Origin of the sequence: Thermocatellispora tengchongensis (assembly GCF_014202315.1) — a bacterium.
Classification (GTDB): domain Bacteria; phylum Actinomycetota; class Actinomycetes; order Streptosporangiales; family Streptosporangiaceae; genus Thermocatellispora; species Thermocatellispora tengchongensis.
This window is the reverse complement of the sequence record NZ_JACHGN010000007.1, coordinates 1-57,319: the sequence shown is the minus strand read 5'-3', so window position 1 is coordinate 57,319 and position 57,319 is coordinate 1. Positions and strand designations below refer to the sequence as shown.

Sequence of the window (57,319 nt, the reverse complement as noted above, 5' to 3'; positions counted from 1 at the left end):
TACGTCGTGGTCGTTTCGCATGGGTTGTTCCTGGCCGGTGCGTCGTGGTCGTTTCGCCTGGGCCGTTTTGCCCGATCGGTCCGTCATGGTCGTTCCGTCTGGGCCGCCCGCCTGGCCGCGCGGCGCGCGGCCCAGCCGCGCCACGTCTGGCCCGTGCCCTCGGACTCCGCGCCGGCCCCGGTGCCCGCGGCCAGCGCGGCCCGAGCGCGCCGCCGCCGCGCGACCACGGGCGCGCCGCCGCAGCCATCGGGTCCATTCGTCGGCGTGGCTGGCCAGGGACAGCACGGCGGCCGGTGCGTCCGGTGCGTTCGGGTCGTTTCGCCTGGATTGTTCCGCCCGGCCGGCGCGACGACGGCATCGTCGTCCTGCTCCAGGCCGAGCCCGACGAGGCCCAGCACGCGGCAGTCCGCGAGGCCGCCTCCGTCTGGCCCGCCGCCATCGACCCGCGAGCACGCGTGACCCCAAGGCACACGCTGTCCCCCGCCAGTAGCACCAGGACCGCCCCGCCACACGAAAGGACGGCCCGGCGATCATGCCCTCGGCCGTCCCGCCTGGTCGGTGAGTCGGGCCGTTCCGCCGGTCCGGGCCGTTCCGTCCGGCCGGCACGCCCTGCTCGTTCCGCCCTGCTCGTTCCGCCCTGCTCGTTCCGCCCGGCCGTTCTGACCGGCTGTTCCAACCCCCGTACCGACCCGCACTTGCCGGCCCGCGCATCTCCCCTGCGCGCGCACGTTCGATAACGCGCGCCGCAGAGGGTCAGATGGCGGGGACCGGTTCGTGTTGCGGGTCCTGGCCCGGGGTGTCGGCGAAGCCGGGGATCCAGCGGATGACCTCGTCGCGGAAGCGGGCGGTGGTGCCGAGTTGGCACAGGACGCCGACGCCGGCGGCGTGGACGCGGTGGATCAGGACGTAGGACGGTGGGAGGTTGAGCTGGCGGACGACGTTGGTGGGGCGGAGGTCGGCGACCGTGGCGGCCTGGTGTTGAAGCCACTGCCTGCTGAAAGTGAACTCCTCCACCTGGGTGGGTTCTACGTATGGGGCCAGGAAGCCGCGCAGGGCGTCGATGTCGACCTCGATGCCGGGGCGGATGAAGCCCTCCTCGCGCAGGCCCCGGACCACGGTCTCCATGTCGCCCTGGTTGTAGATACGGGTCAGGGTGCCGAACGAGGGGGGATAGCCGGTGGGCAGGCGGCTGACGGCGCCGAAGTCGAGGACGCCCAGGCGGCCGTCGGGAGTGATGCGGTAGTTGCCCGGGTGGGGGTCGGCGTGGAGCATGCCGACGCGGGCGGGGGAGCAGAACAGGAAGCGCACCAGCAGCAGGCCGGCGCGGTCGCGTTCCTCCTTGGTGCCGTCGGTGATGATGCGCGACAGCGGGGTGCCGTCGAGCCACTCGGCGACGAGCACCTGCTCGTTGGCCGCGATCACGTCGGGCACGGCGAAGTCGGGGTCGCCGGCGAACTCCTGCGCGAAGGCGTGCTGTGCCTCGGCCTCCTTGAAGTAGTCGAGCTCCTCCTCGACCCGCTCGCGCAGCTCGGCCAGCACGGCCTTGATGTCCAGGCCGGGCAGCAGCGCCCCGAACAGCTTGCCGAGACGGGCGAGCTGCTTGAAGTCGGACAGCAGGGCCTTGCCGGCGCCCGGATACTGGATCTTCACCGCGACCGCGCGGCCGTCGTGCCACACCGCGCGGTGCACCTGGCCGATGGACGCGGCGGCGGTCGGCTTGTCGTCGAAGGAGCGGAAGTTCTCGCGCCAGTCGTCGCCGAGCTGCTCGGCGAGCACCCGGTGCACGGTCGAGGCCGGCATCGGGGGAGCGGCGTCCTGGAGCTTGGTCAGCGTCGCCCGGTACGGGCCCGCGATCTCCGGCGGCAGCGCCGCCTCGAAGATCGACAGCGCCTGCCCCAGCTTCATCGCGCCGCCCTTGAGCTCGCCCAGCACCTTGAAGATCTGCTCTCCGGTGCGCTGCTGGATCTCCTGCGCCACCAGCTCGGCCGGTTTGCCGCCGATGCGCTTGCCGAGCCCGAGGGCGGTGCGCCCGGCGAAGCCGAGCGGGAGGGTCGCCAGCTTGGCCGAACGGGTCACGGCCCGGCGTGGAAGGTCACTCACCTGGGCGCGCGGTGCGGCGGCGCACGGTTAGGCGCGCGGTGCGGCGACGCACGGTCTCGGGCGCGGACACCGCTCCCTCCCTTCTCGCTCCGTCGTACGTACGTCGCCGGGCACGGCCGGTCGACCCAGGCCGGCCTTCGGCCGACATTGCCGGACATATGTGACTATTGTTAGCTACTCAAAGTCGTTTTGCACGCAACAATCACAGCGGGGATGCTGACTCCAGGATCGGCGCCGCCATCCCCAGTCGGGCAACAGGTCGAGTGTGCCGTTGGTCACAACCTCGCCCGTGCCGTCGATGCGCGCCAGCGCGTGACTCGCCGCCGTGGCCGCCACCTGGGTGGCGAGGACGGTGTCGAGCGCCCTGTCGCCGGCCGGGATGCCCCCGAGCCGGGCGGTGAACAGCGGCCAGGTGGGGTCGCGGTCGCGCCGGATCAGCTCGATGCAGTACAGGCAGGCCGTACGGCCGGGCAGCACCAGCGGGCCCACCGAGCCGAACCCCTCGAAGCCGGTCACCAGCAGGTGCGGCACCCCGGCGTCCATCAGCTCGGCCACGAGCAGGTGGTCCAGCGGCTCGGTCGGGCACAGCACGGCCAGGTCGGGGGGCCGCGCCCGGTCGTCGAGCGAGGCCGCGTGCTCGCCCGTCCACACGTTGACGCCCGGCGCGATCCGGCGCGCCACCGCCGCCGCGCCGTCCTGCCGGGTGCCGCCGACCTCCGACCAGCCCAGCCCGCCCGGCACCACGTCGGCGGCCAGCGCGGTGACCGGGTCGCTCACGCACAGATGGCCGATCCCCGCCGCGGCCAGGAGTGCCACGACCTGCGCGCCGATCCGCCCCGCCCCGTACACGCGGACGTACGCCGCCCGCCGCCGCGCGAACGCGCCGAAGCCGCAGTCGGTGGAGGCCGGATCGAGCGAGAGCGCGTCGAGGTCGGGCTGGAGCCGGTCGCGCTCGGCCAGCCCGAGCGGGCGCAGCGGCACCGGCTGGGCCGCCGCGTCGTCGATCACGCCGCGCCGGATCAGCATGTGCAGCAGCGAGATCGTCTCGGTCGCGGTGAGCCCGTCGGCCTGCGCCAGGGCGAGGATCTGGCGCACGTCGCGGGTGCCGTCGAGCGCCCTGACCAGCCGCATGAAGCGTGGCTCGGTGTTGTGCAGCATGGCCGCCCGCCGGGGGTGCAGGCCGATCTGCAGGGTGCGCTCGCTGCGCAGGACCTGCCGGAGCGCCGGTTTGATCCGTGGCCGTTTGACGCCCATGCAGGTGGTGGGCCAGGAGTCCGGGCCTTCCATCGGGGCGTTCCCCGCCCCCGCGGGGTCGTCTGGTGACACGGGCAGGCCTTGCCCGGCCTGTTGGGGTTGTGAGTCGTCGGCTCGGGCACTGGGGGGAGGGGCGCTTAGGACGCTGGCGGGAGGGGCGCTTAGGGCGTTGGGGGGAGGGGCGCCTCGGGGGTCTGTCCGGGCGGCGGTGTGAGGGGCGCTTCGGGGGGCGGTCTGAGGGGCGGTTCGGCGGGTGCTTGGGGGGTTGGTCTGAGGGTCGGTTCGGTGGGCGCTTCGGGCCTCGGGTTGAGGGTCGGTTCGGGGGGTGGGTTGAGGGGCGACTCGGGGGTCGGTGATGGTCTGCTCGGGCACCGTGCTCGTCTCCTCTCGCGTCGGGTGGGACTGGGCGGGCGGGGCGATCGCAAGATTGGCACGGCGAAGGTTGGGCCGGGGCGGGAGTTCGGCGAGCTGTGGATAACTTCGCCGGAGGGGCCGCGGGGAGGGGCGGCCTGTGGACAACCGGAACCATGCCGACGGGCATGAAAGTTTCACAACCCCGGCGTACACGGCGATCTGGAATGGATCAGTGGTGAACGGGTGGTGTCCGGATTCAGTGCGGGGTGCGGCCGGATGTTAACCCTGGTGATTTCGCTAATGATCCATCCATAACCGTTCGGTTCTGGTGAACATTACTCGAACGGTGACTGACCAGGGAAAACAGGGCTCACCCCCTGTTGGAATTTCCCATCTCTCGGCTACCGTGCATATGTGCCCCCCGAGACAGTCGAGGTCCGTCGAAGTTCTCGTCGCCGGCGGACCGTTTCCGCGTACCGAGACGGCGACAAGACGATCGTGCTGCTGCCCGCAGGGCTCAGCCGGACCGACGAGGAGCAATGGGTTCGCCGCATGCTCGACCGCCTTGCGGCCAAGGAACAGCGCAGACGGCCCTCCGACTCCGAGCTCCTGGAACGGGCCCGCGATCTGTCCGCGCGCTACCTCGACGGCAAGGCCGACCCGGTGAGCGTACGGTGGGTCGAGAACCAGCAGCACCGGTGGGGGTCGTGCACGCCCGACCACGGCACGATCCGGATCTCCACCCGGCTTCGGGGCATGCCGGCGTGGGTGGTCGACTACGTCATCATGCACGAGCTGGTCCACCTGCTGGTGCCGAGCCACGGCCCGCGCTTCTGGGCCCTGGTCGAGCAGTACCCTCGGGCCGAGCGGGCGCGCGGCTTCCTCGAAGGGTTCTCCATGGCCTCGCAGGGCACGCCGGAGGAGTGCTGACCCACACGGTTCCGGCCGTGCCGCGCGCGCGTTTGGTGCCGTAGGTTCCGTGGGTGCGATGCCTCGCTGGTCGTGCGTGCACCGGTCCGTGCGGCACCGGCTCCCAGGCGCGCGCCGCGTCCAACGTACGCGGCGGTACGCTGCCGAAGCGTGGAGCGAATCGCGGCCGTGTTGGTCACCACCGAGGCAGGACGGGCGTCGCCGCCCGGCGTGGACGCCGCCGACTTCCTGAGAGCGGTCGCCGAGGACACCTACGAGATCGTCGCCGGATTGGACCTCGTGACCCCGGTTCTGGTCACCACCGTCCCGGGCATGGACGAGATCGTCTGGCCGGGCACGCCCGTGGTCCCCGTTTCGGAGGCGCCGGGGCCGGATCTCGTACGCGCCGCGTTCGCGGGCGCCTCTGCGGCCGTGCCCGGGGCCGAGCAGGCCGTGCTGATCAGCGCCGACGCGCCCGATCTGCCCCCGCTGCTGATCGGCAAGCTGTTCCGCGAGCTGGGGAGGGCCGCGATCACCGTCTGCCCGGCGGCCGGAGGGGGCGCCGTGGCGCTCGCCGCCCGGCTGCCGTACCCGGAGTGGGCCGCGAGCGGCATGGACGCGCCCGAGATCGTCGCCGACCTGCGCGCCGCCGCGCCCGGCCGCCGCATGGTCGCGACGGGACCGGGGTGGCACCGCCTCCGCACCCCCGCCGACCTCGCCTTCCTCGATCCCGGTCTGGAGGGGTGGGACAACACCAGAGGGCTGCTGTCCGGCTCCGGGACCGGCCACTACTAGCCGGCCGGCCGACCGGTCGCCAGGCCCGCCATCGGCCAAACCGCGACCGGTGGTCCGGCGCTGGCCGTTCCAATCGCTCATGGTCTCGGCGCTGGCCGTTCTACCGCTCATGGTCTCGGCGCTGGCGCTCCACCGCGGATGGTCTCGGTGTCGGTCATACCGCGGCTGGTGGTCTCGGCCTGGCGAATGGCGGCGAATGGCGGGTGCCTTCCCGGTCTGTGTGGCGAGGGGCCGGCGCCTCTCCCGTCTGCGCAGGCGGCATCCGGGAGCGGGGCGCGGCGGCGTCAGTCGGGGAGGGTCAGGCTGGCGAACACCGCGCGGTGGTCGGTGCCCGGCACCGTGTGCACGCTGACCTCCTTGACCCCCACCCGCTTGTCCACCAGCACGTGGTCAATGGTGATCATCGGCGGGATCCGGCCGCGGTTGGCGGGCCAGGTCGGGATCAGGCCCTGGCCGGCGCGGTCGGCGGCGTCGTCGTAGCCGCGGTCGAGCACCCGGCGCATCGCGGCGTGGTCGAGGCTGGCGTTGAAGTCGCCCGCCAGGATGCGTACGGGCCCCGACGGGCCGGTCGCCGGGAAGGAGTCCAGGGCGGCCGCCCACTCGTGGACCTGTGAGCCCAGCGGCGGGTACGGGTGCACGTCGGCGATCTCGACGGGGGCGCCGCCGGGGAGGTCCAGGCGGGCGGCGGGCATCTGGTGGCCGATCGGGCGGAACAGGCGCAACGGGGTGAGGGGGTACTTCGCGTACAGGCCGCTGCCGCCCGCGCTCCACTCGTCCAGGAGGTAGGTGTACGGCAGCAGCTCCTTCAGCCCCGCCGCCTCCAGCTCCTCGACCGCGCCGGGGGTGAGCTCCTGGGTGCTGAGCACGTCCGGCTGCAGCCTGCGTACCAGGTCGAGGACCGCGCCGGTGTCGGCGCGGCCGAACAGCAGGTTGATCGTGAGCACCTTGAGCGGGCGCCCGGTGGCGGTGTCGGACGAGGCGAGGGCGCGGGGGACCACGGCGAAGCCCAGCGCGGTCGTCGCCGCCAGGGCCACCGCGGTGGCCGCGCGGTTGCGCGCCAGCGCCGCGATCAGCACCGGCACCAGCGAGGCGGCGGCGGCGTACGGTGTGGCGGTCATGAGCTGGGTGGTCAGGGCGCCGCGTTCCAAACCGGCCAGGCGCGCCACGGCCCAGGCCGCGAACGGCGTGACCGCCACCCACACCAGGGTGCGAGGAAGCCGCCAGCGCCTGCGTGCGGGCCTCAGAATGCTGCCGCCCACCGGGTTTTCGGTCTTTTCGGCGGTGATGTCCACAGTTGCGTACTGCCTCGCTTCGTCCGGCGCGCGGCCCCGTTCCATCCCCCGGGCACGACGCAAGGCGCCTCACTCATCATGAAACGCCTCTGGTTACGACATTAGCGGGACCGACGTGAAAACCGGATAAATACCTGGAACGGTGCAACCACCGTCCGGCCGTCACCCCCCGGCGCGCAGCAGGGTCCGGGCGCGGGCGGCCAGGCGGCGCGTGGCCTCGTCGCTCAGCTCCGGGATCGAGTCCACCGGAAACCAGCGCAGGTCCAGGGACTCATCGCTCATCACCGGCTCGACGCCGGCCGGGGCCACGGCCCCGTACTCGACGTCGAGGTGCCAGCTCCGCGGCGGGTGGCACCAGACCTCGTGCTTGTCGAGCGCCAGTGGTCCCGGCAGCAGCCGCAGGCCCGGAATGCCGGACTCCTCCGTGGCCTCGCGCAGCGCCGCCTCCGCCAGCGTGGAGTCGTCCTCCTCGCAGTGGCCGCCCATCGGCAGCCACATGCCCGCCTTCGGGTGCAGCGTGAGCAGCACGTACTCGCCGTCGTGCGACAGCACCGCCGTCGTGGCGGTCAGATGTCCGGGCGCGCACGCCCGCGACATCGCGTCGTCGTACGTCTTCAGGTGCTCGACGAACTCCCGCCGGAGCAGCTCCTCCTCCGCGCCGGGGGCCGTCCAGCCGGTCAGCACCGCCAGCGCGTCGTCGTGCAGCACCGTCACCGGGTGTCGTCCCCGGGACCGCCGTCCTTCTCGCCGTCGCCCTCGCCCGGGAACTCCAGGTCGGACAGGTCGAACGCGGGTCCGCCGCTGACGAACGACTCGGGGGAGTCGAGGTCGTCGGCGGTGGGCATGAGGTCGGGGTGACCCCAGACCGCGTCACGCGCGTCCACGCCGCGCGCGTCGCCGAGCGCCTTCCACAGCGCCGCCGCCTCGCGCAGCCGCCGCGGCCGCAGCTCCAGGCCGACGAGCGTGCCGAACGTACGCTCCGCGGGCCCGCCGCTCGCCCGGCGCCGCCGCACCGTCTCGGCCAGCGCCGCCGCGGCCGGCAGCTTGCCCTCGGCCGCCGCGTCGACCACCGTCGCCACCCAGCCCTCGACCAGCGCGAGCATGGTCTCCAGCCGCGCCAGCGCGGCCTTCTGCCGCTCGGTCTCCTCCGGCTTGAGCAGCGCGCCGCCGCTGAGCGCCTGCTGCAACTGCTCCAGGTTGTTCATGTCGAGGCCGCGGAGCTGCTCCTCCAGCGCCGAGACGTCCACCGTGATGCCCCGGGCGTACTCCTCGACCGCGCCGAGCAGGTGGGCGCGCAGCCACGGCACGTGCTGGAACAGCCGGTGGTGCGCCGCCTCGCGCAGCGCCAGGTAGAGCCGGATCTCGTCGGAGGGGATCTCCAGGCCCTGGCTGAAGGCCGCGATGCCGCCGGGCAGCAGCGCCGCGGTGTCGGACAGCGGCAGGCCGATGTCGGACGAGCCGACCACCTCGCGGGCGAGCGTGCCGAGGGCCTGGCCCATCTGGCTGCCCACCATCATGCCGCCCATCTGCTTCAGCATGCCCATCAGCGGCCCGGCCATCGCCTGGGCCTCTGCGGGCAGCCCCGCGGAGCCGAGGGTGCCGCCCATGGTGTCGACCATGCGGGCCGCGATCGGATCGCAAAGCTTCTGCCAAACCTGGATGGTCTTCTCGATCCATTCGGAGCGGCTCCACGCCTCGGCCGTGGTGACGCCGCTGGGCAGCGCGGTGGCCTGGTTGAGCCACAGGTCGGCGAGGTTGAGCGCCTCCACCACCTGGCGCCGCTCGCCCTCCATCACGCTGGGATCGCCCTCGGCGACCACGGCGTGGCGGGCGATGTTCTTGGCCATGTCCCAGTTGACCGGCCCCGAGGCGGCCGGAGCGGACAGCATGTCGGCGAACTGGCGCATCGCCGCGGCGATCTGCTCAGGGTTGCCGAACATGGCGAACGGGTTTTCGTTTGGGTCGTTTTCACGACCTGGCAGGTCAGTCACCGGTCTACCTCGTGCAGGATGGAGGAGTCCACATCCGCCACGTTATCCGTCATGGGGCGGATCAGTGCAAAGTGAGGACCTGGTGCCTACCTCGAATCGCCACCGGACACCGGTCGTCGCCGTGACAGGCGCGGCCTCCGGTCTGGGCCGGGCGTTCCTCGCCCATGTGGCCTCGTCTGCGGATTTCCGCCGCGTCGTGGCCATCGACGAGCAGCGCGGTGACGTCCCGGACGTCACGTGGCGGGTGATCGACGTGCGAGATCCGCTCTTGGCGAACCGGCTGTCCGACATCGACGTGCTCGTCCATCTCGCCGCCGACTACGCCCTCGACGCCGACCCGACCGAGCGCCGCGCGTACAACCTGAGGGCGGCGCAGACCGTGCTCACGGCGAGCGCGGCGGCGCGCGTACGGCGCGTCGTGCTCGTGACCAGCGCGATGGTGTACGGCGCGTCGCCCGACAACCCGGTGCCGCTCCCGGAGGACTCCGACGTCGCCGCCGAGCCCGACACCGGCGTGGTGGGCGACTACCTGGAGATCGAGGCCCTCGTACGCCGCTCGCTGCGCTCCCACCCGGGCCTGGAGGTCACCGTGCTCCGCCCGGCCGCGGTCGTGGGCGAGGGCATCGACACCGTGGTCACCCGGCACTTCGAGGCGCCCAGGCTGCTGACCGTCAAGGGCTGCGCGCCGCGCTGGCAGTTCTGCCACGTGGACGACCTGGTCACCGCGCTGGAGCTGGCCGCGCTCGGCACCGTCTCCGGCGCGGTCGCGGTCGGCTGCGAGGGGTGGCTGGAGCAGGAGCAGGTGGAGGAGATCTCCGGGCTGCGGCGCTTCGAGCTGCCCGCGGCGCTGACCTTCGGCACCGCGCAGCGCCTGCACCGCCTGGGGATCACCCCCGCGCCCGCCACCGACCTGCACTACGTGGTCTACCCGTGGGTCGCCGAGTGCTCCTCGCTGGCCGCGGTCGGCTGGAAGCCCTCCTGGACCAACGAGGCCGCGCTCCAGCACCTGCTCGACCTGAGCGCGGGCAAGCACGCCGTCGTCGGCCGCCGCCTGTCGGGCAAGGACGCCACGATCACCGCCGCCGGCGCCACCGTCGCCGTCATCGGCGCCGCCGCCGTGGTCCGCCGGGCCCGCCGCAAGCGCCGCATCTGACCCGCTCCCGTACGCATCCCGCGCGCCGCCTCACCCTCCGGGCGGCGGAGGCGGTTGTAGGCTCAGGACCGTGGACACCATACGGCTGCTGGCGATTCGCGACACGCCGCTCTCCGTGGAGGAGGTGCTGGGCGCGGTCGGCGACACCGCCGCGGGCGGCACCACGATCTTCGTCGGCACGGTGCGCGACCAGGATCACGGCAAGACCGTGACGAAGCTCTCCTACTCCGCCCACCCCTCGGCCGAGGCCGAGCTGCGGCGGGTCGCCGAGAAGGTCGCCGCCGACTTCCCCGTCACCGCGCTCGCCGCCGTGCACCGGGTCGGCGACCTGGAGCTCGGCGACATCGCGGTCATCGTCGCGGTGGCCTGCCCGCACCGCGGCGAGGCGTTCCAGGCGTCCCGGCGCCTGATCGACGACCTCAAGAGCGAGGTGCCGATCTGGAAGCACCAGGTGTTCGCCGACGGCACCACCGAGTGGGTCGGCGCCTGCGAATGACGCGGAGTGAGGCGCGGCTACCGCGTGGCGAGAGCGCATAGGCTTCGTCCATGTCCCGACGAGCACTGACCTTGATGGTGGCGAGCCTGCTCACCCTCGTGCTGGGGGTCGCGGGCGCGCTGATGCCGGTGCCGTACGTCGTCCTGAGCCCGGGGCCGACCGAGAACACCATCGGCGACGTCAAGGGGCAGCCGGTCATCACGATCAAGGGTCGCCAGACCTACCCGACCACGGGCGCGCTGCGCCTGGTCACGGTCGCCTACCAGGGCGGGCCCGACGCCAGCATCGACCTGCTGACCGCGCTGCGCGGCTGGGTCGACTCCACGATCGCGGTCGTGCCGGAAGAGACGATCTTCCCGCGCACCAGCACCGCCGAAGAGGTCGAGCAGCAGAACACCCAGGAGATGACCACCTCCCAGGACGACGCCACCGCCGCCGCGCTGAACCAGCTCAAGATCCCGTTCTCCTCGGTGGTGAGGGTCATGGCCACCGAGAAGGGCAAGCCCGCCGACGGCGCGCTGAAGCCGGGCGACGAGATCAACGAGGTCGACGGCACCGCCGCCACCGACGTGGAGAAGGTCGCCGAGATCGTGCGCGCGCACAAACCGGGCGAGCAGGTCACCTTCGGCGTCACCCGCGCGGGCAAGCGGACCACCGTGCCGATCAAGACGGTCGCGACCTCCGACGGCAAGTCCATGGTCGGCGTGACCATGGAAGCCAGCTTCAAGTTCCCGTTCGAGGTGGACATCAGCGTCGGCGACGTCGGCGGCCCGAGCGCGGGCCTGATGTTCTCCCTCGGCATCGTGGACAAGCTCACTCCCGGCTCGATGACCGGCGGCAAGTCGATCGCGGGCACCGGCACGATCACCCCCGAGGGCAAGGTCGGCCCGATCGGCGGCATCCAGCAGAAGATGGTGGGCGCCCGCCAGGCCGGCGCGACCATCTTCCTGACCCCCGCGGCCAACTGCGGCGAGGCGGTCAAGGCCGTGCCCGACGGCCTGCGCCTGGTCAAGGTCGACACGCTGAGCGCGGCCGTACAGGCGATCGACTCGCTGCGGGAGAACCGCACGACTGGCGTCGAGTCCTGCGGCGCGTCGTGACACATCCCCCGGATACCGACATCACGGACACCGGCATCACCCTTACGGGCATCGCCCGGTAAAGATCTCCCAAAGCCGGGGCACTACCGCGCGCCTCCGTCCGTTGGCCTCTTTAGGCCCTGTACAGGTGGCAGAGGGGATGTGGCCGGACCGTGCCCGAGCGCCGCGCCGCGACCGCGCCGTCACCGGTGTAGGTTGCCAATCACGGACCGTTGCTCTTAAGACAAGGGGTTGGCCTTGAGCTTCCGGACCCCCGGAGCCGGCAGGGCGATGCGCTTGCCCCGTCGGCCACGCCTTCTGCTGCCCGTCGTGATCGCGATCGTGGCGCTCGTGGCGTTGTTCTTCCTGTTCGCCGGCATATACACCGACTACCTCTGGTACGACGCGGTGAACTACTCGTCGGTGTTCTCCGGCGTGTTGATGACGCAAGTGCTGCTCTTCTTCGCCGGCGCCGTGCTCATGGTGGGCATCGTGGGCGGCAACATGGTGCTGGCCTACCGCACCAGGCCGATGTTCGGGCCCGCCATGTTCGGGGGATCCAGCGGGGCCGACCGCTACCGGATGGCGCTCGACCCGCACCGCAAGCTGATCTTCCTGATCGGCATGGCGGTGCTGGCGCTGTTCTCCGGCTCCTCACTCGCGGGGCAGTGGCCCACCTGGCTGCAGTTCGTCAACGCCGAGCCGTTCGGGTCGAACGATCCCGAGTTCGGCATGGACAAGTCGTTCTTCATGTTCACCTATCCGTTCCTGCGGATGGTGCTGACGTTCCTGTTCACCGCCGTGGTGATCTCGGCCGTGCTGGCCGCGATCGTGCACTACCTCTACGGCGGGTTCCGGCTGCAGTCGCCCGGCGTGCACGCCTCGCGCGCCGCGCGGGTCCACCTGTCGGTCCTGGTCGGTGTGTTCGTGCTGCTCAAGGCCATCGCCTACTGGATCGACCGGTTCGGCCTGGTCTTCTCCGACCGCGGGTTCGTGGACGGCGCGTCCTACACCGACGTGAACGCGGTGCTGCCGGCCAAGACCATACTGGCGATCATCGCGCTGATCTGCGCCGTGCTGTTCTTCGCCGGCGTCGTACGCCCCGGCGGCATGATCCCCGGCGTGGCGTTCGGCCTGCTCGTGCTCTCGGCCATCCTGATCGGCGGGGTCTACCCGGCCCTCGTCGAGCAGTTCCAGGTCAAGCCGAACCAGCAGGCCCGTGAGCGGGAGTACATCGGGCGCAACATCGTGGCGACCCGAGAGGCGTACGGCGTCGACAAGTCCGAGGTGATCAACTACGACGCCCAGGGCGACCCGGCCAAGGCCGACGTCAACTCCGACTCCTCCATCTCCGGCGTGCGCCTGCTCGACCCGAGCCTGGTCTCCAAGACCTACCAGCAAAAGCAGCGCATCCGCGGCTACTACGACTTCCCCGACCAACTCGACGTCGATCGCTACCGCGACACCCAGGGCCAGATGCGCGACACCGTGGTGGCGGTTCGCGAGCTGACCGGCCCGCCGCCGGAGCAGGACAACTGGATCAACCGCCACCTCGTCTACACCCACGGCTACGGCATCGTGGCCGCGCCCGGCAACGAGGTCGACTCCGAGGGCCTGCCCAACTTCGACGCCAAGGACATGCCGGTCACCGGCGACCTCGTCCAGCGCAGCGGCCTGAAGGAGTCGCGGATCTACTTCGGCGAGTCGTCCTCCACCGAGTACGTCATCGCCGGCGGCGGCTCCGGCCAGGGCCAGGAGCTCGACTACCCGCTCAGCAGCGGCACCGGCCAGCAGAACACCAGCTACACCGGCAAGGGCGGCGTGCCCGTCGGGTCGTTCTTCAACCGGCTGCTCTACGCCGCGAAGTACAGCGAGACGAACATCCTGCTGTCGGGTGACATCAACGAGAAGTCGCAGATCCTGTACGTCCGCAACCCGCGCGAGCGGATCGCCAAGGTGGCGCCGTTCCTCCAGATGGACGCCAACCCCTACCCGGCGATCGTGGACGGCCGCGTCACCTGGATCGTCGACGGCTACACGATGTCCAACGACTACCCGTACTCCGAGCGGCGCAGCTTCGGCGACATGGTGCGCGACACCGCCACCGACACCCGTACGATCCCGCAGCAGCCCCGCGACGAGATCAACTACATGCGCAACTCGGTGAAGGCCACCGTCGACGCCTACGACGGCACCGTCACCCTGTACGCCTGGGGCGACCGCGACCCGATCCTGGAGACCTGGCGCAACGCGTTCCCCGGCATCGTCAAGTCGGCCGACGAGATGAGCGCCGACCTGCGGTCGCACCTGCGCTACCCGGAGGACCTGTTCAAGGTGCAGCGCGACATCCTCTCGCGCTACCACATCGAAGACCCCAACGCCTTCTACAGCGGCCAGGACTTCTGGAACGTCCCCAACGACCCGTCCCTGCGCGAGGGCGACATCAAGCAGCCGCCGTACTACCTGTCGGTCAAGATGCCCGACGCCCAGGCGCCGTCCTTCTCGCTCACCACGACGTTCGTCCCCCGCCAGGGCCCGAACCTCGCGGCCTTCATGGCAGTGGACGCGACACCGGGCCCCGACTACGGCAAGCTCCGCATCCTGCGCATGCCGTCCAACACCACCATCCCCGGCCCCGGCCAGGTCCAGAACAACTTCACCAACAAGTTCTCCGGTGAGCTGAACCTGCTCGGCCTGGGCCAGGCCCAGATCCGCTACGGCAACCTGCTCACCCTCCCGTTCGCCGGCGGCCTGGTCTACGTCGAACCGGTCTACGTCCAGACGGCGGCGGCCTCCGGCCAGGAGCCGTACCCGATCCTGCGCCGCGTCCTGGTCTCCTACGGCAACAAGGTCGGCTCCGCCGACACCCTGGACGGCGCCCTCAAGCAGGTCTTCGAGGGCACCGGCGCGCAGGCGCCCACCGAGGAGCAGACCGACCAGCAGAACGACAACCAGGCCACGGTCCCGAACGAGACCTCCGCCGCGCAGCTCAACAAGGCGATCGACGACGCCCGCAAGGCCCAGGACGACGCCCGCAAGGCCCTGTCCGCCAACCCGCCCGACTGGGCCGCCTACGGCGAGGCCCAGGCCCGCCTCCAGGACGCCCTGAACCGCCTCAACGCCGGCAAACTCCCCACGGGCACCACCACCCCCACCCCGACCCCGACACCAACCACCACCACAACCCCGTCGGCCACTCCGACCCCGGCCCCCACAACCAGCGGCTAGCGACCTGATTTGCCTCACCCCCGCGATCCCGATAGTCTTTAGACACAACGCAACGCGGGGTGGAGCAGTTCGGTAGCTCGCTGGGCTCATAACCCAGAGGTCGCAGGTTCAAATCCTGCCCCCGCTACCAAGAAGGCCCTGGTCACCGAGCAATCGGAGACCAGGGCCTTAATCATTCCCAAGATCATGACCGCGCCACGACCGCAAGACGAACCGTCACTCCCTGGTAGGTGGAGGCGGTAGGGGCCTTCTCTCTCAGCGGCGGTCGGTGTGAACATTGGAAGCTCGCTCTAACCGGTGGGCATTCGCGATGCGGATTTCGGCCTCAATCGCACCGCACATAGTCCAGTACGGGGTGCCTCCATCGAGGTGGTTTCGACCAGGTGTGCCCGTCGCCCGAGCCGCTCGCCGGCCCGGTAGCTCATGCGGCCCCCGCCTCACGCCGGCAGGCGGCGTGTGCCGGGGTGCGGGCGCGTCCGGGCGTCGCCTGCTCCCGGACGTCTATGCCGTACGTACGGACCCGTCTACGCGGGCCAGGTGGTGATGCAGGGCTTCCTCCGCCGCCGGATTCCGCTGTACGTGCGGAGAAGCCTCGCCGTGGTGCCGGCCCTGGCCGTGCTCGCGTTCGGCGTCGAACCCACCCGGGCGCTGGTGTTCAGCCAGGTCGTGTTGTCGTTCGGGATCCCGTTCGCCCTGGTCCCGCTCGTGAGGAACCGGCGCGAACGTTCACGCGATGATCGAAGTGGGAGGCCACGTCCTGCGGGCGCACCCGGGCGCGCAGGAAGTCGCCGGGCTCGCGGGCGTACGGATGACGGTCAACTGACATGTCCCAGGTGTGCGGGCAGGGCTCGTGCCGATGGTAGGTCTGGCGATCCCAGGGAGCCGTCCACGCGACGCAGGTGGGCCAGTAGCGCCTGGTTCACCCTGTCCGGAGCCTGCTGATGCACCCAATGCCCCGCGCCGTGGACGACAAGAGTGCTGAGGTTCTCGAACGCCCTCGCACCGGTGTGAACGCGCATGAAGGTCGTGACGGGATCGGCGCCGCCGGTGACGAAGAGCGAGGTCTCACGCAGGTCGTAGCGGTCGTTGAGGATCGCGGCGAGCGAGCGGCCGACGTCGCGCATCAGCATCTCCTCCGGGGACCGGGCTCTTGGAACCTGAGCTGGTAGAACCGCTCGCCCCGGGGCTCGGATGATCTGCGTCGGCGGCACCGGTGCGGGCACGGCGTACTGGCGCACGGGCGCGATCTCGGTCAGCGCCAGGTACGCGGTGAGACCCGGCATGCCGAGGACGCCGAGGTACTCCGAGCTGTTCACGCCCGCGGTGTCCAGGCGATGAGTCTCCTCCGCCTTGACGAGGGTGTAGTCGCGCCAGCCGAGGTGGTGCCACACCGTGTCACCCGGTCGAAGCGCCTCGGTCCGCGACGCGACGACCGTGCCGACGGCTGCCCCTTCCATCGGAGCGTTGAGCGTGAACGGCGGAAGATACGACGGGACGTCGCGCATCCGGCCTCGCATCGACTGGTCGACGGACATCCAGTCGTTACGTACGAGCACCTCTCCGGGGCCCGGATCGGGGACGTCGACCTCCACGATCGAGAAGTTCTCCGGGGAGGGCATCCCGGTCGGGCGTGCCACCAGATGGACCTCGCGGCCGGCCGTGCTCATCGGTCATCTCCTGCGGTAGCTGCGATTGAAAGGCGATGTTACATAATGAACAATGTAACGCAAGGCGTGAGCCGAGGGAGAGGCATGACGAGCCTGGCAACCCTGATCGACGAGGCCGCGTCCCGGTATGGCGAGCGGACGGCCATCGTCGCCGGACCGAGGCGGCTGAGTTTCCGCGAGGTGGCTCATCGCGCCGACCTCCTCGCGGCGGAGCTCTCGCGGGAGGGCGTGGGGCGCGGACGATCGGTGCCACCGAGATCGACGGCACGACCACATGGCAGGGCGAGCCGCTGGCCGGTCGGAGCCGGTGCCGCACCATGGCGCTTGACGACGAGGACTCCGCCGTCATCATCTACACCTCGGGAACCACGGGGCAGCCCAAGGGGGCGGAGCTCCATAACCTGCTCACCAACGTGGCGGCCGTCGGCGTCCTGTACGACCTTGATCCAACCCGTCCCGACACCTACCTGCTGGCGGCGCCGCTGTTCCATTCACTGGCTCTGACGTGCGTCCGGAACGCGGCGACGGCCTAAGGGTGCACGGCCGTGATGCTCCGGTAGTTCGCAGGCCGAGGCCGCACTGCGCGCGATGATCGATAAACGGGTGACCGTGTTCCCCGGCGTCCCGACGATGTTCTGGGCGCTGCTCCGCGCGCTTGACAAGGTCGAGGGCGGCGACCTCCTGAAGGGCCGGTTGCGCGTGGTCGCCTCGGGCGGCGCCGCGCTGCCGGTGGAGCATTAGGGCTACTACGGCCGCCCGGACGCCACCAGGGAGGCGATCAAAGACGGCTCGTTCCGCACCGGGGACCTGGCCCGCAAGGACGAGGACGGCTTCTACTGCATCGTCGGCAGATCGAAGGATCTGATCATCCGCGGCGGCTTCAACGTGTATCCGCGCGAGCTGGAGGAGGTGCTCATGGAGCATCCGGCCGTCTCCCTCGTTGCCGTGATCGGGGTCCCGCACCCGTCGCACGGGCAGGAGATCAAGGCCGTCATCGTCAAGGCGGCCGGCCATGAGGACGACATCCTCGCGTGGGGCAAGGACCAGTTCGCGTCCTACAAGTACCCGCGGATCGTGGAGTTCCGCACGAGCCTGCCCATGACGTCGACGGGCAAGATCCTCAAGCGCCGGTTGTCCTGACTCCAGGCCGCCGTCCCATCGAAGTCCGCGAGGCGGAGAGCCGGACCCCTTGCGCACGCTCCTGCGGCGCGGTTAACCTGCGGGCAACGTTACAGATTCCAAAAAGTAACACTCGCAAGGGGTGGTCCAATGCCCATCACCACCAACGGGATCACTACGAGGAACGCGGCGACGGGCAGCGGGCCATCGTCCTCCTTCCCGGCTTCGGTTGCTCGATCGACTGCTGGGCCGGGATCGAGCCGCTGCTCGACGGCTACCGCGCGGTCCTCATGGACCTCCCCGGACACGCGGGGTCGGCCGGGGCGCACGCCGACGGCGATCTCTCTCGCCTCGCGGAAACCGTCTTCGACGCCTGCCGCGAAATCGGGCTCACCGGCTTCGTCGCGGCCGGACTGTCACTGGGAGGCGCCATCAGCATGCGGATCGCCTTGGACCACCCCGACGAGGTGCAGGCGGTCGTGGGGATCATGCCGTGGAACGCGGGCGGCACCTCCGCGGGCGACCCGGTCATCGAGGGCTTCTACGCCGCGTACGGCGACATCGAGACGATAACGGCGGGCATCGCGGGCATCTCACACGATCCCGCGAAGACGACCGACCTGCTGCGCACCATGCCCACGGTCACGGAGAAGATGTGGCGAGGGTGGCTCGGCGGCGGCGTGTACACCAGCATGGCCGACGAGCTCCCCCGGCTGAGAGTGCCGGTCTTCTACCTGCTCGGCGGCCAGGACTTCGTGGTCAACCAGGAGAAACAGATCGCGGACGTGCGGCAGATCCCCGGCGGCCGGTCGGTGCTGCTCGCCGACGCGGGCCACCTCGCCTGCTACGAGGAGCCCGAACTCGTGGCCCAGGAGATGCGCTTCTTTCTCGACACCCACGTGGCCGACGCGGCCGGATCGCCGATCAGGACAACAGAAGCCTGATGGCCGCACCGACCTTGGTGGCGTCCGGCGCGTCGCCGGTGATCATGTCCACGTAGCAGAACGACTCGGTGATGCGGACGACCAGATAGGCCAGATCCTCGATGGGCAGATCTCCGACCGGTCCGGGCAGCTCCTCCCGCAGCAGGTCGGACACGTACGCGATGTAGTTGCGCTGCAGTTCGCTGCTTCGCGTGGTCAGGATCCGCAGGGCGATCTCACCCTCCTGTTTCAGGAAGGTCTGCATGAAAGGGGAGGCCAGCCCCGTGGCGATGAAGCGTTCGAGGGTCTGCGCCACCGCCTCGACCCCGGAACCCGTGGCCTGCCGGCGGCAAAGGTCGAGGGTGGGTTTCGCCAGGGACCAGTTGACCTCACCCAGAAGCCGGTCACGACTGCCGACCCAGCGGTTCAGGGTCATGCGGCTCACTCCGAGCTCGCTCGCGAGGGTCTGCATCTCGACGCGAACGCCGCCGATGAACTGCCGCCGAGCCAGTCGCAGCGCGGCCTGCTGTCCCTGAGACGCCGGCGTCTCGACGCCGCGATGCGACCCGGATTCGGTACGGCGCGAAGCGGGTGGCATGGCCGGAAGCCTATCCCGACATCCTGGCCTGCGACTCCATGCCCGCCACGCTGCCGCGCATCGGGGAGGTCGTGACGGGCACCACCGGACGGTGAGCAGACGAGACGAGAGGCCGGCGACCGGATGCCCTGACACCGGGGTCGCGAGCCCTGGGCTACGCTGAACGCTTACATCGATGTCATGGGCAAGTCTCTGTGCCCCAATGCACATGAGGGGTGAGATGCGGATCGGTGAGCTGTCCGCCCGGACAGGAGCAAGCCGTCGATCACTGCGCTACTACGAGCAGCAGGGCCTGCTGGTGAGCAGGAGATCCCCCAGCGGCCAGCGGTACTACGACGACGATCACGTCGAGCGGGTGGCGCTGATTCAGAAATTCCTGGCCGCCGGCATGTCCAGCAGAAGCATCGCCGAGATAGTCCCCTGCATGGCGGAGCCCAGCAGAGCGAAAGCGCTGCGAGCCTTGATCACGATGGATCAGGAGCGAGCCCGCCTTTCGTCCGCCATCAACAGCCTGACCGCCGCCAGAGAAGCGCTCGATCACCTGATCGACGACAACCTGGAATATGTGGCGACTACGGCGGATGATCCGACCCCGGCCCAGCGGAATTGATATTCCACTGAGGTCGCGGGCGGTCGTCGGAAGAGGCTGTGCTTCTGGGGGCAGATCAACGACCCGCCAGCGCCGGCCCCAGCAACACGATCAGGGCGACGGCGAGGACGCCGAGCAGGAGCCATGCGATCGGATGGCCGAGGTTGAGGGTCCACGAGGAGGAGCCGAGACGGTCGTGCACGAGCAGGGCCGGGTCGCGGCGGTTGATGTAGACGGTGCCGGCCAGGAACCAGTGGCGGTCGTCGTCGCGCTGGCCGAGTCCGGAGTCCTCCAGCTCCTCGCCCGGCAGGGCGGGCAGCCGGTGCCCGGCCTGGCCCACTTTGATCTCCCAGATCAGCCAGCCGCCCAGCAGCACGATGAGCGGGACGTAAACGGCCACCTGCCAGACGATCGCGGGAGTGACGATCTCCCACAGTCGCAGAGCCGCGAAGAGCAGGCTCAGATTCAGGCAGGCCGCGGACAGTAGTGACATCACCGCGATGCCGCGCAGGTAGACGCGGTAGCGGCGGGCCGAGCCCTTGGGCCTGGCGGCATCGAGGTCGGGGCGGGCGCGCAGCACGACCAGGAGCGCGGCGACGACGATCACGGTGATGGCGATCTGGTAGATCACCGGCTGGAAGGCGCTCAGCACGGTCGTCGGCTCACGCCGCGTGGAGCCGGCGCCGTAGTCGAACAACGGCGGCAGCGTGGCCGGTAACGAACTGTGGCGCACCCAGCCGATCCCCGCGGTGAGCAGGACGATGGCCAGAGCGGGAAGGCCCCACGACCACGGCACCCGCACCGGGTCGGTGCGGAAGGTGGTGTCCACGGCGACGCCCTGACGTCGCTCGGTCGTCCACCCGCCGGCGAGCTTGGCGGTGCGGATCCTGCGATGAGCGCCGTAGTACGACAGCAGGTCCACGGCCGTCACCGCCGACGCGATGACGCCGATCGCGGCGGCGGACCCCGCGCCCGGCAGCACCAGGATCGAGACCACCGCGGCGAGCGCGGCCGCCACCACGGTCAGGCGGGCGTAGAGCCGACGTGCGGCGATGACGGTCGGGTCGCTCACCCGCTGGACGCCCACGCGTACTCCGAACGGCAGGGTGGGCCTGGCCAGCGCCGGTAGCGCCAGCATCAGCGACGTGATCAGTGCGATGAGGATCAGGCCGGCCAGGAGCAGCGGGATCACGCGTCCTCCTCGAAGCCGATCAGTAGCGCCTCGCAGCGGCGCAGCACATCCTGCCGGTCCATGCCGTGAACGGTGGCTTCTGCCAGCAGCACGCGCATGCGTTCCTCCCAGTCGTCGATGAAGGGCGTCTCGGGGGGGCCGGTGGTGGCATCACGCCGTATGACCGCGCCGCTCTTGCGGTTGATTCGGATGACGCCCTGCTGTCGCAGCAGATCGTAGGCCTTGTTCACGGTGTGGAAGTTGATGCCGAAGTCCGCGGCCAGTTGCCGCGTGGAGGGGAGCGGGTCGCCCTCGCGCGCCTGCCGTCTGGCGATCGCCTCCACGATCCGGTCCCGGATCTGCTGGTAGATCGGGATCTCGCTGTCAAGGTCAAGGGTCAGCCACACACCACGATTCTATCTGATATACACATAATAGAACAGATACAACTGAGGGCCGGGCTTGCCCGGCTTCACCGTCACCGCTCGGACCCGACCCCCTTGGAGAAAGGGCGAACCGATGACACAGCTCGTCAACCGGCCGGCCGCGCCGCCCAGCACCTCCCCGCGGCTCCTGTACGTCGACAACCTGCGCACCGCCCTGACGGCGCTCGTGGTGATCCACCACTCCGCGCTCGGCTACAGCAACATCCCGGGCTGGTACTACACCGAACCGCCGGCCGACCCCTCAGGAACGCTCCTGGACTTCGTGATCCTGTTCAACCAGGCGTTCTTCATGGGCGCCTTCTTCCTCGTCTCAGGACTCTTCGTGCCGGGCTCCTACGACCGCAAGGGAGCCGGGCAGTTCCTGAGGGAGCGGCTGCTGCGGCTGGGAGTCCCGCTGCTGCTCTGGCTGCTGGTGCTGCGCCCCCTGGCGACCGTCGACCGCTACACCGCCGCGAGAGACGCCGCCGCCCAGCAGGGGACCGAGCTGCCCTACTTGCAGTACTACCTGCAGTCGTTCATACCGGGGCCGATGTGGTTCGTCGAGGTGCTGCTGGTGTTCAGCGTGCTGTACGTCCTGTGGCGGCGCCTGGCCGTAAAGGGCCGGCACACGTCTGAATCGCCTTCGGCCACGGGCCGGACGCCCGGCGCCCTCGCCATCGCCGGGTTCACCGTCGGGCTGGCGCTGGTGACCTACCTGTGGCGCATCGCGGTGCCGATAGGGGTTTCGATCCTGGGGTTGCCCTCCCCCGCCTACCTGCCGCAGTACGCGGCACTGTTCACCGTCGGACTGCTCGCGGCCCGGCGCGGCTGGCTGGGCGGCCTGTCCAGAACGGCGGGCCGGGCCGGGTTCGCCGCCGCGGCCGTCGCCGCGGTCGCGCTCCTTCTCGTCCTGGTTTCCACCGGAGAGGCGGGCCTGGGCCACGGAACCCTGCCGTCCCTGGTGGCGGCAACCTGCGAGTCGGCCTTCGCCGTCGGCATCACCCTCGGCCTGCTGGTTCTGTTCCGGGAGCGCTTCGGCCACCAGGGACGCCGCCGCCGGTTCCTGTCGGCGCACGCCTTCGCCGTCTACGTCATCCACACGGTCGTACTGGTCGCCCTGAACCACGCCATCAGCGACGTACAGGCGCCCGCGGTCGCGAAGGCCGCGCTGCTCGCCGTCCTCGCACTGCCGCTGTGCTGGGCGGCGGCGTACCTGGTACGCGCCCTGCCGGGCGCCCGGAAGGTGCTCTAGTGACAACGATCCTGTGCTGGGGGCGATGCGCCTGCTGGCCCGGGAGTCGGCCGGTCAGGAGCCGGTGGGGCAGGGCGAAGGGGGCCGGAGGTCCGCTCTGACCGGCGGTGATCCGGCACGCACGGGGGTGGACGTGCCGGCTAACGCCCCGCCATCTGCTGGTGCCACACGGTGCCGCGGGCCAGGCGGGCGAGGAGGCGTTTGAGCGTGGTGACGTCCTCCTCGCTCCAGTCGGCCAGGACCGAGTCGAGGGCTCGCTGGACGTGCTTCATGATCCGCTCGCCGATCTCCCGGCCGCGGGGGGTGAGCGCGAGCAGCACGCTGCGTTCGTCGGACGGCTCGGGGACCCGGACGATGAGGCCCGCCTCGACGAGGCGGTTGGCGATCTTGGAGAGGTTGGCCCGGCCCGTTCCCAGAGTCTGCGCGAGCTCGCTGGGGCGCAGCGCTCCCCGGTAGCTGAGCTGGTTGACGACGAGGAACATCGGCAGGTCGTTGACGGGGAAGTCCACGGCCTTCATGACGGCCAGCCGCACCGAGTGGCTGTCGGCCCAGTGGATGATCGAGGTGAGTGAGACGCGCGGGTCGAGGGGGTCGGGCTCGATGACGGGGGACAGGTCGACGTCCTGCCGGTCCAGGTCGTAGCGTCGCGCTCGCGTCACGATGTACCTCCCCCCCGCGCGGTTGGCCCGCGTTCCGTCCGGAACTCTACAGCGGGCGGCCTGGGACGCCGCGCGGCCGGCCGCCCGGGTTGTGCGGTTCAGCCGTCCGTCGCCTCGCGCAGCAGCCGTACCGGACCGAGGAGCCCGTGGTCGTGCACCTCGGTCTTCTGCATCTCGTCGCGTCCGGTGAAGCGCGACAGGACGTCGGGCACCGAGTCGTAGTAGCCCCGGGCGAGCAGCCGGTTGTTCAGCGAACTGGAGACCCGGACCGTCACCATGTTCTCCCCTGCCCGGATGTCGGACGTGACGTCCACGCGCGGGGCAGACGTGTCGAAGCCCCTGGCCTCACCCTCGTTGACCCGGACGGAGCCGAGGCCGCCCGCCGTCGAGCCGAGGTCGAGCACATAACGTGTCCCCGGGACGGGCGGCTCGGCGAGGGTGAAGGTCGTGCTGTACTCGCCGACACCGCTGACCTCGGGGCCGACGCCGGGGATGTCCTTCCACGGGCGCAGCGGGCCGTGGCCGCCGTCGAGCCGCGTGACCGCCGTCGTCGGCCGTACCTCTCGGGTCCGGTAGCCGAGCCCGCGGTCCTCGGTGATGACCTCGAAGCCGCCGGCGTCCCAGCTTTCGACCGCGACCGTCCACTCCGGGATCTCCTGGAGGATCTCGGGCGCGACGGGGGCCGAGGCCGTCGGCTCGGGCGCCGAGCGGTCGATCGTGAGCAGCGTCGTCTCTCCGGGCGTCAGGGTCACGGTGACGAGGGTCTTCCCCGCGGCGTACCGGACGCCGTGGTGGGGGCGGACACCGCCGGTCCAGGCGTCGATCCGGTACGCGGACCCGATGCCGGGCAGGGCGACCTCGACGGTGGCCGGCTCGCCGGTCTCGTAGAGGAAGTGGTAGAGGTACAGGTGCAGCAGGTCACCGTCCTCGCGCAGGTGGCCGAGCACGCTGCGGTCGCCGGTGGTGAACTCGGCGCGCCCGGCGACGCCGAGCCCGCGCAGCGCCGCGAGGGTGTCGGCCGGGTCGTGCACCTCCGAGACGGTGGGCAGCGCGCGCAGTCGCGCCATGGTGCGGGCGAGTTCCTCGTCGCGGCCGTCGAGTCCGGGCGTACGGGCGGCGGCGCGCGCGTGGGTGGCGTACCGGCCGGCCAGGAGCCACTGGACCTCGGTGGCGCCGTTGACGATGAGCAGTCTCAGGCCGTTGCGCGCCCATTCCAGGAGCCTGGCCGCCACGTCCGGGTCGAGCGTCTCCTGGTAGACGATGAGCGCCTGGTAGCCCGGGCCGTCCGGTTGCACGAGGCCGCCGTCGAACGACACCTCCTCGCGCAGCAGCAGCGACCCGTCGAAGAACTCGTAGGTCCACCCGGCGTCCTGCATGCCCAGGTCCTGCCACCAGTGATTCCGCCGGTCGCGCATCCACATGCGCCCGTAGGCGTCCTCATCCGGGATCCTCCTGCCGTCCGGGGCGACGAAGACCAGGCCCGAGGTGTTGTCGGTGAAGTGGTCGGTGCGCAGGATCCCCACGTCGATCCGCGGCCTGCCCTGCCGGAGGACGGCCTGGTAGCGGCCGATCGCCCGGTTCCACAGCGGGTAGAACTCGGCCGCCGGCTGACGGGCGTCGAACCGCTCGGAGAACAGGGGCCACATGCCCTCGTGGCCGGGCCAGGTGGTGACGCCCTCCGCGCCCGCGGTGCTCGCCCAGCCGTGCAGCACGGTCCTGGTGATCCCGGCGGCGAGCTGGGTGGCGATGATCTGGTCGTAGAAGCGGTGGTCCAGCATGTGGTTGCGGGTGGTCGCGCCGGTCTCGGAGGAGTACTGCTTGCCGAACAGGTGGGCCGCGCCGGCCATCAGGCGATAGGCGTCGATCTGCGCGCCGAACTCCAGCGACTCGGTCTCGATCCCGTCCACCTCCGGCCCCGGCCGGGTGAGCTCGAACGGCAGCCCGTAGCTGATCTCGGCGCGGAGCGTGATCCCGTTGTCGTGCAGGAACGCGGCGAAGGGGCGCAGCATGTTCTCGATGTAGAGGTCGGTGAGGGTGCGAACGTAGTCGAAACGCACCTTCTCGACCGTGGCGCGGTGCTCCTCGGTGGCGTCGTTGTGGTAGGTCGTGCTGACCGCCATGAAAGGCACATTCCGGGTCAGGAACGGCAGCCAGGGGGTGATGTCGTAGCCGCGGCGGGCGCGGAATTCCTCGGCGAGGGTGCGTCCCCAGAACAGGCCGCCGGCGCCGTAGGTCGCCAGTTCGAGGGAGTCCATGTACATCTGCACCCGGGGGTTGCGGCTGATCTGCTCGCGCATGTCCGGGGTGAGCACGACCGAGTCCCAGTAGTCGATGACCGCCTCGACGCCGTCGCGGTCCAGGTAGTTGACGGTGTAGTTGACCGACGCCGAGGGTGAGGCGGTCTGTCCGGTGCCGTGCGTCCAGAAGACGAACAGCCGCCAGTCGCCGTCGGCGGGCGCGGTCCACTCCAGCGTCTCGTCCCGCACCCGGCCGGATAGATCGACGACGGAGTCGACGTCGAGGATCGCGCCCGTCGCAGTGGTCTCGTGCACGCGGGCGGCCACCACGGCCACCAGGTGCTGCTCGGTGACCTTGCCGCGGTGGCCGGGCAGGAGGGCCGCCCCGGGCGCGGCGTCGAGATCGGCGCGTGGCAGCGGCCCGCCACGGGCCGTACCGGGGGCGAGGTCCTCGATCACCACATCGAGCTCCTGCGCCGCGGCCGGGTGGTCGGGCGTGATCGTGGGGAGGTTCGCGTTCGACCAGTTCGTGCCGGAGGTGAAGCTCACCGACATGTTCCGCCTGGTCGTCTCCGCGACGATCACGTGGGAGTCGTGCGTCCACTCCTCGGCGCCCCAGCCGTAGCGGGAGTGGTCGATGCCGGCCTCGTCCATCGCGAGGAACTCCATCCCGCCGAAGCCGAGCCGGTGCGCGGTGTCGATCTCGCGGACCAGCGTCTCGTCGGTGTGCAGGCCCTCGGCCAGCCACCATCGCAGCTCGGGCCGGAACTCGATCGGCGGGTCGGCGATCAGGCGGGCGAGGTCGTCGAGGGACACGCATTCTCCCTGAAGGTCCGGCGGCGGGGGCCGTGCGCTGCGAGCACTGTCGGATCGACCATAGGCCGCCCTCCGTCGCCAAAGCAATGTCCTGAGGAAACCATCACCTGTCCCGAAGACACTTGTGAGGGGTGACGCCGCTCTGTACCGTGTGGGCAACCCAACGGGATGCGCGCCGTCCCGCTGAACACTCCCGCCGCGACCTACGGAATCGAACCGCATCGCGCATTAAAACGATTCACCTGCCGCGGGGTCTCAGGTCCCCCGTCCACGAGGAGAACATCGATGCCCCCTGCACAGTCCGCGGCCCCAGCACCGAACCCCTGGTGGGTGGGCGTCGTCGCCGGCATGGCCTCCTACATCGACGCCGCGGCGATCGTCGGTTCGGGGACGGCACTCGTGCTGTACCAGCAGGCCATCGGCGTCACGCCCACCGAGATCGGCGTCCTGTCGGCGGCGCTGACCCTCTGCATCGCCGTCGGCGCGCTGATCGGAGGACGGCTCGGCGACGCCTTCGGGCGCCGCTCGGTGTTCATCGTCACCATGGCGATGATCGTCGTGGGCGCCGCCCTGCTCGTCCTCTCCGGCGGCTTCATCGGGCTCCTCACCGGAACGATCCTCGTCGGCCTCGGCAGCGGAGCCGACCTTCCCGTGTCCCTCGCCACGATCTCCGAGGCGGCCACGGACGGGAACCGGGGCAAGCTCATCAGCTTCTCGCAGATCCTCTGGTTCGCGGGCATCGCCGCGACGATCGCACTCTCGGCGGCTGTGGGAGACCTGGGGTACCTGGGCGGCCAGATCCTGTTCGGCCACGCCGGCGTGGTGGCGCTCGCCGTACTGCTGCTGCGGCTCACGATCCCCGAGTCGAGCTCGTGGAGGGCCGCGCACCGGGAACGAAGGTCGGGAGCGCGCACCGTACGAGCCGAACGCCACGGCATCAGGGACGTCCTGACCGAGAGGACCTACCTCGTGCCGTTCCTCGCGCTGCTCGTGTTCTACTCCCTGACCAACCTGGGCGCGAACACCAAAGGCCAGTTCAGCACCTATATCGCCGTCAACGTGGTGGGACTGACGGTTCAGACCGCATCATTCATCGCCCTCGCCGGCCTCCCCCTCGGCCTGCTCTTCGCCCTCTGGTTCATGCGCGTCTCGGACGGACCCCGCCGCATGACCTACTACGTCGTCGGCGCGTTCTTCCTGGTCGCGGCGTACGGCATCCCCGCCGCCTTCGGGTTCTCACTGCCCACGATCATGATCGCGGCGCTCTGCGGCGCGATCGGCGGGTCATGGGCCTTCGAAGCGATCATGAAGATCTGGGCCCAGGAGTCGTTCCCGACCCTGCTCCGCGCGTCCGCGCAGGGCGCCATCATCGCCGTCGCCCGCGTCGCCGCCTCGGCCCTCGCCGTGGTCACCCCGGCCCTGCTCACCTCGCCCCGGCTCATGTACGCCCTGCTCACCGCCCTGGTCGCGGCCGGGCTCCTCGCCGGCTGGCTCGCCTTCCACAAGTCACAGGTGAACGTGTTCCGGATCGAGGACAAGGACCTCGCCGAGGCCGGACAGGAGTCGCGAGCCTCCGGCCTCCGGAAGGACGCTCCGGCGACCGACGCCTGAACCACCCGTACGACGTCCCGGATCATCGGTCGGGCCCGCAGGGTTCGGCCAGGGCTCGCTGTCAGAGGCGGATCACCGCATGCACATGGCCGGTGGCGTCGCGGCCGGGCCGGGGGGCGAGCAGGGCGGGCAGGGACGGGCGATGCTCGGCGACGGGGGGCGGCGCGGTCGCCGTAGCGACGCCGCATGTCCGGTCCCGACAGCCAGGGTAGGACTGGTTTTCCCAGGAGCCGCTCTCCCTTACCCCCGGCTCGCGGCGGTCACAGCCTTGTTCTGGGCAACCGAACACGAGCACAGGGGGACACGATGTCGCTCACCCTCGACACCTACCGGCTGCTGGGCCGCTCCGGGCTGCGGGTCTCACCACTGGCGCTGGGCACGGCCACCTTCGGCACCGAGTGGGGCTGGGGCACCGAGCAGGACGAGGCGCGCAAGCTGTTCGACCTCTACATCGAGCGCGGCGGCAACTTCATCGACACCGCCAACACCTACACCGAAGGCAGCTCCGAGCGCATGCTCGGCGAATTCACCCGCGGCAGGCGCGAAAGCCTGGTGCTGGCCACGAAATACACGACCCTGCGCCGGCCCGGCGACCCCAATTCCGCCGGCGCGCACCGCAAGAGCCTGTTCACGTCGGTGGAAGCCAGCCTGCGGCAGCTCGATACCGACTACATCGATCTGCTCTACCTGCACGTGTGGGATTTCAGGACTCCGGTCGAGGAGATCCTGCGCGGCATGGACGACCTGGTCCGGCAGGGCAAGATCCTGTACGTGGGGATCTCCAACGCCCCCGCCTGGCAGGTGTCGCGCATGCAGGCCATCGCCGACCTGCGCGGCTGGTCGCCGCTGGTCGCGCTGCAGATCGAATACAACCTGATCGAGCGCAGCGGGGAACGTGACCTGATCCCGATGGCCCGCGAGATGGGGCTGGGCGTGATCCCGTACTCCCCCCTGGCCGGCGGGGTGCTCACCGGCAAGTACGGCCGCGAGGACCTGACCGCGGCGAACGCCGCATCCGGCGACGGCACCCGCAAGAGCTTCAACTTCGCCTTGGGCATGCTCACCGAACGCAATCTCGCCATCGCCGACGTCGTGAAGGAGGTCGCCGCGGAACTGGGCCGCACCCCCGCCCAGGTCGGGCTGGCCTGGACCCTGCGCAACCCGGACGTGACGGCACCGATCATCGGCGCCCGCACCTTGGCGCAACTGGAGGACAATCTGGGCGCCCTGGAGGTCGATCTCACCGCCTCCCAACTGGCCCGTCTCGGCGAGGCCAGTGCGATCGGACTGGGCGTCCCGCACGACCTGCTCGCCAGTGACCACATCCGCAATGTGACCGCAGGCGACCTGAAGATCGAAACCCGCCGCTGATCTCGCGCAGGCCGAGGTGCGGACACGGCCTGCAGCGCGTAAGCCGGCGAATTCACTCTGATGATGCGAGAAGGAACGAAGAAATCCTGGCATGGGTAAGTACAGTGACAAGAATGTCGTGATCACGGGTGGCAGCAGCGGCATGGGGTTCGCGGTGGCGAGGCTGCTGGCGGACGGCGGAGCCCGCGTGCTGATCACCGGTCGTTCCCAGGACACGCTGGACGCCGCTCGGGAGCGGCTCGGCGAGAACGCCGTGGCCGTACGGGGCGATGTGGCCTCACTGTCCGACCTGGACACGCTGGCCGACCGCGTGAAGGACGAACTCGGCACGATCGAGGCCCTGTTCGTCAACGCCGGCATCGCACCCCCCACGCCCTTCGAGTCGACGACCGAGGAGATGTACGACGAGCTGTTCGCGATCAACGTCAAGGGCGCCTACTTCACCGTCCAGAAGCTCGCCCCGCTGCTGAGCACGGGCGCCGGTGTCGTTTTGACCACCTCGATCGCGAACGTCATCGGCTTGCCGGATACCAGTGTCTATGCGGCCGGCAAAGCGGCGCTGCGCTCGATGGCCCGCACGTTCGCCCGCGAGCTGCTTCCGCGCGGAATTCGGGTCAACGCGGTCAGCCCCGGTCCCATCGACACGGGAATTCTGGAGAACACGATGACCAAAGAGGCCGCCGAGCAGTTCAAGGCGGAGCGGATCGCGGGCAATCCCATGCGGCGTTACGGCACCCCCGAAGAGGTCGCCACGGCGGCCGCGTTCCTCGCCTTCGACGCCACGTACACCACCGGCACCGAGTTCGTCGTGGACGGAGGCGCTTCCCAGCTCTGAGCTCGTCCAGCCGCCCAGCCCGGTGCTCCAGGTGGTCTGGAGGTGTTTCAGCGGCTCGGCGTGCTGCCTTCCGAGCCGGGGCACAGGCGGTCAAGCAGGTCACCGGCCAGGTCGTGAAAGTCCGAGGAGGACCGAGCGGGAGAACCGGATGATCGAGCGGACGCTCGACCGCGCGCTCAACGAGGACGTCAACGCGCCGCTCCTTCAGATTCTCGGTGAATGCGTCGAATGACGCACCGTGCAAAACGACACCGACGGCGGCCGAAGCCCGGCGATACAACAAGACGCGGGACCGCACCCCTCTCCACATCCGCTCCTTACTGAGAAAGGGACCGCCACCATGTCACGTGCCCGCCACGCGCTCACCGCCCTCGTCCTGTCCGCCGCCGCCTTGACCACCGCCACCGCCCTGGCCGCCCCCGCGTACGCCGTCGGCGGGGCCACCGTCTCGGTCCAGAGCGGGATCATGATCGTGCAGGGAACCGCCGAGAGCGACACCATCGAGATCAACCCGGTTTCCGGCGGCGTGTCGGTCTCCGCACCCGCCTCCCAGAGGGTGACCCCGAGCACCGGGTGCTTCACCGTCACGCCGAGCAAGGTGACCTGCACCGGGGTGAGCAGCATTCAGGTCAACCTCTTCGGCGGCGACGACAACGGCAACAACAACACCTCCCTGCCGACGATCATGGCCGGATCGCTCGGCGGGGACACGCTGAGCGGCGGCGACGGCCGCGACGACCTCAGAGGGGGACGTGGCAACGACGTCCTGGACGGAAGCGGCGGCATCGACGTCATCGACGGCGGCCTGGACATCGACACCTGCACCGGCGAGAGCGAGGTCAACTGCGAGCGGTGACCCGCGAGGGGGTCCCCTGGTGAGGCGGGCCCCCTCCTACCGGCCGAACCCCAGGCCCGGGGGAGCGCGACGCGTTTCATACCCCCAGATAGACGAACGCCGCCCAGTTCACCGGGTGGCCATACCCCGCCCTGTCCCAGACTCGCCTGGCGAATCCACCCGCCGGAATGTCCTGTTTGCGGAGCAGATGCGGATACAGCCGTAAGATCTCCGCATTCGTGGCCCGGCTCATCCACCGCTGAGCCGCATGCAGCGCGTGCGCCGGCTCCAGGCCGTCCTGACGCCAGTTCTGGTAGAAGCGGGTCATCAGGATCGACGTGGCCCGGTCGGGCACCGGCCAGAGTGAGGCGACGACACCCGCTACCCCCGTCGCCAGCAGTCCGGCGGGCAATCCGGCCATCTCGTCGGGCAGCACGTGCCCCGGCACCGCGGTCTCGCAGGCGGACAGCACCGCGAGCCGGAGTCGCAACCGCCCCTCGTTGATCAGTCCCTTCTGCTCCCTGAGGTCGCGGAGGGTCAACCGCTCACCGCCGGAGAGGATGAGCGCGCTCTCGTCAGGGTCGGCCGGGTAGGAGGTCGCGTGGCAGACGGCGTGCAGCACGGAATACCTGCCGACCAGCGCCAGCACCGACTCCTTGGTGGCGGCGGCGCCCCGGAGCCGGTGGCTGCGCCCCGAGGGGAACCAGCGGTGCGCCGACAGCGCCTCCGGCCAGGCCATCGCCAGGGGCGCCTGCCCCGGCGCATCCGGCTCCACGATGGACAGCAGGCTGTCGTCCGGCACCTGGTCGCGGATGCGCCGCGCGTTCAGCAGTGACCGCCCGTTCGGCGCGTACGAGATCATCAGCTCGTCGATCGCGTGCCGTCCCTCGCCGGGAAGCGTCGCCGCGTGCAGCGGCAGTCCGCCCAGCAGCCCGCACGGGATGGCCACGACCTCGCGTACGTCGCCCAGCCCGGCCAGAAGCGGCGCGAGGAGGGCCCGCCCCAGCCAGCGCCCGATCTGCTCGATCGTCCGCGCACCGTCGGCTCCCATGTCCGCGCAGGCGCGCTGCAACCGCGCGGCCTGAGCCGCCACCGCCTCTTCGGTGACATCCGGCAGCCAGATCGTCTGGGCGTCGGCCGCCGTCACGAGCACGGCCAGCCCCGCCTCGGCGCAGGGGAGCAGGTAGAGCAGCGGGCGCTCCCTGGCGGCCTGCCGCAGGTCCTCCAGGGCGGGCCGCTGGAGGAAGTTCTCGTAGCCGGGGATCTTCCGGATCTTCCTGGCCGCCTCCTCCAGCTTCTCGCGTGCCTCGGCGACGAGATGCGCGGCGGCGTTCTGCTGGACGAGCCGCTGCAGGTTCTCGTTCAGGTGGGCGAACATCTCACGGACGGTGTAGTCCTCGTAGTCCCCGGTGATCTGCGGGCGACGCCGGCTGATCGTGTCGGAGAGCGCGAACGCGCGGCCGCTCTCGATCGCGAGCGCGGCGGACCCGGGGTCGCCGCGCAGCGCGTGCGCCAGCGCCGCGCCGCCGATCAGGTCGTGGCTGTGGTCCAATTCATCTTCACGGTACGTTCGCCGGAGCTGCGTGCCCAGCGTCCGCCAGCGCGCGGAGAGCCCTCGCTCGAAGGCCGCCGCGGCCTCGTCGTACCGGCCTTGCCGCAGCGCGATCTCTCCCAGCGGCCCGCAGACGGCCGGCTCCACCTCCGGGCTGTCGGACGTGTCCCGCAGGATCGACCGGTAGAGGCCGGCGGCTTCGAGACCGGACGGGTCGCGGCTTTCCAGCACCGCACCCAGGTGGATCGTCAGTTCCACCCGCTGGCCGGGCGGCGTCTCCTCGATGGCCTGGCGGATGAGCGCCTCGGCCTGGTCGAGATCCGCCTCACTGCGGTGGCGCACGCCCCGGACGTGAAGGGCATGCGACAGGCCGGCCAGGCAGCCCGTGTCCGCTGCGGGGTGCCGTCTCGCGCGCTCCAGGCAGGTGATCGCCTCGTCGAGCAGGGCGTCATCCCTGTGCGCGACGGCGTCCGAGGTGAGCAGGGAGCCGAGTGCGGTGAGCAGGATCACCTGCTGGGGATCGGTGTCAGGGGTGGCCGCGATGGCCTCCCGCAGCTTGCCGATGGCGGTGCCACGTTGCCGCCTGTCCCAGCCGCTGAGATCCGCGAGCAGCAGGCCGAGGGCGCGCAGTGCTTCCAGGTCGCCGGGCGTCCCCGCCAGGACCCGGGTCATCAGGGCGACTGCCTGCTCCAGCCATTCGACCTGCCTGGTCAGCTCGTAACGGAAGCGGTCGGCCCACGCCCGGCCCTTGGCGGCGCGCAGCCACCACTCGGTGTCGATCGGGTTGAGGCGCATCGCCTCCCGGAACGCGTCCTGCGCCAGCCTCACGTCCCTGGCCTTCTCCTTCGCGGTGAACCGGTCCAGTAGCGCCTCGCCCCACCAGACCAGCAGCGCGCTGCGATCCACCGGGGCGAAGGGTTCGCCGAGCTGGACTGCGAGCCGATGGTGCCGGACGGCCCGGTCCAGGTAGGTCGCACCGAACCCGCTCTCATGGCCTCGGCGGGCGGCGATGCCGAGATAGGCGGCCATCCAGGCGGCATCCCGGTCGGAGGTCTCCCTGGCGAGGTCGAGCGCCGTCTGCCACAGCCGCGTCGCTTTCAGCAGGTCACGTCGCAGCCCGCTCTCCTCGAAGACCGCGAAGGCCGCGAACGCGTCGTCGTTGAGCCGTTGGACCTCCCCGGCGGGCACGGCTCATCCCTTCCTCTCCGCGAAGAGGACCCGCTCGTCGTAGACGCCGCGTACGAGATAAGCCGTCAGCGCGATCCCCTGCGCCCGCTCGTTCTTCGGCCCTTCGGGCTGGGGCCAGCGGGTGGCCGCGTAGAGCTCGCCGCGATAGACGTCGAACGCGGCACCGACGAGGTCGGCGTACGTCGCCGCGCTGGGCAGCACCCAGAACCGGTAGGCCACCAGGGGGACGAGAACGGCCGTCAGCAGCGCCCACCTCGTCAGCCCCACCAGCCCCAGCGAGGCGAACCCCCAGATCATCGTGCCGACCGCCCGGTCGAAGTCCTGCCGGGCTGCGGCCAGGTCGCCGCGCGCGTCGCTGGGCAGCCTGAGCCACAGATGCGGCCATAGGGCGACGGTGTCCAGGCCGTAGCGTTCGCGGGGCCGCTCTTCGACCGCCCGCAGGATGTTGCCGAGCCTGGTGGGCATCTCCTTGGAGGGGTCGTCGGGGTAGCGGAGCCGCTCGGCCTCCAGCCTGGCCAGCTCCGCCTTGCCGTTCGCGTCCAGTGAGCCGTCCCTGTTGGCGAGCCACAGCTTCCCGTGCCGCTCGCGGGCCCGGCGCGTCCGCTCGCCGAGCGGCTTCCACCAGCCCCACCGGCCCGGCGACTGGGCGACTCGGTTGACCCATCGGGGGCCGTGGCCCTCCAGCAGACGGGTCATCGCGGGGGTGAGGCGCTGCACCAGGAGGGCGCTGGCCCCGATCCCGAGGATGAGCGCCGCCACGATGACGATCTGGGCGAGCAGCGGGAGCGCCTCCAGGTCCTCGGCCGGTCGCAGGGTCGCATGCCAGCCGCCCCGGCTGTGGATCCAGGCGGCGAAGGACGCCAGCCAGAAGACCAGTGCGGGCACCGACTGGGCCAGCCACCGTTCGGCGAGCTTGCCCGCCACGCCCTCCCATAACTTGCCGCCCACGTCAGGCCCGGCTCAGCGGCTGTCCGCAGCCTTGCTCGGCGCAGGCCGGGACGGGGGTCCCCACTCCGAGCCGGACCCACCGGTGCCCGGCGGGGCACTGGTAGACCAGCGCGTCGATGTCACCGAAGTCCCCAGGCGAGGGGTCCACGTATTTCCGCCACACGGCGGGTCTGTCGCCGAGCCGCTCATTGAGCCAGGTCCACACGTGGTCGTAGCCCGCGAGCACCCGATCCAGCCGAGCCTCGTCGTCGGCCCCCGCCTCGATGAGCGAGTCCAGTTCGGCGGCCACGACCTCGGCCCGCCCATCGGTCACCAACTCGGCCACGTGCTCCCTGACCTGCCTGGCCGCCCACACCACCTCGTTCTCCACCGACCGATGGTCACATGACCTCTCCGTTTCGGGAAGCCCCGGCCATGCACCTATGAGGGCGGGTCGCGCATGGAGCAGGATCGGCCGAAGGGTAGCCGGGCCGTGCCGTTCTCCCTCAGGCTGCTGGGCATGGAATCCTTCAGCTCATACGACGGCACCGAGCTCGTCTACCGCGTGTTCGGTGACGGCCCGCCGGTGGTCTGCCTGCCCGGCGGGCCGATGCAGGCGTCCGCCTACCTCGGCGACCTCGGGGGCCTCTCCGCGCACCGGCAGTTGATCATGCTGGATCTGCGGGGCACCGGGCGGTCCGCGGTGCCGGAGGACACCGCCTCGTACCGCTGCGACCGGCTCGTCGATGACGTCGAGGCCTTGCGCGAGCACCTTGAGCGTGACCGGATCGACCTGCTCGCCCATTCCGCGGGCGCGAATCTGGCCATCCTGTACGCCGCCCGCCATCCGGAACGCGTCGGCAGGCTCGCGCTGATCACCCCGAGCGTCATGGCCGTCGGGATCACGATCGGCCAGGACGTCCGGCGTGACACCGCCCGGCTGCGTGAGGACGAGCCGTGGTTCCCGGCGGCGTTCGCGGCCCTGGAGGCGATCATGGCCGGGCAGGGCGACCGTGACGCCTTCCAGGCCATCGCGCCGTTCTGGTACGGCCGGTGGGACGAGACGGCTCGGGCGCACAAGGCCGCCGAGGGCGAGCAGAGGAACGGCGAAGCCGCCGCCGTCTTCGGCTCCGAAGGGGCCTTCGACCCGGAGGCCACCCGCGCCGCGCTCGCCCGATTCACGGCGCCGGTGCTGCTCCTCGCCGGTGAGGTCGATGTGAACTCCCCTCCTCCCGCGATGGCCAAGCTCGCCGGGCTGTTCCCGGACGCCGAACTCGTCGTTCAGCCGCGAGCCGGGCACTTTCCCTGGCTCGACGACGCCGACCGGTTCGTGGACACCACCGCGGCGTTCTTGCGTGCTTGTTGATCTGCTGCTTCCTCGTCGGGGCGTCGCGTCGTCGCGTAGGGGGCCGGGCGGGGCGGACGTCATCTGCGCGACGCCAAACTTGGAGCATTCGTTCTCTTGTATCGTTCGCGTTTAGGGATATAAGTTTGGCGCCGTGACCGCACCCAAGAATCCGACCATCGCCGAGGAACTGCGCGGGGCCGGCCTGCGGGTGACGGCCGCCCGCGTCGCGCTGCTCGAAACCGTCCGCGAGGGTGACCACCTCGGCGTCGAGGCCATCGCCTCCGGGGTGCGCGCTCGTGTGGGCCATATCTCCCTGCAAGCGGTGTATGAGGCCCTGCACGCGCTCACCGCGGCGGGGCTCGTACGCCGCATCGAGCCGGCCGGCAGCTCGGCCCGGTTCGAGGGACGCGTCGGGGACAACCACCACCACATCGTGTGCCGGTCGTGCGGTGCCGTCGCCGACGTCGACTGCTCGGTTGGGGAGGCGCCCTGCCTGACCGCCTCCGACGACCACGGCTTCGCCATCGACGAGGCCGAGGTCATCTTCTGGGGCCTGTGCCCCGGCTGCTCCACCGCCACAGTTCCTGCGCACAGTGATCCGCAAGTCCGGAAGGATTCCCATGTCTGAGAACCATGATGCAATCGTCACAGACGCGAAGTCGGAGGACGTGGGCGGCTGCCCGGTCGCGCACCGCGCTCCGCACCCGACTCAGGGTGGCGGGAACCGCCAGTGGTGGCCGGACCGGCTGAACCTGAAGATCCTCGCCAAGCACCACCCGGCGGCCAACCCGCTCGGCCAGGACTTCGACTACGCCGAGGCGTTCCAGAGCCTCGACCTCGCGGCCGTGAAGCGGGACATCGCGGAGGTGCTGACGACCTCGCAGGACTGGTGGCCGGCCGACTTCGGCCACTACGGCCCGTTCATCATCCGGATGGCGTGGCACAGCGCGGGCACCTACCGGATCAGCGACGGCCGTGGCGGCGCCGGGGCCGGGCAGCAGCGCTTCGCCCCCCTCAACAGTTGGCCCGACAACGCCAACCTCGACAAGGCGCGCCGCCTGCTGTGGCCGGTCAAGAAGAAGTACGGCCAGAAGATCTCCTGGGCCGACCTCATGATCCTCGCCGGCAACGTCGCCCTGGAGTCGATGGGCTTCAAGACCTTCGGCTTCGCCGGCGGCCGTGAGGACGTCTGGGAGCCCGACGAGGACGTCTACTGGGGTCCCGAGACCACCTGGCTCGGCGACGAGCGCTACACCGGCGACCGGGAGCTGGAGAACCCCCTCGCCGCCGTCCAGATGGGCCTCATCTACGTCAACCCCGAGGGCCCGAACGGCAACCCCGACCCGCTCGCCGCGGCGCGCGACATCCGTGAGACGTTCCGCCGGATGGCCATGAACGACGAGGAGACCGCCGCCCTGATCGCGGGCGGTCACACCTTCGGCAAGACCCACGGCGCGGGCCCGTCGGAGCACGTCGGCCCCGACCCCGAGGCCGCCCCGATCGAGGAGCAGGGCCTGGGCTGGAGGAACACCTTCGGCACCGGCAAGGGCGCCGACACGATCACCAGCGGTCTTGAGGGGATCTTTACCCCCACCCCGGTGACCTGGGACAACAGCTTCCTGGAGACCCTGTACGGCTACGAGTGGGAGCTGTTCAAGAGCCCCGCCGGCGCCCACCAGTGGCGGCCGAAGGACGGCGCCGGGGCGGGCACCGTCCCCGACGCCCACGACCCGTCGAAGCGTCACGCCCCGACGATGCTCACGACCGACATCGCGCTGCGCGTGGACCCGATCTACGAGCAGATCACGCGGCGCTGGCTGGAGCACCCCGACGAGTTCGCCGACGCCTTCGCCCGCGCCTGGTTCAAGCTGACCCACCGCGACATGGGCCCGATCGTGCGCTACCTCGGCCCGGAGGTCCCGAGCGAGACGCTGCTGTGGCAGGACCCCCTGCCCCCGGTGACGCACGAGCTCATCGACGCCGAGGACATCGCCACCCTCAAGGGCCAGATCCTCGCCTCCGGCCTGTCGGTGTCCCAGCTCGTGTCCACCGCGTGGGCGTCGGCCTCGACCTTCCGCGGCAGCGACAAGCGCGGCGGCGCCAACGGCGCGCGCATCCGCCTGGAGCCGCAGAGCGGGTGGGAGGTCAACGAGCCCGACCAGCTCGCGACGGTGCTGCGCACCCTGGAGGGCATCCAGGACGCCTTCAACGCCTCCCAGAGCGGCGGCAAGCGGGTCTCGCTCGCCGACGTGATCGTCCTCGCCGGCAGCGCGGCCGTCGAGAAGGCGGCCAAGGACGCCGGCTTCGACGTCGAGGTGCCCTTCACCCCGGGCCGCGTGGACGCGTCGCAGGACCAGACCGACGTGGAGTCGTTCGCCGCGCTGGAGCCCACCGCCGACGGGTTCCGCAACTACCTCGGCAAGGGCAACCGCCTGCCGGCCGAGTACCTGCTGATCGACCGGGCCAACCTGCTGACCCTGAGCGCCCCCGAGATGACCGTCCTCGTCGGCGGTCTCCGGGTCCTGGGCGCGAACTACCAGCAGTCGCCGCTCGGCGTCTTCACCACGACCCCCGGGGCCCTGACCAACGACTTCTTCGTCAACCTGCTCGACCTGGGCACGACGTGGAAGTCGACCTCGGAGGACGCGACCACCTTCGAGGGGCGCGACGCCGCCACGGGCGAGGTCAAGTGGACCGGCAGCCGCGCCGACCTCGTCTTCGGGTCGAACTCCGAGCTGCGCGCGCTCGCCGAGGTCTACGCGAGCGACGACGCGAAGGAGAAGTTCGTCAAGGACTTCGTCGCGGCGTGGGTCAAGGTCATGAACCTCGACCGGTTCGACCTCGTCTGATCGCTGATGCATGACGTCCAGGCCGGTCCCCGCGGGGCCGGCCTGGACGCGTTCGGCGCGAGGGTCGCCGGCTATGGGCGGGTCAGGTAGACGGGCAGGGTCCTGACGCTGTTGCTGAGCACGGTGCTCAGGGGCCGCAGACTGGTCAGCGGCACGGCCGGGGTCATGTCAGGAAATGCGGTGAACAGGGCGGCCAGGCCGAGTTCGGCCTCGGTACGGGCCAGGGCGGCGCCCACGCAGAAGTGAGGGCCGTGGCCGAAGGACAGGTGGCTGGGGGTGTCGCGGGTGACGTCGAAGCGGGCCGCATCCTCGCCGAACTGGTCCGGGTCGCGGCCCACGGCGGCGTAGCAGGACAGGACCGCGTCTCCGGCGCTCAGGCGTACGCCGTCGATCTCGACGTCCTCCAGCACGTAGCGCATCGGGAAGTGCGCCACCGGCGAGTCCCAGCGCAGGGTCTCCTCCACGGCCGCGCTCCACGGCAGCTTGCCGTCGCGCAGCAGCGCGAGCTGGTCCGGGTGGGCCAGCAGGGCCCGGATCGCATTGGTGATCAGGTTGACGGTGGTCTCGTGGCCGGCGATGAACATGGTCATCACCGTGTCGTACAGCTCCTCCTCGGTGAGCCGGTCGCCGTCCTCGTCGCGCGCCGCGATCAGGGCGCTGGTCAGGTCGTCGCCCGGCTCGCGGCGGCGCAGCTCGATGACGCGCCGGAACAGCTTGTGCAGGCCCTCCATGCGGGCGTCCGAGCACGCCTGGTCGTCGGTCACCCGGAACAGGGTGTCGCTCAGCTCGTCCATCTCCGCGCGCCACTCGCGCGGCATGCCGACCAGCTCGCAGATGACGTTCCTGGGCAGCGGGTACGCGAACTCGGCGCGCACGTCCACCGGCTCGCCCGGCGGGTGCTCGGCCAGGTCGTCGAGCAGTTCCAGGGTCAGCTCCGAGATCCGCGGCTCCAGGTTGTGCACGCGGCGCGGCGTGAACGCCCGTGACACCAGGCCGCGCAGCCGGTTGTGCGCCTCGCCCTCGGCGGTGATCAGCGAGCGGGCCGCGACGATGTTGAGCAGCGGCCAGTCCGGCGGCACCCGGCCGGCCATGTAGTCGGCCCAGTGCGTGATGTCCTTGGATATCGCCGGATGGGTGAGTATCTGCTGGAGCGTGGAGTAACGGGTGGCCGCCCACGCCCGCACCCCGCCGACCATCACCACGGGCACGAGCGGCCCCGCCGCCCGCAGCCGGTCGTTGTCGGCGTGCAGGTCGGGCGTTTCGGAGGCCAGGACATGGCGGTACGGGCAGGCGTCGCCCCGCCGTCGGGCTCCGGTTCCGTTGACGCGCATCGTCGTCACCCCCTTCGCGTCGAGGCAAGAGTGGTCATGTCGATCCCGGGGTCCTTGCCCAGGTAGAGGTCACGGATGACCTCGCCGGCCGCGGGCGCGTTGCACAGGCCGTGCCCGGAGAAGCCGGCCGCGTACATGAAGGACCGCGAGCCGCCGATGAAGGCGGTCTTGTCGGGGCTCGCGTCGCGCAGCCCGGTGACCGCGGTGTGCAGGCGGGCTCCCGCCAGGGACGGGTACGTCGCGGCGAGCCGGGCCGCGACCGCGGCCTGCCACTCGTCGCGGTCGGGCCCCGGGTAGCCCATGCCGATCAGCAGCCGGCCGTCGCGGACGCGTACGAGCAGGCCGCTGGCGGCGTGCAGCGTGACCGGGATGTCCGGGGTGCCGGGCGGCAGCGGGTCGGTGGTGAGCAGCACCTGGGTGATCGGCGCGGTGAGCGGGATGTCCACGCCCGCGCCCGCCGCGATGGGGGCGGACCAGGCGCCGGCCGCGCACACGATCGTCTCGGCCGTCACGGTGCCCGCGGAGGTGCGCACCCGGCCCGCCCGCGGGTCCACCCGCGTCACCGGGCTGTTGGTCAGCAGTACGGCTCCCGCCCGGCGCGCCGCCTGCGCGTACCCCGACACGATGGCCGAGGTGTCGCAGACGTACGCGTCCGGCGACCAGGCGGCCGCGAGGACGTCCGGGTCGCCGATGAGCGGGTTGAGCTCCCGGGCGTCGTCGGCGCCGATCAGTTCCACCTGCACCCCGGCCGCCCGCTGCGCGGGCAGGTCGCGCTCGAACTCCTCGATTTGGCCGGGCTCGGTGAACAGCACCAGGTAGCCGACGTGGCGCAGGTGCAGCGCCGTACCGGGCCGCTCCGGGAAGTCGTGGTAGGCCGCCAGGCTGCGCACCGCGAGGGCGGAGCTGATCGGGTTGCCGGCGAAATAGCTGCGTACGACGTCGGCGGTGGCCCGGGAGGCGCCCGAACCGAGCGCATCCCGTTCCAGCAGGACCGTCCGGACGCCCGCCTCGGCCAGGTGGAAGGCGATCGACAGGCCGATCACGCCGCCGCCGATCACCGCCACCTCGGCCGTCTTGGGCGTCCCTCCGGCCGCCTCCGTCGTATGGACGGCGCTCACGCGATCTGCCTCTCGCCGGCGCCCGGGACGCGCTTGCCGTTCCGCTTGCCGTTGCCGTTCCCATCGCCGTTGCCGTTGGCACTGCCGTTGCCGGTGCCGTGGGCCGCGGTGGCGGCGGCTGTGGCGCGCTTGGCCGCGGCGGGCTTACGCGCGCCGTTCGTGGCGCCGTTGACCGCGCCGTTCGCGGCCGCGGTGGCGGCGGTGGCGGACCTGAGCGGGCGCAGGTGGTCGCCGATCTGCCACGGGAACAGGTGCAGGTTCCAGCCGCCCAGGCAGTTGACGTACAGCGCCATGTGGGCCATCAGCGCGGTGTAGTCGTCGCGTTCGGAGATCTGGTCGAGCAGGTCCATGGTCCGGCGGGTGAAGCGCCACAGCGTCTCCAGGCCGCAGTAGCCGAGGAACTCGGCGGGCGTGGCGGCCAGGATGCGGGCCATCTCCCGCAGGGCCGGCAGCGGGATGTCGGTCTGCGCCGCCCGGACGAGGCCGCCGTAGCAGGCGTACCCGAGCGGGCGTGTCTCGCCGTTGACGAACAGGAGTGTCGTGAGGACGGTCTCGTAGCTGCCGGCTCCCGAGCGGACTCTGCCCTCGTGCAGTTCGACGAGTTCCTCCGGTGGCTCCAGCCAGATGCGCTTGGTCTCGGCGTACAGGTCGCCGATCAGGGCGTCGACCAGCGGGTTGCGTGCGGTGAGGCGGGGGAGTTCGTGGCCGGACGGCTCGCCGGCGCGGCGCACCTCGGCGATGACGGGCCGCTTGGTGGAGTACACCGACTCCCAGACGGCGCGGCCGGCCTCGGCCAGCCTGGCGGTGTCCTCCTCACGCACCAGGCCCACCGGCGTGGCGAGCATGGGTTCGGTGAGGGCGCCGTACTTGATGCCGAGGTGCTGGAGGCGGGAGCAGAACACGGTGCCGTCGGGCTCCAGACGCCGGTCCACCTTGTGGTGGGCGGGCAGGTGGAGCAGTGAGTGGATGGGCGCGACGTGGAACAGGTGATGGCCCGCCACGAGGGCGTGCCCCTGCAGGCTGCGGTAGGGCAGCGACTGCCAGAGGGCGTCGGCCAGAGCGGGATTGCGGTCGTCCAGGTCCGCCTGCACGGTGATGTCCAGTTCGGGCCAGACGATCTCGATCTTCCGCACGATGCCACCTCTCTTCCTGCTTCAGCGGCACTACGAGTTGTGGTCGTGCCTGCACTCTATGTGACGACAAATCGGAAATGTCAGGACTTGGAGGGGTTTTGAGGGAGGTCGTGCCACCGGGATACTTCGCCTCCGGGCGCGGATCGCCGGCCCCAGAGCCCTCAAATCGCGGCCCCCGCGGCACTTCGGGTGCCCCCATCGGCTACTGTTCTATTCCAATTAAATAGAACGGCTTCCCGGGATCAGGAGGTACGAGATGGAGCATGGCGACCACTTCAACGAGCTGGCGGCCCCCACCGGGACCCGGCCGGACCCCACCCCGCACCAGGCCGCGGCGGGCCGCCCCATGGCGGAGCAGGCCAAGCCGGGGCACGACCGTGCGGCCGGACGGGCGGGGGTGGAAGTCGGCCGGACGGCCGGAGGAGCCGGGGCCGAGGTCGGCCGTGCGGCCAATGGTGCGGTCGATGCGGCGGCTGGCGTACGACGTGGGGTTCGGGCTGCCCGACGAGGCCGACCGGGCGCTCGCCCGCCGCCACACCCTCGCCGCCGCGAACAAGACGGGGACGCGGCCGTGGCGCGGGTCGAGTACGAGATCACCGCCGAGCGCGCGGTGTTCCGGTTCCGGCGCATGTCCTCGGACCCGTCGGTCACCGGGGTGCTGCGCTACCGCAACCCGCGCGGCCGCACGCTCACCGCACACGGCGGCCTCGCCCCCCGGACCTCCGCCGAGGAGTGGATCGAGGTGCCGATCGCGATCGACGCCGTGGTCACGATCGAGCAGGCGGGCCGGGCACCGGCGCGGCGGCCGGGGTGACCAGGAGAGTGCCGGCGTACCAGGTGCCCTCGTCGTCGGCGGGGGCGCCGTCGCCGAGGAACTCCTCCATCAGCTCGGCCGCCCGCCGCCGGAACTCCGCGGCCCGCTCCGGCGACAGCCGGCGCTGCCGGTTCAGCAGCAGCACCGGGCTCTCGGCGGCCAGCGCCGCGTACGCGTCGAGCTGCCGGTCCACCAGGTCGTGCACCACGCCGGGCAGCGGCGCGTGGGCGCGGGCGAGAGGGTGCCCGCGCAGCGCGGGGGAGAGCCGGAAGGAGGAGTAGCGCGCCCGATAGCTGTGCTCCACCCGGGTGCCCACCGTGTGCTGCCCGGCCACGGTGAGCAGGCCGTGCTCCTCCAGCTTGTGCACGTGGTAGTACAGGCGGCCCCGGGGCCTGCCGACGGCCTCGGCCAGCTCGGTCACCGTACGCGGCTCGGCGGAGGTCAGCAGCAGCAGCCGGAACCTGAGCGGGTCGTACACGAGCTGCAGGATCTTGGGGTCGTCGATCTCGTAGGACTCGCCCCCCGGAGAGTCGATCGCGAGCGGAGCGGGATCGGTGGCCACGGGGGTCCTGCCTCCTTCGGCGCGGGTTGCTTCCACCACTGCCGAACACTAGCGGTACCGCCGCCCCCGAAATGCGGGTGCTCGGCCGGAGGGCCGTGTGTTAGCGTCGGCGGTGCTCGATCCGCTTCGACCGTGAAGAAGGCGATGCCATGGTCACCCCCCGGATTCACCGGGGCGGATGACGATCCGGCCGCGACCGCGCGGCCGTCTCAGGCGCGTTCGCGCCCGCTCGTCTCGTCGTGCCCCGGTACACGCGCAGTTTCGGCAACTTCGTCGTGAACATTTGGAGCACACCAATTGGCAGCACAGCCGACGTCCGCGTCGTGGTACGCGGACTTCTTCACCCATCTGCCCAACGCCTTCTGGCGGGCGGCGGTGCCACCGGAGCGCACCGAGGCCGAGGCCGGCTTCGTCGCCGAGGTCTGCGGGCTCCGTCCGGGGGCCCGGGTCCTGGACGTCGCCTGCGGCAGCGGGCGGCACGCGCTCGAACTGGCCGCGCGCGGCTACCGCGTGACCGGCATCGACGTGTCGCAGGAGGCCATCGGGTACGCCCGAGCGCGGGCCGCCGAGCGCGATCTCGACCTCGACCTGCGGGTCGGCGACATGGCCGATCTGCCCGCGGCACTGCCCGCCGGGCTGAGCGCCGACGCCGCGATCTGCATGGGCAACGCGTTCGGCTACCTGGAACACGAGGCCACCCGCCGGTCCCTGGCCGGGCTGGCCCGCATCGTCGCGCCGGGCGGCGCGCTGGTGCTGGACTACGGGTTCGCCGCCGAGTCGATGCTGCCGGGCGTCTCGCTGGAGGAGCAGCCGCTCACCATCGGCGGCATCGAGGCCGTCCAGGTCAACGAGTACGACGTCATGGGCGGGCGCTGGATCACCGCCTTCACCTTCCGCCGCGGCGACGAGGTGCACCGCGGCACGTCGGTGCAGCACGTCTACACGGCGGCCGAGGTCGCCCGGCTCGTGATCGCGGCCGGCTTCGGCGGCGTCGAGATGTACGCCGGCACCGACCGCGCGCCGTACCGGCTCGGCAGCCCTCGCCTGCTGCTGGTGGCACGAAAGTAGTTCTGCCTGCAAGCACCGCGAACCAACCGATCATCGCGGTCATCCAAGCAAGGGAAATCCCGGTACCGCCGCCGGCGGTACCGGGTCATGCCGGATAAGGCGATCGGCGTGGTGGGGTCGGATGCGGACATCGACACGGGAGTTCCAGCATGGCCGTGAAAGTGATCATCGAAAAGGTCGCCCGTCCGGGGCTGTCGGCACAGCAGGTGCGGGAGGTGGCCGGGGCGCACCCTGACGTCCTGGCCCACCTGGCCACCGTGGACACCGAGCGGCTGATCGTGGGCGACGCCGTGGCCCTCGGTCATGACCCGGGCGACGACGCGGAGTTCCGGGCCAACGTCTTCGACCCGGTGACCAACCGGGGCGTGGAACTGCGCGGCACCCTGGACCGGCCAGAGCAGGCGCTGGTGCTCCCCACGGCGTACCGGCCGAACCCGGGTCAGGAGGAGCTGGCCGCCGCGGCCGAGATCCTGCGCGCCGACCCGCGCTTCCCGGCCGGCGACGACGTGATCGTCTACCGGCCGATGCCGCCCCTCGCCGACGTGGAGAACCCCGACGGCACCACCACCCGCCGCCCCACCCTCGGCGTCTACACCCCCTCCGACGAGAGCAGGAAGCACCGCATCGTCGCCGTGGACGTCGCCGGCGGCACCGTGGACTGGTCCCCGGCCGGCGTCGCCGCCCACCACCCGGGCGACTGCGAGTCGCACCTGCCCGTGGGCATCGACCCGCTGCGCGACCGCGGGGGCCCCGACCAGGTGCGGCTGCGCGTCGTGGACGGCGACACCGAGCTGTGGAACGCCATCGTCGTACGCCCCCGCGCGTCCTCGCCGCAGAACCCGGGCGACGGCTCCGGCGTCGAGCTGCGCGACGTGCGCTACCGGGGCCGCATCGTCTTCCGCCAGGCCCACGTGCCGATCCTCAACGTCCAGTACGAGGAGGACGGCGTCACGTACCGCGACTGGCAGAACGAGGAGACCCGCTTCTCCGCCACCGGTGACGACCCGGTGGGCTGGGGCTGGCGCCTGTGCACCAAGCCGCCGCGCACCATCCTGGAGCGCGCGGACAACGACGCAGGCAACTTCCAGGGCGTCGCCTTCCACTACGCCGACGGCGAGCTGCGCATCGTCAGCGAGATCGCCGCGGGCTGGTACCGCTACGCCTCGGAGTGGCGGCTGTGCGACGACGGCACGGTCAAGCCCCGCTTCGGCTTCGCCGGCGTACGCAACCCGCGCACCTGCATGCGCCACCGCCACCACGTCTACTGGCGCTTCGACTTCGACATCGAGGGCTCGGCCAACGACGTGATCGAGCAGTTCAACGACACCGGCTCCACGATCCCCCAGCCGGTGCCGATCGTGCAGGAGGTCTCGCGCAAGCGCAAGGCGCCGGCCCGCTACTGGCAGATCACCGACAAGGCCAGCGGGCGCGGCTACCAGATCCACCCCGGCGAGCACGACAACACCACCGACCCGTACGGCGTCAGCGACCTGTGGTTCCTGCGCCACCACCCGGCCGAGCTGTGGGACGGCAACCCCGGGCCCAACAACCAGGCCAGGCTCAACCGCTTCCTCAACGGCGAGAGCCTGACCGGCACCAACGTGGTCGTCTGGTACGCGGGCCACTTCCGCCACGACCAGAACGACCCCGAGCCCCACCAGGGCCACATCGTGGGGCCCGACCTGATCCCCGTCCCGTAGCCGACGGCACGTCCGCCGGGCTCAGGCGTCGCCGAAGACCTCCCAGACCTCGTTGAGCTGGTTACTGGCCGGGGTGTAGTCCACCTTGGCCAGTACCGGGTAACGCTGGGGCTTCAGCGCGCGGGTGAGGTAGGCGGTGGCGCAGGGCTTGGTGCCCAGGCCGTCGCGGTCGGCGTTGGGGTGGTTCGCCAGCCAGGGGTCGGCGCACCGCCGGGTGACGCGGTTGAAGGTCACGTGGGTGTGGTGCAGCCGGATGGTCCGGCCCGCCCGGGTGAACAGGATCGTGTCGTCGTCGGCGCGCTTGATCGTGCCGTACGCGGCCGTGGTGCGCGTGGGGGCCGCCAGGAACTCCTGCACGCGGGTGGCGGCCGAGGCGCCGGAGAGCGTGATCTTGACGGGGGTGGGCCCCAGGCCGAGGACGAAGTCCAGGTCGGCCGGGCCGCACTTGGTCGTGCCGAGCCCGGCGGAGTCGAGCCGGACCACGCCCTCGGTCTCCTTCAGGTCGCAGGCGGCGGTGATGCGCTGGAAGGCGGCGTTCGCGTAGCCGATGCGGCGCTCCCGCGCGCCGGGGATCGGGGTGAGCCTGTAGCGGACGACGCCGTACTGCTTGACCCGGGTCGCCTTGGCGGGTGTGATCCGCAGGGCCCGGGGGCCGTCCTGCCAGGCGAAGCCGTAGACCGCGGTGGTCGTGGCCGCGGTGGTCGTGGCGGCAGGCGCGGCCGGCGCCGCCTGGGCCGTCGGCGCGGCGGCGCAGACGGCGAGCGTGGCGAGCGTGGACAGTGCAGTCACTTTCGTTACTGCGGTGAGCGTGGTGGCCGGCCCCATGCGGCGGGCCCGTCTCGGTGGCATGGATGTTCCCCCTTCTCCGTACGTTAGGACTCGCTCACCGCCCCGGGGGTTCACCGCACGGGCCGCTGTTCACTCACCCTTGGTGATCTGGTCGATCTCCGCGAGGGCGCGCTCGTCCGGACGCCAGGCGCCGGCCGCCGCGTTGGCCTTGACCTGCTCGGGCCTGGTCGCGCCCGCGATCACCGAGGAGACCTGCGGCTGGGCCAGCAGCCAGCCGAAGGCGACGTCCAGCAGGGTCACGCCCTCGCGCTCGGCGAAGGCCGTCAGCCGCTCCACCACGTTCAGCCGCTCGTCGGTGATGTACTCCGGCCGGGAGGCCAGGCGGGTGCCCGGCGGCGGCTCCTCGCCACGGCGGTACTTGCCGGTCAGCAGGCCGATGGCCAGCGGGAAGTACGGCAGCAGGCCGATGCCGAAGTGTTCCAGCGCGGGCGTCAGGTCGGACTCGATGGCCCGGTTGAGCAGGCTGTACTCGTTCTGCGCGCTGATGAAACGCTCGTGCCCGCCGGTGCGCGCGACCCACTCGGCGTCGGTCACCTGCCAGCCGGCGAAGTTGGAGGACCCGATGTAGCGGACCTTGCCCTCGCGTACCAGCTCCGACAGCGCGGCCAGCGTCTCCTCCACCGGCGTGGCCGGGTCGGGGCGGTGCACCTGGTACAGGTCGATCCAGTCCGTACGCAGCCGCCGCAGCGACCGCTCCACGGCCTTGCGGATGTACCGGCGCGAGGTGCGCGCCCCCCAGTCGGGCCCGTTGGCCCCGCGCGTGTCCATGCCGAACTTCGTCGCCAGCACGACCTCATCGCGCCGTCCCTGCAGCACCTCGCCGAGGAACGCCTCCGACTCCCCGTAGATGTCGGCGGTGTCGATCAGTGTGATCCCGGCGTCGAGCGCGGCGTCCACGACGGCCCGGGTCGCCTCGACGTCGATCCTGCGGCCGAAGTTGTTGGCCCCCAGGCCCACCGCCGAGACGACCAGCCCGGAGTCGCCCAGACGGCGATATGACATATCGGACACGATTTTCTCCCTCACGTCTCCCCGGCCATTTTGCTCCGCGGCGCATGGGTGATCGGTGGCGGGGCATGCCTACCCGCCGTGCCGCGACTTGGCGCGGCAGTGAGAACCGTGAAAGATTTTGGGCGCAACGAACCATCGGGAGATTCCGTGACGACATCCGCCAAGCCCCCCACGACGTCCGCCACGAGTGCCCCGGCGACCACCAAACCCGCCAATGCCACTCCCGTGGCGCGGCCCGAGGAGATGCCGCCCGCCCTGGCGGCGATGATGACCGAGGACGAGTCGGTCGCCGCGAGCGCGGAGGCCGCGCGCTGGCGCTACGGCTTCTTCGTGGTGCTGATGGGGCTGGCCGCGATCCTGATCGGGTTCGTCGTCGTCACGATGCGGGGCGGCGACGCCTCCGGCCCGTTCGCCGGGCTGGTCGGGGTCTCCGGCGCGATCATCGGGGCGTACTTCGGGGTCCAGGTGGGCCAGTCGGGCAAGGACCGGGTCGAGGCCGAGCTGCGGCGTACGAACGACATGGCGATCCGGCTCGCGGCCAAGGTGCACGCGCACGACGCCGACGCAGTGATCAACGCGGTGCTCCGGCCGCGCCGCCGCTGACCCGGGGCGCTGAGCCGGGGCGGCGGGTCCGCACGCGGCGCCACGGGGCAGAATGGGCCCATGGTGGAGCTGCGCCCTGATTCGACGGTGAAACTGGCCGGTGACGCGGAGATGCCGATGCTCGGCTTCGGCACCTGGCAACTGCGCGGGCGGCAGGCGTACGAGGCCGTGCGCACCGCGCTGGAGCTGGGCTACCGGCACATCGACACGGCCACGATGTACGGCAACGAGGCCGAGGTCGGCCGGGCCCTGCGCGACAGCGGCCTCGACCGCGGCGAGGTGTTCGTCACCACCAAGCTGCCCCCGCGCGAGGCCGGCCGAGAGCGTGAGGTCATCGCGCGGAGCCTGCGCGAGCTGGGCACCGACTACGTGGACCTGTGGCTGGTGCACTGGCCGCCCGGCGGGCGCGAGCTGGTGCCGACCTGGCGCGAGTTCCTGGCGGCCCAGGAGCGGGGCCAGGCCCGCGCGGTCGGGGTGAGCAACTACAGCCTGGCCCAGATCGACGAGCTGACCTCGGCGACCGGCGTCACCCCGTCGGTGAACCAGATCCCGTGGAGCCCGTCCGGACACGACGCCCGGCTGCTGGCCGGGCACCGCGAACGCGGCGTCGTGGTCGAGGGCTACAGCTCCCTCAAGGCCACCGACCTGCGCTCCCGCACACTGCGCGACATCGCCGACCGGCACGGCGTCACGCCGGCCCAGGTCGTGCTGCGCTGGCACCTGGAGCAGGGCATCGTGATGATCCCCAAGTCGGCCCGGCGCGAGCGCATCGCGGAGAACTTCGACCTGTTCGGCTTCGGCCTGGACGACGCCGAGATCGCCGCCATCGGCGGGTAGGCGCTCATCGCCCCTGGCTGCGGTGCTCCGGGCGGTCAGGCCCGCTTGGAGCGCATGGCCTTGAGCACCTTCACGCCCGGCCGGCCCGCGGCCAGCGCGGCGTACTCCGCCGAGTCGCGGGGGACCAGCGCGATCCGGCCCTCCGCGTCGAACAGCAGCCCCCACCCGTACGTCTTGGGCAGCGGGGAGGCCCGCAGGCACGCCTGCGACCGGGAGAAGAAGCGGGCGCGCAGTTCCGCCCGCTCCTCCTCCGAGGGCGGGTGCGGCAGTTCCTGCCGCGCCAGCCACGTCTCGAACAGCACGTCCTCCTGCGTCAGCCGGTGGGGCGCGTCCGCGAGCATCTCGTACTGGAGCACGGCGACGGTCTTCTTGCCGCCCCGGGCCACCGGTACGACGCCGCCGGGCGCGGGGCAGTCATCGGCCACCGCGATGAAGGTGTCGTAGTAGTTCAGATCAGTCATCGCACGCCATACTAGGCGGCCAGCGGCTGGTCGAACTGCGTCGCGTACAGCTCGGCGTACCGGCCGCCGGCGGCCAGCAGGCTCGCGTGGGTGCCGCGCTCGACCACCCGGCCGTCCTCCACCACCAAGATGAGGTCGGCGGCCCGGATCGTGGAGAGCCGGTGCGCGATCACCACCGCCGTACGCCCCTCCAGGGCCTCGCCCAGCGCCTCCTGCACCGCCGCCTCGGAGGTGGAGTCCAGGTGGGCGGTGGCCTCGTCCAGGATCACCACCCGGGGCCGGGCCAGCAGCAGCCGGGCGATGGTGAGGCGCTGCCGCTCGCCGCCCGACAGCCGGTAGCCGCGCTCGCCCACGATCGTGTCCAGGCCGTCGGGCAGCCCGGCCACCAGGTCGGCGAGCCTGGCGCGGCGCAGCGCGTCCCACAGTTCGTCCTCGGTCGCCTCGGGCCGGGCCAGCAGCAGGTTCTCGCGCACCGACTCGTGGAACAGGTGGCCGTCCTGGGTGACCATGCCGACCGTCTCGCGGATCGAGGCGCTGGTCAGGTCGCGTACGTCCACGCCACCGAGACGGACGGCGCCGGCGTCCACGTCGTACAGGCGGGGCAGGAGCTGGGCGATCGTGGACTTGCCCGCCCCCGAGGAGCCCACCAGCGCCACCATCTGACCGGGCTCGGCGCGGAACGACACGTCGTGCAGCACCTGCACGCCGCCGCGGCTGTCGAGCACGGCGACCTCCTCCAGCGAGGCGAGCGAGACCTTGTCGGCGGCCGGGTAGGCGAAGGACACGCCGTCGAACTCCACCGAGACCGGGCCGTCGGGGACGGGGCGGGCGTCCGGCCGTTCCTTGACCAGGGGCTCCAGGTCCAGCACCTCGAAGACCCGCTCGAAGCTGACCAGCGCGCTCATCACCTCCACGCGGGCTCCGGCGAGCGCGGTGAGCGGGGCGTACAGGCGGGTGAGCAGCAGGGCGAGCGCGACGACGGCGCCCGGCTCCAGGCTCCCGGCGAGCGCGAAGAAGCCGCCGAGGCCGTAGACCAGCGCCAGCGCCAGCGCCGAGACCAGGGTGAGCGCGTTGACGAACACCGACTGCACCATGGCGGTGCGCACGCCGATGTCGCGCACCCGCCGAGCCCGCGCGGCGAACTCCGCCGACTCGCGGGCCGGGCGGCCGAACAGCTTCACCAGCGTCGCGCCCGGGGCCGAGAACCGCTCGGTCATGCGCGTGCCCATCACCGCGTTGTGGTTGGCCGACTCGCGCTGCAACCTGGCCAGCCTGGCGCCCATGCGGCGCGCGGGCAGCACGAACAGCGGCAGCAGCACCAGCGCGAGCAGGGTGATCTGCCAGGAGATGCCGATCATCACGACCAGCGTCAGCGCCAGCGTCACCAGGTTGCCCGCGACCCCGGACAGGGTGTTGCTGAAGGCGCGCTGGGCGCCGATCACGTCGTTGTTCAGCCTGCTGACCAGGGCGCCGGTACGGGTGCGGGTGAAGAAGGCGACCGGCATGCGCTGCACGTGGTCGTACACGGCGGTGCGCAGGTCCAGGATCAGGCCCTCGCCGATGCTCGCCGACAGCCAGCGGGTCAGCAGGTTCAGCCCGGCCTCGGCCACGGCCAGGCCCGCGATCAGGGCCGCCAGCCCGACGACCACGCCGGAGGGCTCACCGCGTACGATCGCGTCGATCACCCGGCCGGCCAGCACCGGCGTGGCCACCGCCATCGCCGCCGTGACCACGCTGAGCACCAAGAAGAAGGTCAGCATGCGCCGGTGAGGGTGGGCGAAGCGCCAGATGCGGCGCAGGGCCGCCCGGGAGAACGGCCGTTTGTCCTGTTCCGCGTGCATCGCGTTGTAGAGCGAGTTCCACGCGGTCACTTCCATGCTCATCGGGGCTCACGCGTTCCTTTCGTCAGTCACGAGCGTAGAACCTGAAGTTAAGTTCAGGTCAAGGGCGCCGGGGCGGGGTGCGACATGCTGGACGGGTGGACACAACGGCACGAATCCTCGTGGTGGACGACGAGCCGCAGCTCCTTCGCGCGCTCCGGATCAACCTGGCCGCCCGGCACTACGACGTGGCGGTGGCCGCCGACGGCGGCGCGGCGCTGCGGCAGGCGGCCGACTGGCATCCGGACCTGATCGTGCTCGACCTCGGCCTGCCCGACATGGACGGCGTGGACGTGATCCACGGCCTGCGCGGCTGGACCGGCGTGCCGATCATCGTCCTGTCCGGGCGCGACGGCGGCGCGGACAAGGTGGAGGCGCTGGACGCGGGCGCCGACGACTACGTCACCAAGCCGTTCGGCCTGGACGAGCTGCTGGCCCGCATCCGCGCCGTCACCCGGCGCGCGGCGGCCGGGAGCGAGGCGCCGGCGCGGGTCACGATCGGCGATCACCTGGTCGATCTGGCCGGCAAGACGGTCACCCCGCCCGTGCGCCTGACGCCCACCGAGTGGCGGCTGCTGGAGATCCTGGTCCGCAACCCCGGCAAGCTGGTCACCCAGCGCCGGCTCCTCACCGAGGTCTGGGGCCCCGCGTACGTCAAGGAGACGCACTACCTGCGGCAGTACCTGGGCCAGCTCCGGCGCAAGCTGGAGCGCGACCCGGCCCGCCCGCGTCATCTGATCACCGAACCCGGCATGGGATACCGCTTTACTCCTTGATGTGATTACAAGATTACACAACAATGGCGTCATGATCGTAGAACTCATCCGATATGACGTCCCCGAGGACCGGCGGCCCGCCTTCGAGGAGTCGCTGGCCGCGGAGCTGCGCCGGTCGGCCGACTGCGCCGACTACGAGCTGCTGCGGGCCGGCGACGGGCACTGCCTGCTGCGGGTCAAGTGGGTCACCGACGCCGGGCCCGCCTGGACCTTCGCCGAGGAGCACATCACCTCCCGTGCCCGCTACACCTCCACCCGCGTCGCCGGCCAGGGCGGCTCGGTGCCCACCCTGTACGAGTGGGCGGGCGGGGCCGAGGCGTTCGAGCGGCTGACCGAGGTCTTCTACGGCCACGTGAAGCGGGACGAGGTGGTCGGCCCGCTGTTCGCGCACATGGACCCCGGCCACCCCCGCTACGTCGCCATGTGGCTGAGCGAGGTCTTCGGCGGTCCCGACAGGTACTCGCGCGAGCGCGGCGGGTACGCGCACATGCTCGCCCAGCACCTCGGCAAGGCCATCACCGAGCGGCAGCGCCGCCGCTGGGTGAGCCTGCTCATGGACGCGGCCGACGAAGTGGGCCTGCCCTCCGATCCGGAGTTCCGCGCCGCCTTCGCCGGCTACATCGAATGGGGCACCCGCCTGGCCCTGTCCAACTCCCAGCCGGACGCCACCCCGGTGCAGCAGGCGCCCGTCCCCCGCTGGGGCTGGGGGGTGGCGCCGCCGTACGTGCCCTGACGATCCTCCCTCCCTCATCTACTTGAACCGCGGTTGAGTACTTGCTAGCGTATTGAGTAGATGAGGTGAGGAGGAGCACGTGAACGCGAGAGACGACATCGGTCACGACATCACTCCCGACGCCGCGCTGCGCGAGATCGACCGGGTCTCCGGCAGCGTCCGCAGATCCACCCGGTGGGCCGGGCGATGGCTGCTGGTCCTGGGGCTGGGCACGATCGTCTACTGGCTGGTCATGCTGCTCGGCCCCGGTTCGCTGGCCGTGGTGGCCGCCTGGGCCTGGATCGCCTTCACCATCGCCGGATGCGTCTACGTCTTCCGCAAGAACGTCTACGACCGGCTGACCTGGCGGCTGCAGTGGCCGGTCACGGGGGCCTACGTCCTGGCGGTGGTCCTGACCGTGCTGTTCGCCAACGTCATGCCCGAGCGGGAGCCGCTTCCGGCGGGCTGGGTGCTCGCCGCGGTGCTGGCGGCCGTGCTGTGCGGCACCCCGCCGCTGTACGGCGCGTGGCGGTTGCTGCGCGCCGGGGGCGAGGAACGGTGACCCACCCACGCCACGGGCTCAACGAGATCATCCACGCGCCCGTGCGGCTGTCGATCATGGCGGCCCTGGCCCCCGTGGAGAAGGCCGAGTTCCGTTTCCTGCGCGACACCATCGAGGTCAGCGACTCGCTGCTGTCCAAGCACATGCTCACGCTGGAGGAGGCGGGCTACGTGCGGGTGGAGAAGGCGTTCGTCGGCAAGCGACCGCGCACCTGGCTCGCCCTGACCGAGGAGGGGCGCGCCGCCTTCAAGGAGTACACGTCCGTGCTACGGCGGATCACCGAGGGGACCCTCCATGCTTGAGGCCGAAGACCTGCACAAACGCTACGGCGACACGATCGCGTTACGCGGGGTCGCGCTCAGGGTGCGCCCCGGCGAGATGTTCGGCTTCGTCGGCGCCAACGGCGCCGGCAAGACCACCACGATGCGGATCGTCATGGGCGTGCTCGGCCCCGACTCCGGCGAGGTGCGCTGGCGTGGCGAGCCGGTGACCGCCGCCGCGCGGCGCGGGTTCGGCTACATGCCCGAAGAGCGCGGCCTGTACCAGAAGATGCGGGTCGCCGAGCAGATCGCGTACTTCGGCCGGCTGCACGGCATGACCGCGGCCGAGGCGAAGTCCGCGACCGGGGCGCTCATGGAGCGCTTGGGCCTCACCGAGCGCGCCGGCGACCCGGTGGAGGCGCTGTCGCTGGGCAACCAGCAGCGGGTGCAGCTCGCGGTGGCGCTCGTGCACGACCCCACGCTCCTCGTGCTGGACGAGCCGTTCTCCGGCCTCGACCCGATCGCGGTGGACGCGCTCGCCGAGGTGCTCGCCGAACGCTGCCGCGCGGGCGTACCGGTGATCTTCTCCAGCCACCAGCTCGACCTGGTGGAGCGGCTGTGCGACTCGGTCGGCATCATCGCCGCCGGGCGCATGGTCGCCGCCGGGCCGGTGGAGGAGGTCCGCGCCGCCGAGGGCCGGCGCTCGCTGCGCGTCGTCGTCCGCGACCCCGCCCCCGGCTGGGCCGACGGCCTGCCCGGCGAGGTCACCGCCGACGGCGACGGACGCCAGGTGCTGCGCACCACCGAGGGAGACGACCAGGCCATCCTGGCCGCCGCGTCGCGCGCGGGCCGGGTCGAGCACTTCGGGTGGGAGCAGCCCACCCTCACCGAGATCTTCCGGGAGGCCGTGGCGTGAACAGCACCATCGCGAACGCGCTTCTGGTCGCGCGGCGCGAGATCTCCGTACGGGCGCGCACCCGCGGCTTCCTGGTCGGGCTGGCGCTCAGCGCCCTGCTCGTGGCCGCGCTGCCGGTGATCCCCAAACTGTTCGGCGGGCCCGACTCGTACGCGGTGGGCCTGGTCGGCGCGCGGTCGGCCGCCCTGGAGCCCGCCGCCAGGGCCCTGGCCCCGGGCGAGCAGATCACGCTCACCTTCACCCGCCTCCCCGACGAGCGCGCCGCCCACGCCGCGATCACCGCCGGCGACCTCGACGCCGCCGTGGTGGACGACGGCAGGCTGCTCGCCGACGGCGACCCGCCGCAGGAACTCGGCGCCCTGCTCCAGGGCGCGCACCGGGCGGTGCAGACCGAGCAGCGCCTGCGCGCCGCTGGTCTCGACCCGGCCCGGGTCACCGAGGCCATGCGCGTCCCGCCGCTCACCGAGGTCTCGGTCAGCACCGCCGGCGGCGACTCCGGCGTACGGGCGGGGGTGGCCATGCTGCTCGTGCTGACCCTGTTCTTCCTGCTCATCTCGGCCGTCACCCAGGTCGCGATGGGCGTGGTGGAGGAGAAGGGCAGCCGGATCGTGGAGCTCCTGCTCACCTCGATCCGGCCCGGGGAACTCCTCGGCGGCAAGATCCTCGGCCTGGGCGCGCTCGGCCTGCTCAACCTGGTCGTGGTCATCGCCGCGGGCCTCGGCTCCGCCCTCGCCACCGGCCTGGCGGGCGACCTGCCCGACGGCATGACCGGGATCGTGCTCGGCGCCCTGGCCTGGTTCCTGCTCGGCTACGCCTTCTTCTCCGCCCTGGCGGCGGCCCTCGGCTCCCTGGTCTCGCGGCAGGAGGAGGTCTCCAGCGTGCTCACGCCCATGACCACCCTGCTGACGGCGGCGTACCTGGTCGCCTTCTACGCCGTGACCGAGCCGGCGGGCACGCTCGCCCGGGTGCTGTCCCTGGTCCCGCCGTTCTCCTCGATGGTCATGCCGGTGCGCACCGCGGCGGCGGACGTGCCGGTGTGGGAGGTGGGCGTGGCGGCCCTGCTCATGCTGCTCGCCGTGGCGGTGGTGCTGACCGCGGGGGCCCGCATCTACCGCAGCGCCGTGCTGCGTACGGGGGCGAGGCTGCGCCTTCGGGACGTCCTGCCCGCCGCCCGCTAGGGGCTCACCGGGGCAGGGTGCGGCTGACTCCCGCGCACCGCCGCCCCCGCCCGGTGGGCGCGAGCGTCCGCATGGGCTGCTGCTCCAGCGCGGCGACCAGCGCCTCGGCCGTACGGGCGTCGGAGAGGATCTGGTTGACCTGCTTTCCCTCGGGCATCTGGCCGCGCTTGGCCAGCTCGTCCTTCAGGAAGGTCAGCGGCTCCGGCGCCCCTGCGGCCTCGGCCGCCACCGTCGCCCGCGCCGCGGTCAGCAGCCGCAGGTAGTACGCGCGCAGCGTCGCCTCCCGCATGCGCGCGTGCTCCAGGTCGTCGAGCAGGGTCCGCGCGACCTCCACCAGGTCCCCGGCACGGGTCGCCTCTGCGGCGATGTAGGCGCGGATGTCGTCGAACTCCGAGCGGGTCATGGGCGGACACCTCCTGGACGGAGAGGGCTCGTGCCTACTTCGTACCGGGACCCGATTGCGGACGACTTGCCGTCCGGTTGCTCGCCGGGCGTGTTTGAGGGGACCTAGGGCAGGGAATGGTTCGCGAGTTACCTGAGTGGCGCGTGGCACGCCGCGACTGCTGCTAAAGTTCTTCCCGCAGGACGGCGCGCGAGCGCCCGGCTGCCCCCTCTCACTCCCACCGGGCCATCCGGTCGCTTTGACGCGGCCGTGATGCGAAGGTAAGTTAGAGGGGTTGCCCTGGAACCGGTAGGAGCCGGGGCGGCCGGAGTTCTCCCGGGAACCGCGATTTGACGAAAAACGCGGGAAACGGGATAGAATAACGGCACAACGAAACGAACGAAACGCCCCGGAGTTTCCGGCCGATAAACCCGGATACGATGGAGTTCGCGTCCGTTTCTTGAGAACTCAACAGTGTGCTAAAAGCCAGTGCATGATGCACAACCCCGTCCCCCGCGGGTTCGTGGGGAACGGATTCCTTTG

The 57,319-nt window shown here is 71.1% G+C and carries 52 protein-coding genes, 1 tRNA gene and 2 pseudogenes; 32 read left to right on the top strand and 23 right to left on the bottom strand.

Going from position 1 to position 57,319, the window contains the following annotated elements; genetic code table 11:
• Positions 1-753 precede the first annotated feature (753 nt).
• Positions 754-2,100: an ABC1 kinase family protein gene (locus HNP84_RS17460; protein ID WP_185050807.1), complete on the bottom strand. Its 1,347-nt coding sequence runs from the start codon at positions 2,098-2,100 to the stop codon at positions 754-756.
• Between the two features lie 174 nt (positions 2,101-2,274).
• Complete coding sequence (locus tag HNP84_RS17455; RefSeq protein WP_246518301.1) at positions 2,275-3,387, bottom strand: ThiF family adenylyltransferase; 1,113 nt, start codon at positions 3,385-3,387, stop codon at positions 2,275-2,277.
• A gap of 735 nt (positions 3,388-4,122) precedes the next feature.
• On the opposite strand from HNP84_RS17455, the gene HNP84_RS17450 reads away from it, so the two are divergent.
• Together HNP84_RS17450 and HNP84_RS17445 are read left to right on the top strand one after the other, a co-directional pair.
• Positions 4,123-4,638: a M48 metallopeptidase family protein gene (locus HNP84_RS17450; RefSeq protein WP_185050806.1), complete on the top strand. Its 516-nt coding sequence runs from the start codon at positions 4,123-4,125 to the stop codon at positions 4,636-4,638.
• 150 nt (positions 4,639-4,788) lie between these two features.
• Complete coding sequence (locus HNP84_RS17445) at positions 4,789-5,412, top strand: DUF2064 domain-containing protein (protein WP_185050805.1); 624 nt, start codon at positions 4,789-4,791, stop codon at positions 5,410-5,412.
• A 284-nt stretch (positions 5,413-5,696) separates the two neighbouring features.
• Here the strand turns inward: HNP84_RS17445 and HNP84_RS17440 are convergent, their stop codons facing one another.
• The 3 genes from HNP84_RS17440 to HNP84_RS17430 all read right to left on the bottom strand — a co-directional run bounded on the left by HNP84_RS17440 (position 5,697) and on the right by HNP84_RS17430 (position 8,644).
• Positions 5,697-6,608: an endonuclease/exonuclease/phosphatase family protein gene (locus tag HNP84_RS17440; RefSeq protein WP_312925068.1), complete on the bottom strand. Its 912-nt coding sequence runs from the start codon at positions 6,606-6,608 to the stop codon at positions 5,697-5,699.
• A gap of 258 nt (positions 6,609-6,866) precedes the next feature.
• Positions 6,867-7,418, bottom strand: coding sequence for an NUDIX hydrolase (locus HNP84_RS17435; protein WP_312925067.1), 552 nt, complete (start codon positions 7,416-7,418; stop codon positions 6,867-6,869).
• Positions 7,415-8,644, bottom strand: a complete 1,230-nt coding sequence (locus HNP84_RS17430) for a zinc-dependent metalloprotease (RefSeq protein WP_185050804.1) — start codon at positions 8,642-8,644, stop codon at positions 7,415-7,417. Before HNP84_RS17430 ends, HNP84_RS17435 begins: the two co-directional genes overlap by 4 nt.
• Positions 8,645-8,774: 130 nt before the next feature.
• Between HNP84_RS17430 and HNP84_RS17425 the strand changes: the two genes are divergently transcribed.
• The 6 genes and pseudogenes from HNP84_RS17425 to HNP84_RS55055 all read left to right on the top strand — a co-directional run.
• Positions 8,775-9,848, top strand: coding sequence for an NAD-dependent epimerase/dehydratase family protein (locus HNP84_RS17425; RefSeq protein ID WP_246518333.1), 1,074 nt, complete (start codon positions 8,775-8,777; stop codon positions 9,846-9,848).
• Positions 9,849-9,918: 70 nt separating this feature from the next.
• Positions 9,919-10,344 (top strand): molybdenum cofactor biosynthesis protein MoaE, encoded by a 426-nt coding sequence (locus tag HNP84_RS17420; protein ID WP_185050802.1) that lies wholly within the window; start codon positions 9,919-9,921, stop codon positions 10,342-10,344.
• A 50-nt stretch (positions 10,345-10,394) separates the two neighbouring features.
• Complete coding sequence (locus HNP84_RS17415; protein ID WP_185050801.1) at positions 10,395-11,444, top strand: YlbL family protein; 1,050 nt, start codon at positions 10,395-10,397, stop codon at positions 11,442-11,444.
• A gap of 270 nt (positions 11,445-11,714) precedes the next feature.
• Positions 11,715-14,651 carry a UPF0182 family membrane protein gene (locus HNP84_RS17410; RefSeq protein WP_185050800.1) on the top strand — a complete coding sequence of 979 codons (2,937 nt, stop codon included), beginning with the start codon at positions 11,715-11,717 and terminating at the stop codon, positions 14,649-14,651.
• A gap of 53 nt (positions 14,652-14,704) precedes the next feature.
• Positions 14,705-14,781, top strand: a tRNA-Met gene (locus HNP84_RS17405).
• A 293-nt stretch (positions 14,782-15,074) separates the two neighbouring features.
• A pseudogene (locus HNP84_RS55055) lies at positions 15,075-15,350 on the top strand (divalent metal cation transporter); the annotation flags it as partial.
• A gap of 116 nt (positions 15,351-15,466) precedes the next feature.
• Here HNP84_RS55055 and HNP84_RS17400 read toward each other — a convergent pair.
• Positions 15,467-16,318, bottom strand: a complete 852-nt coding sequence (locus HNP84_RS17400) for a hypothetical protein (RefSeq protein ID WP_185050799.1) — start codon at positions 16,316-16,318, stop codon at positions 15,467-15,469.
• A 35-nt stretch (positions 16,319-16,353) separates the two neighbouring features.
• Here HNP84_RS17400 and HNP84_RS56705 point away from each other — a divergent pair, with 35 nt between their 5' ends.
• The 4 genes and pseudogenes from HNP84_RS56705 (at position 16,354) to HNP84_RS17390 (ending at position 18,381) form a co-directional block, all read left to right on the top strand.
• Positions 16,354-16,851: an AMP-binding protein gene (locus HNP84_RS56705; RefSeq protein ID WP_345600207.1), complete on the top strand. Its 498-nt coding sequence runs from the start codon at positions 16,354-16,356 to the stop codon at positions 16,849-16,851.
• Between the two features lie 55 nt (positions 16,852-16,906).
• Positions 16,907-17,059, top strand: coding sequence for a hypothetical protein (locus tag HNP84_RS51115; protein WP_221336384.1), 153 nt, complete (start codon positions 16,907-16,909; stop codon positions 17,057-17,059).
• Positions 17,060-17,458, top strand: a pseudogene (locus HNP84_RS57060) (AMP-binding enzyme); the annotation flags it as partial.
• Complete coding sequence (locus HNP84_RS17390) at positions 17,350-18,381, top strand: alpha/beta fold hydrolase (protein WP_221336382.1); 1,032 nt, start codon at positions 17,350-17,352, stop codon at positions 18,379-18,381. The pseudogene HNP84_RS57060 and the gene HNP84_RS17390, both read left to right, overlap by 109 nt.
• Here the strand turns inward: HNP84_RS17390 and HNP84_RS17385 are convergent.
• Positions 18,362-18,958 carry a QsdR family transcriptional regulator gene (locus tag HNP84_RS17385; RefSeq protein ID WP_185050798.1) on the bottom strand — a complete coding sequence of 199 codons (597 nt, stop codon included), beginning with the start codon at positions 18,956-18,958 and terminating at the stop codon, positions 18,362-18,364. The genes HNP84_RS17390 and HNP84_RS17385 overlap by 20 nt on opposite strands.
• A gap of 220 nt (positions 18,959-19,178) precedes the next feature.
• Between HNP84_RS17385 and HNP84_RS17380 the strand changes: the two genes are divergently transcribed.
• Positions 19,179-19,568 carry a MerR family transcriptional regulator gene (locus HNP84_RS17380; RefSeq protein WP_185050797.1) on the top strand — a complete coding sequence of 130 codons (390 nt, stop codon included), beginning with the start codon at positions 19,179-19,181 and terminating at the stop codon, positions 19,566-19,568.
• A gap of 55 nt (positions 19,569-19,623) precedes the next feature.
• Here HNP84_RS17380 and HNP84_RS17375 read toward each other — a convergent pair whose 3' ends face one another.
• Positions 19,624-20,739: a DUF1648 domain-containing protein gene (locus HNP84_RS17375; RefSeq protein ID WP_185050796.1), complete on the bottom strand. Its 1,116-nt coding sequence runs from the start codon at positions 20,737-20,739 to the stop codon at positions 19,624-19,626.
• The gene (locus tag HNP84_RS17370; protein WP_185050795.1) at positions 20,736-21,125 is read right to left on the bottom strand and encodes a GntR family transcriptional regulator; all 390 of its coding nucleotides are present in this window, start codon (positions 21,123-21,125) and stop codon (positions 20,736-20,738) included. Before HNP84_RS17370 ends, HNP84_RS17375 begins: the two co-directional genes overlap by 4 nt.
• Before the next feature lie 112 nt (positions 21,126-21,237).
• Here HNP84_RS17370 and HNP84_RS17365 point away from each other — a divergent pair, with 112 nt between their 5' ends.
• Positions 21,238-22,395 carry an acyltransferase family protein gene (locus HNP84_RS17365; protein WP_185050794.1) on the top strand — a complete coding sequence of 386 codons (1,158 nt, stop codon included), beginning with the start codon at positions 21,238-21,240 and terminating at the stop codon, positions 22,393-22,395.
• 140 nt (positions 22,396-22,535) lie between these two features.
• On the opposite strand, the gene HNP84_RS17360 is transcribed toward HNP84_RS17365, so the two are convergent.
• Positions 22,536-23,054, bottom strand: a complete 519-nt coding sequence (locus HNP84_RS17360) for a MarR family winged helix-turn-helix transcriptional regulator (protein WP_185050793.1) — start codon at positions 23,052-23,054, stop codon at positions 22,536-22,538.
• A 98-nt stretch (positions 23,055-23,152) separates the two neighbouring features.
• Positions 23,153-26,107 carry a glycosyl hydrolase gene (locus tag HNP84_RS17355; protein ID WP_185050792.1) on the bottom strand — a complete coding sequence of 985 codons (2,955 nt, stop codon included), beginning with the start codon at positions 26,105-26,107 and terminating at the stop codon, positions 23,153-23,155.
• Between the two features lie 285 nt (positions 26,108-26,392).
• Here HNP84_RS17355 and HNP84_RS17350 point away from each other — a divergent pair, with 285 nt between their 5' ends.
• The 4 genes from HNP84_RS17350 to HNP84_RS17335 all read left to right on the top strand — a co-directional run bounded on the left by HNP84_RS17350 (position 26,393) and on the right by HNP84_RS17335 (position 30,780).
• Entirely contained in the window at positions 26,393-27,718 is a 1,326-nt protein-coding gene (locus HNP84_RS17350) for an MFS transporter (RefSeq protein ID WP_185050791.1), read from the top strand.
• A gap of 306 nt (positions 27,719-28,024) precedes the next feature.
• Positions 28,025-29,089, top strand: a complete 1,065-nt coding sequence (locus tag HNP84_RS17345) for an aldo/keto reductase (RefSeq protein WP_185050790.1) — start codon at positions 28,025-28,027, stop codon at positions 29,087-29,089.
• A gap of 91 nt (positions 29,090-29,180) precedes the next feature.
• The gene (locus tag HNP84_RS17340) at positions 29,181-29,924 is read left to right on the top strand and encodes an SDR family oxidoreductase (RefSeq protein ID WP_185050789.1); all 744 of its coding nucleotides are present in this window, start codon (positions 29,181-29,183) and stop codon (positions 29,922-29,924) included.
• A 340-nt stretch (positions 29,925-30,264) separates the two neighbouring features.
• Positions 30,265-30,780 (top strand): calcium-binding protein, encoded by a 516-nt coding sequence (locus tag HNP84_RS17335; RefSeq protein ID WP_185050788.1) that lies wholly within the window; start codon positions 30,265-30,267, stop codon positions 30,778-30,780.
• Positions 30,781-30,856: 76 nt separating this feature from the next.
• On the opposite strand, the gene HNP84_RS56095 is transcribed toward HNP84_RS17335, so the two are convergent.
• From HNP84_RS56095 to HNP84_RS17320, 3 genes are read right to left on the bottom strand one after another with little or no spacing between them, the layout of a single operon-like run.
• Positions 30,857-33,499 (bottom strand): CHAT domain-containing protein, encoded by a 2,643-nt coding sequence (locus tag HNP84_RS56095; protein WP_185050787.1) that lies wholly within the window; start codon positions 33,497-33,499, stop codon positions 30,857-30,859.
• A 3-nt stretch (positions 33,500-33,502) separates the two neighbouring features.
• Positions 33,503-34,447 carry a hypothetical protein gene (locus HNP84_RS17325; RefSeq protein WP_185050786.1) on the bottom strand — a complete coding sequence of 315 codons (945 nt, stop codon included), beginning with the start codon at positions 34,445-34,447 and terminating at the stop codon, positions 33,503-33,505.
• A 1-nt stretch (position 34,448) separates the two neighbouring features.
• Positions 34,449-34,817 (bottom strand): hypothetical protein, encoded by a 369-nt coding sequence (locus HNP84_RS17320; protein ID WP_185050785.1) that lies wholly within the window; start codon positions 34,815-34,817, stop codon positions 34,449-34,451.
• Positions 34,818-34,919: 102 nt separating this feature from the next.
• On the opposite strand from HNP84_RS17320, the gene HNP84_RS17315 reads away from it, so the two are divergent.
• The 3 genes from HNP84_RS17315 to katG all read left to right on the top strand — a co-directional run bounded on the left by HNP84_RS17315 (position 34,920) and on the right by katG (position 38,623).
• Positions 34,920-35,792, top strand: coding sequence for an alpha/beta fold hydrolase (locus HNP84_RS17315; protein WP_312925058.1), 873 nt, complete (start codon positions 34,920-34,922; stop codon positions 35,790-35,792).
• Between the two features lie 133 nt (positions 35,793-35,925).
• The gene (locus HNP84_RS17310; RefSeq protein WP_185050784.1) at positions 35,926-36,402 is read left to right on the top strand and encodes a Fur family transcriptional regulator; all 477 of its coding nucleotides are present in this window, start codon (positions 35,926-35,928) and stop codon (positions 36,400-36,402) included.
• On the top strand, positions 36,395-38,623 hold the full coding sequence (gene katG / locus HNP84_RS17305; RefSeq protein WP_185050783.1) for a catalase/peroxidase HPI: 2,229 nt from the start codon (positions 36,395-36,397) through the stop codon (positions 38,621-38,623). Before HNP84_RS17310 ends, katG begins: the two co-directional genes overlap by 8 nt.
• A 71-nt stretch (positions 38,624-38,694) precedes the next feature.
• Here the strand turns inward: katG and HNP84_RS17300 are convergent, their stop codons facing one another.
• The 3 genes from HNP84_RS17300 to HNP84_RS17290 are packed head-to-tail and all read right to left on the bottom strand — an operon-like array spanning position 38,695 to position 42,205.
• Positions 38,695-39,954, bottom strand: coding sequence for a cytochrome P450 family protein (locus HNP84_RS17300; protein WP_185050782.1), 1,260 nt, complete (start codon positions 39,952-39,954; stop codon positions 38,695-38,697).
• A gap of 5 nt (positions 39,955-39,959) precedes the next feature.
• Positions 39,960-41,072: an NAD(P)/FAD-dependent oxidoreductase gene (locus HNP84_RS17295; protein ID WP_185050781.1), complete on the bottom strand. Its 1,113-nt coding sequence runs from the start codon at positions 41,070-41,072 to the stop codon at positions 39,960-39,962.
• Positions 41,069-42,205, bottom strand: coding sequence for a cucumopine synthase-related protein (locus tag HNP84_RS17290; protein WP_312925056.1), 1,137 nt, complete (start codon positions 42,203-42,205; stop codon positions 41,069-41,071). Before HNP84_RS17290 ends, HNP84_RS17295 begins: the two co-directional genes overlap by 4 nt.
• A 571-nt stretch (positions 42,206-42,776) precedes the next feature.
• Here HNP84_RS17290 and HNP84_RS17285 point away from each other — a divergent pair.
• Entirely contained in the window at positions 42,777-43,019 is a 243-nt protein-coding gene (locus HNP84_RS17285) for a hypothetical protein (RefSeq protein WP_185050780.1), read from the top strand.
• On the opposite strand, the gene HNP84_RS17280 is transcribed toward HNP84_RS17285, so the two are convergent.
• Positions 42,973-43,581: an ArsR/SmtB family transcription factor gene (locus HNP84_RS17280; protein WP_185050779.1), complete on the bottom strand. Its 609-nt coding sequence runs from the start codon at positions 43,579-43,581 to the stop codon at positions 42,973-42,975. The genes HNP84_RS17285 and HNP84_RS17280 overlap by 47 nt on opposite strands.
• 297 nt (positions 43,582-43,878) lie before the next feature.
• Here HNP84_RS17280 and HNP84_RS17275 point away from each other — a divergent pair, with 297 nt between their 5' ends.
• The gene (locus HNP84_RS17275) at positions 43,879-44,649 is read left to right on the top strand and encodes a class I SAM-dependent methyltransferase (RefSeq protein ID WP_185050778.1); all 771 of its coding nucleotides are present in this window, start codon (positions 43,879-43,881) and stop codon (positions 44,647-44,649) included.
• A 149-nt stretch (positions 44,650-44,798) separates the two neighbouring features.
• Positions 44,799-46,349, top strand: coding sequence for a hypothetical protein (locus HNP84_RS17270; RefSeq protein WP_185050777.1), 1,551 nt, complete (start codon positions 44,799-44,801; stop codon positions 46,347-46,349).
• Between the two features lie 21 nt (positions 46,350-46,370).
• Here the strand turns inward: HNP84_RS17270 and HNP84_RS17265 are convergent, their stop codons facing one another.
• Both HNP84_RS17265 and HNP84_RS17260 read right to left on the bottom strand, forming a co-directional pair.
• Entirely contained in the window at positions 46,371-47,138 is a 768-nt protein-coding gene (locus HNP84_RS17265) for a hypothetical protein (protein WP_185050776.1), read from the bottom strand.
• Between the two features lie 129 nt (positions 47,139-47,267).
• The gene (locus tag HNP84_RS17260; RefSeq protein WP_185050775.1) at positions 47,268-48,200 is read right to left on the bottom strand and encodes an aldo/keto reductase; all 933 of its coding nucleotides are present in this window, start codon (positions 48,198-48,200) and stop codon (positions 47,268-47,270) included.
• A 156-nt stretch (positions 48,201-48,356) separates the two neighbouring features.
• Here HNP84_RS17260 and HNP84_RS17255 point away from each other — a divergent pair, with 156 nt between their 5' ends.
• Entirely contained in the window at positions 48,357-48,812 is a 456-nt protein-coding gene (locus tag HNP84_RS17255) for a hypothetical protein (protein WP_185050774.1), read from the top strand.
• A gap of 60 nt (positions 48,813-48,872) precedes the next feature.
• Entirely contained in the window at positions 48,873-49,649 is a 777-nt protein-coding gene (locus HNP84_RS17250; protein WP_185050773.1) for an aldo/keto reductase, read from the top strand.
• A gap of 35 nt (positions 49,650-49,684) precedes the next feature.
• Here HNP84_RS17250 and HNP84_RS17245 read toward each other — a convergent pair whose 3' ends face one another.
• Together HNP84_RS17245 and HNP84_RS17240 are read right to left on the bottom strand one after the other, a co-directional pair.
• Positions 49,685-50,110 (bottom strand): DUF6157 family protein, encoded by a 426-nt coding sequence (locus HNP84_RS17245; RefSeq protein ID WP_185050772.1) that lies wholly within the window; start codon positions 50,108-50,110, stop codon positions 49,685-49,687.
• 11 nt (positions 50,111-50,121) lie between these two features.
• Positions 50,122-51,993 carry an ABC transporter ATP-binding protein gene (locus tag HNP84_RS17240; RefSeq protein WP_185050771.1) on the bottom strand — a complete coding sequence of 624 codons (1,872 nt, stop codon included), beginning with the start codon at positions 51,991-51,993 and terminating at the stop codon, positions 50,122-50,124.
• Positions 51,994-52,088: 95 nt separating this feature from the next.
• Here HNP84_RS17240 and HNP84_RS17235 point away from each other — a divergent pair, with 95 nt between their 5' ends.
• The 6 genes from HNP84_RS17235 to HNP84_RS17210 all read left to right on the top strand — a co-directional run bounded on the left by HNP84_RS17235 (position 52,089) and on the right by HNP84_RS17210 (position 56,394).
• Positions 52,089-52,766 carry a response regulator gene (locus HNP84_RS17235; protein ID WP_185050770.1) on the top strand — a complete coding sequence of 226 codons (678 nt, stop codon included), beginning with the start codon at positions 52,089-52,091 and terminating at the stop codon, positions 52,764-52,766.
• A gap of 31 nt (positions 52,767-52,797) precedes the next feature.
• Positions 52,798-53,499 carry a group II truncated hemoglobin gene (locus tag HNP84_RS17230; protein ID WP_185050769.1) on the top strand — a complete coding sequence of 234 codons (702 nt, stop codon included), beginning with the start codon at positions 52,798-52,800 and terminating at the stop codon, positions 53,497-53,499.
• Between the two features lie 79 nt (positions 53,500-53,578).
• A complete protein-coding gene (locus HNP84_RS17225) occupies positions 53,579-54,040 on the top strand; it encodes a hypothetical protein (protein ID WP_185050768.1) in 462 nt (153 codons plus the stop codon).
• Positions 54,037-54,342: a winged helix-turn-helix domain-containing protein gene (locus tag HNP84_RS17220; RefSeq protein ID WP_312925052.1), complete on the top strand. Its 306-nt coding sequence runs from the start codon at positions 54,037-54,039 to the stop codon at positions 54,340-54,342. The genes HNP84_RS17225 and HNP84_RS17220 overlap by 4 nt, the downstream gene beginning before the upstream one ends.
• Positions 54,335-55,216 carry an ABC transporter ATP-binding protein gene (locus HNP84_RS17215; protein ID WP_185050767.1) on the top strand — a complete coding sequence of 294 codons (882 nt, stop codon included), beginning with the start codon at positions 54,335-54,337 and terminating at the stop codon, positions 55,214-55,216. Before HNP84_RS17220 ends, HNP84_RS17215 begins: the two co-directional genes overlap by 8 nt.
• A complete protein-coding gene (locus HNP84_RS17210) occupies positions 55,213-56,394 on the top strand; it encodes an ABC transporter permease (protein ID WP_312925050.1) in 1,182 nt (393 codons plus the stop codon). The genes HNP84_RS17215 and HNP84_RS17210 overlap by 4 nt, the downstream gene beginning before the upstream one ends.
• Positions 56,395-56,398: 4 nt before the next feature.
• Here the strand turns inward: HNP84_RS17210 and HNP84_RS17205 are convergent, their stop codons facing one another.
• Positions 56,399-56,797, bottom strand: a complete 399-nt coding sequence (locus tag HNP84_RS17205; RefSeq protein ID WP_185050766.1) for a hypothetical protein — start codon at positions 56,795-56,797, stop codon at positions 56,399-56,401.
• Between the last annotated feature and the right edge of the window lie 522 nt (positions 56,798-57,319).

Coding starts and splice junctions, on each gene's coding strand:
- HNP84_RS51115 (WP_221336384.1), top strand. CDS start 16,907: ATGATCGATAAACGGGTGACCGTGTTCCCCGGCGTCCCGACGATGTTC.
- HNP84_RS17430 (WP_185050804.1), bottom strand. CDS start 8,644: ATGTTCGGCAACCCTGAGCAGATCGCCGCGGCGATGCGCCAGTTCGCC.
- HNP84_RS17385 (WP_185050798.1), bottom strand. CDS start 18,958: ATGCCACCCGCTTCGCGCCGTACCGAATCCGGGTCGCATCGCGGCGTC.
- HNP84_RS17335 (WP_185050788.1), top strand. CDS start 30,265: ATGTCACGTGCCCGCCACGCGCTCACCGCCCTCGTCCTGTCCGCCGCC.
- HNP84_RS17300 (WP_185050782.1), bottom strand. CDS start 39,954: ATGCGCGTCAACGGAACCGGAGCCCGACGGCGGGGCGACGCCTGCCCG.
- HNP84_RS17455 (WP_246518301.1), bottom strand. CDS start 3,387: ATGGAAGGCCCGGACTCCTGGCCCACCACCTGCATGGGCGTCAAACGG.
- HNP84_RS17380 (WP_185050797.1), top strand. CDS start 19,179: ATGCGGATCGGTGAGCTGTCCGCCCGGACAGGAGCAAGCCGTCGATCA.
- HNP84_RS17240 (WP_185050771.1), bottom strand. CDS start 51,993: ATGAGCATGGAAGTGACCGCGTGGAACTCGCTCTACAACGCGATGCAC.
- HNP84_RS17215 (WP_185050767.1), top strand. CDS start 54,335: ATGCTTGAGGCCGAAGACCTGCACAAACGCTACGGCGACACGATCGCG.
- HNP84_RS17260 (WP_185050775.1), bottom strand. CDS start 48,200: ATGTCATATCGCCGTCTGGGCGACTCCGGGCTGGTCGTCTCGGCGGTG.
- HNP84_RS17270 (WP_185050777.1), top strand. CDS start 44,799: ATGGCCGTGAAAGTGATCATCGAAAAGGTCGCCCGTCCGGGGCTGTCG.
- HNP84_RS17230 (WP_185050769.1), top strand. CDS start 52,798: ATGATCGTAGAACTCATCCGATATGACGTCCCCGAGGACCGGCGGCCC.
- HNP84_RS17205 (WP_185050766.1), bottom strand. CDS start 56,797: ATGACCCGCTCGGAGTTCGACGACATCCGCGCCTACATCGCCGCAGAG.
- HNP84_RS56705 (WP_345600207.1), top strand. CDS start 16,354: ATGTTACATAATGAACAATGTAACGCAAGGCGTGAGCCGAGGGAGAGG.
- HNP84_RS17415 (WP_185050801.1), top strand. CDS start 10,395: ATGTCCCGACGAGCACTGACCTTGATGGTGGCGAGCCTGCTCACCCTC.
- HNP84_RS17410 (WP_185050800.1), top strand. CDS start 11,715: ATGCGCTTGCCCCGTCGGCCACGCCTTCTGCTGCCCGTCGTGATCGCG.
- katG (WP_185050783.1), top strand. CDS start 36,395: ATGTCTGAGAACCATGATGCAATCGTCACAGACGCGAAGTCGGAGGAC.
- HNP84_RS17345 (WP_185050790.1), top strand. CDS start 28,025: ATGTCGCTCACCCTCGACACCTACCGGCTGCTGGGCCGCTCCGGGCTG.
- HNP84_RS17340 (WP_185050789.1), top strand. CDS start 29,181: ATGGGTAAGTACAGTGACAAGAATGTCGTGATCACGGGTGGCAGCAGC.
- HNP84_RS17400 (WP_185050799.1), bottom strand. CDS start 16,318: ATGAGCACGGCCGGCCGCGAGGTCCATCTGGTGGCACGCCCGACCGGG.
- HNP84_RS17365 (WP_185050794.1), top strand. CDS start 21,238: ATGACACAGCTCGTCAACCGGCCGGCCGCGCCGCCCAGCACCTCCCCG.
- HNP84_RS17250 (WP_185050773.1), top strand. CDS start 48,873: ATGGTGGAGCTGCGCCCTGATTCGACGGTGAAACTGGCCGGTGACGCG.
- HNP84_RS17245 (WP_185050772.1), bottom strand. CDS start 50,110: ATGACTGATCTGAACTACTACGACACCTTCATCGCGGTGGCCGATGAC.
- HNP84_RS17350 (WP_185050791.1), top strand. CDS start 26,393: ATGCCCCCTGCACAGTCCGCGGCCCCAGCACCGAACCCCTGGTGGGTG.